Origin of the sequence: Sphingomonas sp. NFR04 (assembly GCF_900114095.1) — a bacterium.
In the GTDB taxonomy this organism is placed as follows: domain Bacteria; phylum Pseudomonadota; class Alphaproteobacteria; order Sphingomonadales; family Sphingomonadaceae; genus Sphingomonas.
In genome coordinates, this window is record NZ_FORV01000003.1 from 338451 (window position 1) to 395804 (window position 57354).

Below are 57354 nucleotides of genomic sequence, written 5' to 3' on the forward strand. Positions count from 1 at the left end.
CCCCCGGATCCGCAGGCGCCGGCGCTGCTGCTGCTGACCCCGGAGGATCTGTCGCTGGAGACCGAGATGGATCTACAAGCGCTGGACGTCCGGCGCGTGGTGGCATGCCGCGCACATTGCAGTGGTGCGGCGGACCTTGCCGCCGTCGCGGATGGCTTGCAGCGCGCGTCCGGCCACTGGCGCGCACCAGCGCTTTGGGTAGATGACATGAAAGCCGCGCTCGCGGTCGCGCAGCAAGACGGCGTTGCGCAGATCGTGACCGGGTACGCCCCTGTCGGGCCGGTCGCGGAGTCGCTGGCCGCGCAGCGCGAGGGCACAGAGGTCCGCATCGCCGAACATCGCCGCGCCTGGGACGAGCGTGCATGGCCATATTGCCGGAAGGGCTATTTTGCCCTGGCCCAGCACATTCCCGCGCTGCTCGACGCCGCCGAGCTGGCGCCATTGCGCGCGTAATCAAGAACTGCTGGATCATGGTAAAGAAATGATGAACACTTTGACGCACCGCAGCGTTGGCGCGGTACGAAGGGTGAGGCATGATCGAGCAGCTGCACGACGACCAATGGCGGGGTCATGGCTCCGAAGCGCTGCGGCCGACCTGGCATGACGCGGCGCGCGACGCGATCCGCCATCGGCTCGCGTCGCCCCCAAAACGGCCTCAGCGCTGGTTCGGGAAGACCAGGTTCTTGCTGAAGAAGGGCAGGACGTAATTCTGGAACCGGTCGGCCACCGCGCTGGTGTGGTCGCCGGGATAGAGGGTGAAGCTGTTGGGCACGCCGTAGCGGTCCAGCGTCTCGTGCAACGTCTGCGCATCGCCGCGTAGGCCGTCCTTGTCGCCGACGTCGATCGCGATCGCCCGGTAGCGGCGCAGCTCGCCGATATATTGGTCGACGAACGCGAGCGGGGCATTCGCCGCCCATTTCGCCAGCACCTCGGGCCGTTGCTTGCCGTCCTCGATCGGCAGGTCGAGATAGAGCGGCGGCGCCTTGGGGTCGGGTGACCAGGCCGCCGCCGCGGCCAGCGTTGCGCGCAGGCCCCAAGAGAGCTTGGTCGCGTCCTCGCGGGTCTTGATCGCGGCGATCTGTGCGAGCCCATTGGCGTCGAGCAGGCTCGCGTCGCGCGCCGAGAGGCAGCAGGGGCTCATCATATAGACCGCGCCGAACACATCGGCATGCTTCATCCCGATGCGGCTCGCGCCATAGCCACCCATCGAATGGCCGACCAGACCGCGGCTCTCGCGCGTGGCGACCGTGCGGTAATGCGCATCGATATAGGCGACGAGGTCATGCGCGACGAAGCGCTCGAAATCGCCCGTGGTCGGCGAGCTCGAGTACATGGAGCCATTGTGCAGCGTCTTGCTGTCCGGCAGCACCAGGATCACCGGCTTCGCACCCAGCGTATAGGCGCCCTCGACGACTTGGGGAACATGGATCTCCTTGATCCATTGCTCGGCACCGATCGAATAGCCGTGGAGCGCGTAGACGACCGGGTAGCGCTTACGCGGTGCCTTGGCATAGTCGGGCGGCAGCACCACGATTACGTCGCGATCGGCGCTCTCGCCTTCCAGATTGCCTTCGATCGCGGGCGAATGGACCTTGATCCGCTGCACCGTCACCGCAGGGGCGCCCGCCACCACCGGTGGGATCTGCGTCTGCACCTGTGCCGAAGCGGGTGCCATCCACAGGCCTGCCAGCAGTGCCGCGCGCATCGCCAAATATCTGCCCATCGCTCTCTCTCCCATGCACGGCCGCTTAGGCCGTCTATTCTTGTCGGCGCAGTTCCGCCGCCGCGAAGCTGCACGCTTTACCAAGTAAAGCCGCCAACACCCCGATATACGGTAGCGTTAACATCTATCTTCGGATACAACAGCTCGGAGTAAATAAAAAGAGGGAGAGGGGTATGGCACGGTTGCGCACTGGCATGTCTGCCTTGTTGTTCGCGTGCACCATTTCGCCGGCGGAAGCACAGGGCCTGCAGGCGACGATCGATGCGGGCCGCGCCTCGGCACCCGTCACCCAATACGAATATGGCATGTTCATCGAGCCGATCGGCGGCCTGGTCGCGAGGACACTGTGGGCGGAGATGCTCGACGACCGCAAATTCTACTATCCCGTCGTGCCCGCCGTGCGCGACGTGCCGCCACCGCCCAATGCCGAGGGGCGGCCCGGGGTCGCCTATCGCAAATGGCGCCCGATCGGCGGCGACGACGCCGTCACCATGGACCCGCACGACCCCTATGTCGGCACGCAGAGCCCCAGCGTCGCGCTGGATGCGACGACCCCGCGGGGCCTCGCGCAGGACGGCATCGGCGTCGCAAAGGGCGAGCGCTATGTCGGTTCGCTATGGCTGCGCGGCGATGCGGGCGCGCGGGTGCAGGTGCGGCTAGCCTGGGGGCAGGGGAGCGGCGACGGCCAGACCGTGGCGCTGCCCACCCCGGCCGCGGGTTGGCAGCGCGTCACCTTCGCCTTCACCCCGCAGGCCGACAGCGCCGATGCCCGCTTCGAGATCACCGGTATCGGCACCGGCCGTTTCAACGTCGCCGCCGCCTCGCTGATGCCCGACGACAATATCGACGGCTGGCGGGCGGACACCACCGCGCTCGCCCGGACGCTCAACTCGGGCTTCTGGCGGCTCCCCGGCGGCAACTTCCTCTCCGACTGGGACTGGCACGAAGCGATCGGCCCGCGCGACCGGCGCCCGCCGATGTTCGACCATGCCTGGAGCGCGATGCAGACCAACGACCAGGGCATGGACGAGTGGATGACGCTGGCCAGGCTGGTCGGCGTCGAGCCCTATGTCACGGTCAATGCGGGGCTGGGCGATGCCAACTCGGCGGCCGAGGAGGTCGAGTATCTCAACGGCCCGGCGACCAGCGCATGGGGCGCCAAGCGCGCCGCCAACGGCCATCCAGAGCCCTACGGCGTGCGCTTCTGGAACATCGGCAACGAGCCCTATGGCTGGTGGCAGATCGGCCGCACCACGCTCGACTATTTCATGATCAAGCACAACGAATTCGCCCGGGCAATGCGCGCCAAGGATCCGGGCATCGTGCTGATCGGATCGGGCGCGATGCCCGACCAGATGCATCCCAAGGGCACCAAGGAGAACCCGACGCTCGCCAGCATCCAACACAAGTTCGGCACCGACGAGGATTGGACCGGCGGGCTGTTCGCCCAGGCCTGGGGCAATTTCGCCGGGGTGAGCGAGCATTGGTACGATCGTGCCGAGCAGCGCCCCGACGCGCCCGCCGATGCCGAGCTGCTCGAATATGTCCGCTCGCCCTCCAACCAGGTGCGGATGAAGGCCGAGGAGTGGAAGATCTACGAGCAGCGCTTCCCGGCGCTCCGCCGGGACAAGATCTTCCTGTCGATCGACGAATATGCCTATTTCAGCCCGCCGACGCTCAAGAATGCGCTCGCCTACTCCATGGTGCTCCAGGAGATGCTGCGCCACACCGATTTCCTGACGATGAGCGCCTTCACCACCGGCGCTTCGACGATGGACATCACGCCCACTGCCGCGACGCTCAACGCCACCGGCATGGTGTTCAAGCTATACGGCGCGCATTTCGGCGCGGGCACGGTGCCGATCGCGCTCGACGGCAATGCGCCGCAGCCCGGCCCCAAATATGTGGTCGGCTACAGCCACCCGCAGGTGAAGGCGGGCAGCGCGACCTGGCCGCTCGACATGATCGCCGCGCGGAGCGCCGATGGGCGGACGCTCAAGATCGCCATCGTCAATGCCACGGTGAAGCCGCAGACCGTGGCGATCGCGCTGCAGGGGGTGCGCACGCGCGGTGCGGGGCGGCGCTGGCTGCTCAGCGGCGCGTCGCTCGCGGCGGAGAACAAGGTGGGCGCCGTGCCCGGCGTGACCATCGGCGAGGCGCGGGTGCCGGCGCTGGGCCGTTCGCTCACCGTGCCCGCGACCGCGACCGCGGTGTACGAATTCCCGATCGTCCGCTGATCCCCCAGGCACCGCCGGCTTGCATGCCGGCGGTGCATCGCGCACCACGCCGGCCATGGCCGAACCCGATATCGCGATCGAGGGGCTGACGATCGTCGCCCACCCGCTGGTCCAGCACCGCCTCACCCGGCTGCGCGACCGGACCACGCCGCCCGAGCGATTCCGCGCCGAATTGCGCGCGGTAGCGACCTTGCTGGGTGCGGCGGCGCTGGCCGACCTGCCGCTGACGCCGCTGGCGATCGAGACGCCGGTGGCGGCGATGGAATCGCCGGTGCTGGGCTGTGCGCCCCCTGTGGTGGTGCCGGTGCTGCGCGCCGGCCTCGCCATGGCCGAGGGGTTGCTCGATCTGCTGCCCGAGGCGGCGGTGGCGCATCTCGGCCTCTATCGCGATCCGCAGACACTCGAGGCGATCGAATATTATTTCAAGGCGCCTGCCGATATCGCATCGCGGCCGGTGCTGATGGTCGATCCGATGCTGGCGACCGGCAACAGCGCGGTCGCGGCACTCGATCGGCTCAAGGCGGCGGGTGCGCGCGACCTGCGCTTCGTCTGCCTGCTCGCCGCGCGCCCCGGCGTGGAAGCGGTACGGGCGGCGCATCCCGATGTCGCGATCTGGACGGCGGGGCTCGACGCCGAGCTCAACGCGCACAGCTATATCGTGCCGGGCCTCGGCGACGCGGGCGACCGCGCCTTCGGCACCGAACACAGCTGAGCGTCAGCCGCCGCGCAGCAGCTGCATCACGAAGGCGCGGATCCGCCCGCGATTCTCGCGGCTGTCGGCGAGGATGCCGTGGCGCTCGGGCGGGAGATGCGCGAGCGGGTGGCCGTCGGGCCGAAAGGCATAATGGTCGAAAAAGGCGCGCCATGCCGCCCGCTCGGCCGGGGGGCGCTCGGCCAGCGTCGTCATCGCCAGTAGCAGCGCGGTGTAGGGGGAATCGGGGCCGCTGGCGAAATCGTCCCACCAATAGTTCATCAGCAGGTTGAACGGCGCGGTCGCCTCGACCTGGTGCCACCAGAGCTTGGGCAGATAGAGCGCATCGCCGGGAAGGAGCGTCACCGTCAGCGCCCGCGCCCGGGCGGCGGCGAAACGGGGGTAGCGGGGGTCCTGCGGGTCGGCGGTGGCGGCGAGGCTCACCGGCTGGCCCGCCATCGTGTGGTCGATCGGGCCGATATAGAGATCACCGATCGCATCGGGCGGATAGAGCGTGAAGCGGCGCTCGCCCGCGATCACGCAGGCGAGATTGTCGAAGCGATCATAATGGCAGGCGACCGTCGAGGCATTGCCGATCCATAGTCGCGGCAGCACGCCGGGCGGCACCAGCGGCAGGGGATTGGCCTCGGCAAAGCCGGGCAGGTGATCCTCGGCGGGGAGCGAGCCGCAATAGACGCTGGGCTGGTCGGGCTCGGCCGCCGCGCGCGCGATGCGGGCGAGGGCGGTGTCCAGGTCGAGCGTCTCGCGCGCGAAGTTGAAGCCGTCCGGCCGGTCGCCATAGGCATAGCGTCCGCCGATCGCCGGATCGCCGACAAATGCCTGCGCCGTGCGTCCGCTGTCGAAGCCGCGCAGATAGGCGCACAGGTCTTCCATGCTTGCCGCCGCCTGGGTCACCGGAAGGTCTGCCGCCGCACCTCGCAGCACGATGGGCACGCAGTCGCGGCGTGCTTCGGCGAAGTCTGCCGGAACGACGTCAGCGGCGACCTCGCGCAGCATCTTCAGGCCGCGAGCCTGCGGTTGCGGCGTGCGGCCAGCACCGCGATCTGCCGCAGCGACCCTGCGACGGCATAGGCGAGCTGAAGATGCCCTGCGCGGAACAGCGTGAGCACCGCCGCATCGTCGAGCGCATGAAGTGAATCGAGGCTCACCGTGTAGAGTCCCGTGAGATCGAGCGACGTGCCGTCGTCGAAGCGCAGCGTCACGTCGATCGGCTCGAGCAGCTTGTGGGCAAGCAGCGCGTCAACAAAGGCCTGGGTAGCCTCGACGCCGCGGTGCAGTTGGACCAGCGTCTGCTGGATGCCGCGCAAGGCCGGCGCGGGGGCCCCGTCGTCGCCGAACAGCGGCTCGCCCTCCTGCCCGCCGAATCGGGTGTCCGTCGGGTCGATCGCAATCGAGTCGCCGGCGATGAAGAAGCCCTGGCGCTCGACATGGAGCGGCCAGAAACCCTCGCCGGCGCGCAGCTCGACCAGCGATTCCCCCGGCTGGAAGCCCAGCATTGCGCCGACATAGAAGCGCCCGGTCTCGGCGTCCTTGGTGAGCAGCACCGGGCAGGCGGCGGCGGCGGCGGCAAATTCGGACGCCACGACCGGTACGAAATAGGGAAGGGGGCCGGCAGCGGGACGGACCCGCAGATCGCGGTGCTCCACCGAATCGAGCAACGTCACGCCTTCAGCCATTCCTGTCCTCTCCATCACGGCGCGTCGTGCGCCTCGTTCTGCATATCGGCTCACGGGGCCGGCGCCAATGGCCTGACTAAAGGGCAAGAATACCCCGACAAAAACCTGTTGATAGCGCTAACGCCAACGGCTACAGTTCATTACAGATTCGCAGAAGAAGAATGAATCGGGGAGGATGTTGTGCCGCTATTTGTGCGGGTGCGAAGGCTTGTGCCTATTCTCCGAGGAAATGTCGCGTTGCACTGCGGTGTAGCGCGTGCGGGTCTGTATCGATCCCAACAATAAACACGGAGGGGGTATGCACATGCCGAAGATCGTCGGAATGGGTTCATCGCAGCGGCGCGCTCGTCTTGCGCGCCATGTACTGGCGGGGGCCACGAGCATGATGGCGCTGAGCCTGGTCGCACCGGCACAGGCGCAGACGACGGCGCCGTCGACGAGCCAGGCGCAGGACGAAGAGATCATCGTCACCGGTATTCGCGGTTCGCTGCAGCGCAATCTGGACGCGAAACGGAATGCCTCGGGCGTGATCGAACAGATCTCGTCGGAGGATATCGGCAAGTTCCCCGATTCGAACGTCGCGGCCTCGCTGCAGCGCCTGCCCGGCATCTCGATTCAGCGTGACGGGCCGCGTGGCGAACCCAATGGCGTCACCGTGCGCGGCTTCGGCGGCGACTTCAACGAGACGCTGGTCGACGGCCGGCGCCTCTCGACCGCGACCGGCGGCCGCTCGATCGACTTCTCGACCGTGGGCTCGGACTTTGTCGGCGGCCTGACCGTGCTCAAGACGCCCGACGTGTCGCTGTCGTCGAGCTCGATCGGCGCGACGATCAACGTGTCCTATCCCAAGCCGTTCGACCGGCCCGGCTTCCACCTCGCGGTATCGGCCTCGGGCTCGATCCAGGACGATGCGGGCAAGGTGGTGCCGACCGGCGGCGTGCTGATCAGCAAGACCTTCGCCGACGACACCTTCGGCATCCTCGCCAACGCGATCTACACGCGCCACGATACCCAGACCAACAACGTGTTCGTCCATGGCTGGCCGGGCGGCCGCTATGCGCCGTGCCAGCTCGCCGGCAGCACCGCGACGAGCTGCAGCCCGACCAGCGATCCCAAGGCCGCGGCCTATGCGCAGGAAAGCAACCGCCAGACCGTGGTCGGCTGGTTCGAGCAGCAGTTCGGCGCCACCCAGAACTATACCCGCGACGAGCGCATCGACGGGCGGATCGCGCTGCAATGGAAGCCGGCCGACGGCGTGCTGGTGACGCTGGACGACAATTATTCGGACCAGCGGGTCAACACCGATAATTTCGGCTTCGGCATCTGGTTCAACCAGGGCAGCCTGCGCAACGTCAAGCTCGACAAGAACGGCACGACCACCGACTTCACCCAGGCCGGCTCGCAGACCGACTTCACCGCCGGCACCGACAGCAACCTGCGCCGCACCAACCAGACCGGCCTCAACGTCAAATGGGACGCGACCGAGCATCTGCAGGTCGAGGCCGATGGCAGCTGGTCGAAGAGCTGGCTGAACCCGGACGGGCGGATCAGCTCCAAGGGCGCGGACGTCGGCTATGGCTTCGGCATCGGGCCGTCGATCGGCATCGCGGTCAACGGCGACAGCAAGGACGTGATCCCGGTCCTGCACGATTACGGCGTCAACGGCACGGCCAGCCGCTGGGCCGACCTGGCTTCGATCGGCAGCCACGTCACCGTCAACATCGCCAACAAGAACACCGACGAAATCAAGCAGGCCCGGCTTGGGCTCAAATGGCAGCAGGATGACCTCACGCTGCGCTTCGGCGGCTCCTATCTCGACGACAAGTTCCGGTTCCGCAGCGCGAACACCTTCGCCAACAATTATTGGCAGGCCTATTCGGGCTATGGCCCGGCGTCGGGGACCACGGGCGGCGTCGCGCTGCCGGCGAGCCTGTTCAAGGGCACCGTCAGCACGGCCAACTTCCTGCCGGGCTATACCGGCGCGCTGCCGCCGGTGCTGCTCGACTTCCGTGCGCAGGACTTCCAGAACTATCTGACCGGCCTGGGCAATCCGCAGACCAAGACCATCCCGGGCTACAACACCGGCTGCTGCACCGGCTTCAACGGCCAGTTCGCCGTGGCGGACGATGTCGGCAGCACGCGCGACATCGGCGAGCAGACCTGGGCGCTCTACGTCTCGGCGAACTTCAAGAGCGAAATCGCCGGCATGCCCTTCTTCTTCAACGCCGGCGTGCGCGAGGAAGTGACCCATGTCTCCTCCACCGGCATCGGCCGCCTGCCGACCTCGATCACGCCGAGCACCACCGACCCGACGCTGCTGACGGTCAATTTCGGCAACCAGCAGGCGATCACCACCAAGTCGAACTATTCCTACCTGCTGCCATCCATGGACCTGAAGCTCGAGCTCACCGATGCGCTGCACCTGCGCCTCGATGCCTCGCGCACGCTGACCCGGCCGACGCTCAACCTGCTGACCCCGGCGCTCAACATCGGTGTCGGCCAGCGGATCGGCGCGCTGACCGCGGACGGCGGCAACCCCACGCTGCAGCCCTATCTGGCGGACAATTTCGACGCGGCGCTGGAATGGTATTACCAGCGGAATTCGTACGCCGCGGTGAACTTCTTCCTGAAGGATGTGCGCAACTTCATCGTCCAGGGCGTGCAGCGCCAGTCGATCAACGGCGTGGTCGATCCGTCGACCGGCACCGCGGCGCAGTTTGCGGTGTCGCAGCGGGTCAATGGCCCCAAGGCGACGGTGAAGGGCGTCGAGCTGGCCTGGCAGAATACCTTCGGCAACAGCGGCTTCGGCTTCATCGCCAATGCCACCTTCGTCGAAACCAACCGGCCCTATGACCCGAGCGACATCAGCCAGAGCGGCTTCGCAGTGACCGGCCTCGCCAATTCGGCCAACTTCGTCGGCTTCTACGACAAGCACGGCATCGAATTCCGCGCGGCGGCCAACTGGCGCGACAAATATCTGCTCCAGTTCGGCCAGGCGCAGAACACCGGCTCGTTCGGTGCCGAGCCGACCTTCGTCAACTCCAGCCTGCAGATCGATCTGAGCGCGAGCTATCAGATCACCGAGGCGATCAACATCTTCGGCGAAGCGCTCAACATCACCGACGAGGTGCAGAGCACCCATGGCCGCTTCTCGAACCAGCTGCTCGACGTGTTCGCCTATGGCCGGCGCTTCACGGCGGGCGTGCGCTATCGCTTCTGAAGTCTCTTTCCACGACTGGGGATGTCGGTATCGTCCGGCATCCCCTTCTTTTTCCACGGGTCGGCGCGCGTGAAACGGGTTCAGAACATCGTCATTGTCGGCGGCGGCACCGCCGGTTGGCTCACCGCGGGGGTGATCGCCGCACGCCACCAGAGCCGGATGCCCGGCGGCTTCACCGTCACCCTGGTCGAATCGCCGGGCACGCCGATCATCGGGGTGGGCGAGGGCACCTGGCCGACGCTCCGGACGACGCTCGCCAAGATCGGCGTCTCCGAGACCGATTTCTTCCGCGAATGCGATGCCGCCTTCAAGCAGGGCGCGTTGTTCGCCCGCTGGACCACCGGCGCCGAGGACGACGCCTATTACCACCCGCTGATGCTGCCCCAGGGCTTTCACCAGCTGAGCCTGGTGCCGCACTGGATCACGGACGCCAAGGGCCGCAGCTTCTGCGACACGGTCACCCCGCAAGGCCGGATCTGCGATGCCGGGCTCGCCCCCAAGACCATCGCCACGCCCGAATATGACGGGCAGGCCAACTATGCCTATCACCTAGACGCCGGCAAGTTCGCGCCCTTCCTGACGCGCCACTGCACCACCAAGCTTGGCGTCCGCCACGTCCTCGCCGATGTCCGCGCGGTCGAGCGGGCCGAGAATGGCGACGTGGCCGCGATCAACACCGAACAGGCCGGGCGGATCGAAGGCGATCTGTTCGTCGACTGCACCGGCTTCCGCTCGCTGCTGCTCGGCGAGACGATGGGGGTGAAGTTCAAGGATTGCGGCGACGTGCTGTTCTGCGACGCCGCGCTCGCCGCGCAGGTCCCCTATCCGGAAGAGAATGCGCCGATCGCCACCCACACGCTGTCGACGGCGCAGGATGCCGGCTGGATCTGGGACATCGGCCTGCCGACCCGGCGGGGCACCGGCTATGTCTATTCCACCCGCCACACCAGCGACGACCAGGCCGAGGCCACCTTGCGCGCCTATCTGGGCCCGGCCGGCGCAGACGTGCCGGTGCGCCGCATCCCGATCCGCTCCGGCCACCGCGAGATCTTCTGGAAGAACAATGTCGTCGCGGTCGGCCTCGCCGCCGGGTTCCTCGAGCCGCTCGAAGCCTCGGCGATCGTGCTGATCGAGCTTTCCGCCAAGCTGATCGCCGAGCAGATGCCGGCGGTGCGCGAGGTGATGGACGTCGTTGCCAAGCGCTTCAACGCCACCACGCTCTATCGCTGGGGCCGGATCATCGACTTCCTCAAGCTCCATTATGTCCTGACCAAGCGAACGGACACGGCCTTCTGGCGCGACAATCTGCTGCCCGAGACCATCCCCGAGCGCCTCCAGGAACTGCTCACCCTGTGGCGCTACCAGCCGCCCTGGTTCCATGACGAGTTCGACCGGGTGGAGGAGGTCTTCCCGCCCGCCAGCTACCAATATGTCCTGTACGGCATGGGCTTCCGCAGCGAGGTGGAGCCGCAAGCGCTGAGCGGCGACCAGCGGCTCGCCGAACGGGCGATGCGCGAGAATGCCGCGCAGACCGAACGGCTCTGCGCCGGGCTGCCGCGCCACCGCGACCTGATCCGCAAGATTCACGAACACGGGCTGCAACCGGTCTGACGGACCGCAGAGGGGAACACCACATGAACCGCACCATCCGCGCCGCGCTGCTGGCCGCCGCGCTTATGCCGCTGCCCGCGCTCGCCCAGACCGCGGCCGATCCGCGCGCCGAGGCCGATGCCACGGCAGCGGCGATCGTCGCGCAGCTCACGCCGGAGGAGAAGTTCGGCCAGCTGCTCAACGTCGCGCCGGCGATCCCGCGGCTCCAGATCCCGCGCTACAATTGGTGGACCGAATCGCTCCACGGCGCGCTCGGCACGCTGCCGACGACCAACTTCCCCGAGCCGGTGGCCCTCGCCGCCAGCTTCGATGCCCCGCTGGTGCACGACGTCGCCGCCGCGATCAGCAGCGAAGTGCAGGGGCTGCACGCACTGGCCCGCGAGACCGGGCGGATGGGCCGGATCGGCACCGGGCTCGATACCTGGTCGCCCAACATCAACATCTTCCGCGATCCGCGCTGGGGGCGGGGGCAGGAGACCTATGGCGAGGATCCGTTCCTCACCGCGAAGATCGGCGTCGCCTTCATCCAGGGCATGCAGGGGCCGAACCCGGACCTGCCCAACGTGATCGCCACGCCCAAGCATTTCGCCGTCCATAGCGGCCCGGAATCGACGCGGCATGCCGCCAATGTTTTCGTCTCGCGCCACGACCTGGAGGACACCTATCTGCCGGCATTCCGCGCCGCGATCGTCGAGGGCAAGGCGGGATCGGTGATGTGCGCCTATAACCGCATCGACGGCCAGCCCGCCTGCGCCAGCGACGAACTGCTCAAGGAGCATCTGCGCGGCGCCTGGGGCTTCAAGGGCTATGTCGTCTCCGATTGCGACGCGGTGAAGGACATCAGCGACAACCATCATTATGCGCCCGACGGCCCCAGCGCGGTGGCGGCGGCGATCCGCGCGGGGGTCGACAATGAGTGCAACGGCGCGACGCTCACCGATACGGCGGGGCTGGGCGACCGCTATCGCGATGCGCTCGCCAAGGGGCTGATCACGCAGGCCGAGATCGACAGCACGCTGGTGCGGCTTTTCTCCGCGCGGCTGCGCAACGGCGACCTGCCGGGGATCCGCACCAGCACCGGCAAGCCGGGCGACGTCGGCGCACCGGCGCACCGCGCGCTGGCGCTGGATGCGGCCGAGAAGAGCCTGGTGCTGCTCAAGAATGACGGGCTGTTGCCCCTGAAGCGCGGCAGCCGCATCGCCGTGATCGGCCCGCTGGGCGACGCGACGCGGGTGCTGCGCGGCAACTATTCCTCGTCGCTTTCGGGCCAGCCGATCTCGGTGGTGGAGGGCCTGCGCCGCGCCTTCCCGCGCGCGAACGTGTCCTACGCGCCCTTCGGCGCCTCGGTGACCGATGGCGACCGCGTCCCCGGTTCGGCACTGCGCACGCCCAGCGGCAAGCCGGGCCTGCTCGCGCGCTACTTCAATCCGGTGACGCCCGCGCCCGCCGAATTCGCGCCCGGCACGTTCCGCGACGCGGTCGCCAAGATGCAGTTCGCCGACACGCCGGTGGTGACCCGGGTCGAGGCCGATGTCTCGGCGCGCAGCCTCGATTTGCCGACCGTCTCCGAACATCACCGCACGATCTGGACGGGCTTCCTGGTGCCGCCCGAGACCGGCACCTATCGGCTGGGCCTGACCGGTTTCGGCGGCGCGATGCTGCTGGACGGCAAGCCGTTCGTCGACCTCACCAAGTCCGGCTGGGGCGGCCTGCCGACGATGCGCGAGGTGCAGCTGGTCAAGGGCAAGCGCTACCCGATCGAGGTGCGCACCGAAGAACATGTGCTTTCGGGCATCGATCTCGTGTGGAAGCGGATCAGCGCCGATCCGGTGGCCGCGATGAAGGCCGCCGCTGCCAAGGCGGACGTGCTGGTTGCGGTGGTGGGCATCACCTCGGACCTTGAGGCCGAGGAGTCGCCGGTGCAGATCCCAGGCTTCAAGGGCGGCGACAAGACCAGCCTCGACCTGCTGCCCGACCAGCAGGCGCTGCTCGACGCCGCCAGGGCGACCGGCAAGCCGCTGGTCGTGGTGGCGATGAACGGCAGCCCGATCAACCTGAGCTGGGCAAAGGACAACGCCGCCGCGATCCTGGAGGCCTGGTATCCGGGCGAGGTGGGCGGCACCGCGATCGCTAACGTCCTCTCGGGCAAGACCAGCCCCTCGGGCCGCCTGCCGCTGACCTTCTATCGTAGCGTCGAGGACCTGCCGCCCTTCGGCGACTACAGCATGCAGGGGCGGACCTATCGCTACTTCACCGGCACGCCGGTCTATCCGTTCGGCCATGGCCTCAGCTACACCAGCTTCGCCTATGGCGCGCCGGTGGTGGAGAAGGCCGAGGGCGGGGCGGGGCTGACCGTCACCGCCGAGCTACGCAACACCGGCGCGAGGGCGGGCGACGAGGTGGCGCAGCTCTACCTCAACTTCCCCGAGGATCCCGGCGCGCCCAAGGTGGCGCTGCGCGGCTTCCAGCGGGTGTCGCTGAAGCCTGGGGAGGCGCGGAAGGTCACCTTCACCCTCTCGCCGCGCGACCTCAGTACGGTGACGGTGGACGGGCAGCACCGGGTGCTCGCGGGCACCTATCGCGCCACGGTCGGCGGCGGGCAGCCGGACACGGGCGCGGCGGGGGCTTCGATGCAGTTCAAGATCGAGAAGCCGATCGACCTGCCGAATTGAGCGGGTGGGTGCGTGGTGTCGGACGGCCACCGCCCACTATCCTTCGTCATTCCCGCAAAGGCGGGAATCCATTCGCCGTGCCGCCGGGGGAAAGAACCTCGGCTTCAGCGCCAATGGATCCCCGCCTTCGCGGGGATGACGGCGGGCTTTCGGGATCCGCCAGTCCCCTGCGTGCATTTCCGCTTCATCTCGGCTAGCCCGGGACAAACCATGAGGGGGATTTGATGGCGGGTGGCCTGGTCGCATTGCTGGACGATATCGCGGCACTGGCGAAACTGGCGGCGGCGTCGCTCGATGATGTGGGCGCCGCAGCCGGCCGCGCCGGGGCGAAGGCTGCCGGCGTGGTGATCGACGATACCGCGGTCACGCCGCGCTATGTCGTGGGGCTCACCCCCGATCGCGAGCTGCCGATCATCGGCAAGATCGCACTGGGTTCAATCGCCAACAAGCTGGTCGTGATCCTGCCGCTGGCGCTGCTGCTCAGCGCCTTCGCGCCCTGGGCGCTGACCCCGATCCTGATGCTGGGCGGCACCTATCTCTCGTTCGAGGCGGCGGAGAAGATCCTCGAGGCGCTGACCGGCACGCACGACGCCGACGCCGTCGCCGAGATCACCGACGCCAAGGCACTGGAGAAGCGCCAGGTGATCGGCGCGATCCGCACCGATCTGATCCTCTCGGCCGAGATCATGGTGATTGCGCTGGCGCAGCTGCCCGCCGACATGTCCTTCGTGACGCGGGCGGGCGCGCTGGTGCTGGTGGCGTTCGCGATCACCATCGGGGTGTATGGCGTCGTCGCGCTGATCGTGAAGATGGACGATATCGGCCTGCACCTCAGCCGGGGCGGGGGGAGCGGCGGCGTCGCCGTGTTCGGGCGTGGGCTGGTCAATGCGATGCCGGTGCTGCTTACCGCGCTGTCGCATATCGGGGTTGGCGCGATGGCCTGGGTCGGCGGCGGCATCCTGCTCCACGGGCTTGAGGAATTCGGCGTAGGCGCGATCCCGCATGCGCTGCACCACTGGTCCGAGGTGGCCGGTGCCGCGACGGGCGCGCTGGGCGGCGTGGTCGCATGGCTGGTCTATGCGCTGGGCTCGGCGGTGGCGGGGCTGATCGTCGGCGCGGTCGTCGCCGGCTTGCTCCACCTCATCCCGCGCAAGGGGCACTGAGCGACTCTTGTTAACCTAAGTCGGGACCGATCCCGACGCCTGCGCGTTCGCCCCCCTGACAAGGGAGGCCGCGCATGCCCATTACCATCAACGGCGTCGATCACGCGCTCGACGTCGATCCCCGCACCAGTCTGCTCGATTTCCTCCGCCGCGACGCGGGCCTTACCGGCACCAAGAAGGGGTGCGATCACGGCCAGTGCGGCGCCTGCACGGTGCTGCTCAACGGGCAGCGGATCAACAGCTGCCTCACCCTCGCGGTGATGCACGACGGCGACAGCGTAACCACGATCGAGGGCCTCGGCACACCCGACGCGCCGCACCCGCTGCAGGCGGCGTTCGTGCGCCACGACGGCTATCAGTGCGGCTATTGCACGCCCGGCCAGATCTGCTCGGCCAAGGCAATGCTCGACGAGATCGCGGCGGGCTGGACCAGCTATGTCAGCGACGATGTCGCGGGCGCGCCGAAGCTCAGCGAGGAAGAAATCCGCGAGCGGATGAGCGGGAATGTCTGCCGCTGCGGGGCCTATTCGAACATCGTCGCGGCGATTTCGGAAGTGGCGGAGGCGCAGGCATGAAGCCGTTCGACTATCAGCGCCCGCATGGGCTGGGCGAGGCGCACCAGCTGCTCGTCGCAGACGGCGCCAAGCCGATCGCCGGCGGCACCAACCTGCTCGATCTGATGAAGCTGGAGGTGGAGACGCCGACCGCGCTGGTCGACGTCAACCGCCTGCCGCTGGGTGGCATCACGCCGCACGGCGAGGGGCTGCACATCGGTGCGCTTGTTTCGAACAGCGCCTGCGCTGCCGATCCGCGCATCCGGGCCGACTATCCGGTGCTGGCCCGAGCGATCCTGGCGGGGGCCACCTTCCAGTTGCGCAACAAGGCGACGACCGGCGGCAATCTCTGCCAGCGGACGCGCTGCTATTACTTCACCGACCTCAGCCAGGCGTGCAACAAGCGCGAACCCGGCACCGGCTGCGCGGCGATCGGCGGGTTCAACCGCATCCATGCGATCCTCGGGGCGAGCGACGCCTGCATCGCCACCTATCCGGGCGACATGGCGGTGGCGCTGTCGGCGCTAGACGCACTCGTCGAGATCGTCGATGCGAAGGACCACAAGCGCACGGTGCCGGTCCGCGACTTCCATCGTCTGCCCGGCGACACGCCCGAGCGCGACAATGTGCTGGAGCCCGGCGACATGATCACCGGCGTGGTGCTGCCGGCACCCGCGGTCGGCACCCAGCTCTATCGGAAGGTGCGCGACCGCGCCTCCTACGCCTTCGCGCTCGTCTCGGTGGCGGCGGTGATTCACGTCGAGGATGGCAAGATCACCAAGGCGCGGCTTGGCTTTGGCGGGCTGGCGCACAAGCCGTGGCACGATACCCGCGTCGAGGCGCTGCTCGAAGGCGAGGCGCCCTCGGATGCGCTGTTCGACCAGGCCGCCGCGCTGCTGCTCGACGAAGCCCGCGGGCAGGGCAGCAACGATTTCAAGATTCCGCTCACCCGCCGCACGCTCAAGGCCGTGCTGCGCGAAGCGACGGGAGGTACGCTGTGACTCGCCTGTACACGATGGACAAGCCGGACGAACGCAACCGGCTGGATGCGATGGCGCAGGGCATCATCGGCCGCCCGCTCGACCGGCCCGACGGCAGCGCCAAGACCAGCGGCGTCGCGCCCTATGCGGCCGAGTACAAGATCGCCGACTGCGCGGAAGGCGTGCTGGTCCTCGCGACGATCAGCCGCGGCGAGGTCGTCGAGATCGAATCCGATCCCGTGCTCGCCATGCCCGGCGTGCTGGCGGTGATCGCCGATCCGCGGATGATCACCCGCTCGGCGCAGGGCGGCGCGGGCAAGTCGCCGGTGCGCGAGATCCACAAGGTCGATTATTTCGGCCAGCCGGTCGCCCTCGTCGTTGCCGAAACCTTCGAGCAGGCGCGCGACGCCGCCACAAGGCTGCGCATCGCCTATCGCGCCGACGATCCCGCCAAGGTGCCGCTCGATTCCGAGGACAGCCACGCCAGCCACGAGCCCTTCGGCGAGCCGGTGCAGCAGGGCAATCTCGACGCCGCGATGCGCGATGCCGCCCATGCGGTCGACGTCACCTACACCACCGAAGGCCATGCCAGCGCGGCGATGGAGCCGCATGCCAGCATCGCCGAATGGGACGGCAACACGCTCACCGCCCATTCGAGCCTGCAGATGCTCAAGTACAACCAGAAGGAGCTGGCGGACGCGCTGGGGATCAAGCCCGAACAGGTGCGGCTGGTCTCCCCCTATGTTGGCGGCGGCTTCGGCTCCAAGCTCGGCATCAGCGCGGAGCTCACCGCAGCCGCGGTGGCGGCGATCGAGCTCGGCCGGCCGGTGCGGGTGGTGATGAGCCGCCAGCAGGTGTTCCAGACCGTGATGCGCCGCTCCGAGACGCGCCAGCGCATCCGCCTCGCCGCCGACGCCGAGGGGCGGCTGGACGGCTTCGGCCATGAGGCATGGGTTTCCAACCTGCCCGGCGAGAAGTTCGCCGAGCCGGTGACCCAGGCGAGCGAATTCCTCTATCGCGGCGCGCACCGCACGCTGCGCATCGATCTCGCGCGCATCCACCGGATGACCGCGGGCTCTGTCCGCGCGCCTGGCGAGGCGGTGGGCATGCAGTGCCTCGAAGCGGCGATGGACGAACTGGCGCTGGCCAGCGGCATCGATCCCGTCGAGCTGCGATTGCGCAACATTCCCGAGCAGCATCCGAGCGAGGGCCTGCCCTATAGCTCGCGGCGGTTCGCGGAGAGCCTCAAGGTCGGCGCCGAGCGCTTCGGCTGGGACGGCAGCGACCGCCGTCCGCTCCAGCGCCGCGAGGGCGAATGGTGGATCGGCACCGGCATGGCGACTGCCTGCCGCGTCCACAACCTCAACGAGGCGCAGGCCAAGGTGACGCTGTCGACCGACGGCACCGCCGTCGTCGAGAGTGACATGACCGATATCGGCACCGGCACCTATGCCATTCTCGGCCAGATCGCGGGCGAGATGCTCGGCCTGCCGCCGGAGAAGGTGCTCGTCCAGCTCGGCGACACCCGTTTCCCGCCGGGCTCCGGTTCGGGCGGCAGCTGGGGCGCGGCGTCGACGGGTTCGGCGGTGATGGTCGCCTGCGAGGCGATCCGCGAACAGCTCGCCGAGCAGCTGGGCGTCGAGGAAACCGATCTCACGCTCAAGGACGGCGAGGCCATCGCTGGCAACCGTCGCATCCCGTTCACCGAGCTGCTCGAAACCGACCTCACCGAGACAGGCCATTTCAAGAATGGCGGGATCGACGAGAAGTTTGCGATCGCGATGTATGGCGCGTTCTTCGTCGAGGTGGGCGTGAATGCCTATACCGGCGAGACGCGGGTGCGGCGGATGACCGGCGCTTTCGGCCTCGGCCGCGCGCTCAACGAGAAGACCGCGACCTCGCAGTGCCTGGGCGGCATGGTGTGGGGGATCGGAAGCGCGCTGACCGAGGAACTCGTGTTCGATCCGCGCGACGGCCACCTCGTCAACCACGACCTCGCCGAATATCATGTGCCGGTGAATGCCGACGTACCCGCGCTCGACGTGGTGCTGGTCGACGAGCGCGATCCGGCGGGCAGTCCGCTCCAGGCCAAGGGCGTCGGCGAACTCGGCATCTGCGGTGCGGCGGGCGCGATCGCCAACGCCATCCACCATGCCTGCGGGGTGCGCGTGCGCAGCTTCCCGATCACGCCGGACAAGCTGCTCGAACAGCTGCCGGAGGTGTAAGCGGAGGCGCCTTGCCTTCACAGATGAAAAGGTAAACCTTATAACAGGTTAAGTCGAATACTCCCTAGGATGGAATTGTCAGTGGGGCACCCGCCCGCTAGGCATTGTTTCGCGAGCGGTGCGGCCCCGTGCACGGGGCTGCCCCTCCATTCGCTGGCGTTCTGCCGGCGGGGGACACATCCAGGACAGGGGAGCATCTGGGGTGCCGAACTACCCGTTGACGCGATTCCACGAGCAGGCGTCGCTCACCGACGACGAAGCCCAGATATTGCGCAGCCTAGGCGATCCGGAGATCGTCTATCGCCGCAACACGACGATCCGGCGCGACCGCGAACCGGTCGACGGCCTCTATCTGCTGCTCGAAGGCTGGGCGACCTCGTCGATCCGTCTGCCCGCCGGCCAGCGACAGATCGTCAAGGTGCACATCACCGGCGACATGATGGGCACGCCCAGCATGGTGCTGGACACCGCCGCCGATACGCTGACGGCGGTGAGCGAATGTCGGGTATCCAAGGTGTCGCTCACCCGCTTGCGCGAGGTGCTGATTGCCTATCCGCGGCTCGGGTCGTTGCTGCTGATGGGCGTGCAGGTCGAGCGGCTGGCGCTGATGGATATCGTCGCGGCGATGGGCAAGTCGTCAGCGCGCGAGCGGATGGTGCGGCTGCTCCTGGATCTTCATGATCGCTTGTCCAAGATCGACGCGGTGGAGGATGGCCGCTTCGACATGCCGCTGACCCAGGAATTGCTGGGCGACGCCCTCGGGCTGACCGCGGTCCACGTCAACCGGACGATGCGGCTGCTCGAGCGCGAGGGGCTGATCGCCCGCCACGGCCAGCGTATCGTGCTCGGCGACATCGAGGCGCTGCGCAAAATCTCGCCGCTGCCGCCGCGCCGGATCCGCTTCGATCCGGTATGGCTGCCCGGCCCCGGCGAGATGTGACGAACGCTCAGCCGAGCAGCGCGTCCACCGCATCGAGCAGCTCGCGCTCGCGGAACGGCTTGCGCAGTTGGGGCACGTCGCCGGGCAGGTCCTCCGCCGCGTCGGTATAGCCGGTCAGCAACAGGAAGGGCTGGGGGAGCCCCGCATCGCGCGCGCGGGTAATGAACTCGCCGCCGGTGCCGCCGGGCATCATATAGTCGGTGATCACCAACGCGGTGCCCGGCGCGTGGTTGAGCGCCGCCATGCCCTGGCTCAGCGATTCCGCCTCGGCCACCAGATGGCCATGCGCCCGGAGCACTTCTGCGGCCGCCTCGCGCACGGCGGGATCGTCGTCGACCAGCAGGATCTCGGCGGTGCGCGTCGGTCGATCGCGCAGCGTGTCTAGCGCGGGGGCAGGCGCGTCGGTCGCCGGCAGGATCAGGGTCGCGCTGGTGCCCTGGCCGGGTGCGCTTTCCAGCACCAGCCGGCCCGCCGATTGCTCGGCAAAGCCATGGACCATCGACAGGCCGAGTCCGGTGCCGCGATCGCCCGCCTTGGTGGTGAAGAAGGGCTCCATCGCGCGGCGCAGCGTGGCGGCATCCATGCCGCAGCCGTCGTCGTGCACGGCCAGCGCCAGATAGTCGCCGCGGGCGAGGCCGCGCGCTTCGTCGCGGCGGGGCAGGCGGGTCTCGACGATGATCGTGCCGCTGACGCGGCCGTCGGTCTGGATCGCATCGCGCGCGTTGATCACCAGGTTGAGCACCGCCAGTTCGAGCTGGTTGCGGTCGGCGCGCACCGCGGGCAGGTCGGGCGCGCTGCGGAGCGTGCAGGCGATGGTCGGCCCGACCGACCGCTGGAGCAGTTCGTACAAATCGGCGAGCAGCGCGCCGACGTCGATCGCCTCGGGGGTGAGGGACTGGCGCTTGGCATAGGCGAGCAGCCGCGCGACCAGCGTGCGGGCCCGCTCGGCGCTGCCCGTCGCGCTGTCGATATAGCGCAGCGCCTTGGCATCCTCGCCGATCCGCGCGCGCAGCAGGTCGAGGCCACCCAGGATCGGGGTCAGCAGATTGTTGAGATCGTGCGCGACGCCGCCGGTCAGCCGGCCCAGCGCCTCCAGTCGCTGCGCCTGCAGCGTCGCCGCCTGGCGCTGGCGGAAGCGGCGAAGTTCGACCGTGAGTGCAAGCGCGAGAGCGGCGAACAACGCCAGCGCCACGATGCTGCCGCCGATCAGCACGAGCTGCGCCTGGCGATTGAGCGCGGCGAAGCTGCCCCGCGGCACTGCCACTTCCACCTGCCAGCCTGATTCGGGCACCGCCGTCACGACGCACTGCATCGCCTCCCGCCCGGTCGATCCCGACTGGGCGATCACCGCGCCGCGCTTGTCGAAGATCCGCAGCCGCCAGCCGGCGGGGATTTCCTCGGCGAACAGGAGGTGCTGCATGGCGGTGACAGGCACGACGGCGGAGACGACATAGGGGGCAGCGCCATGATTCAGCACGGGGGCGCGCACCGCGAATGCTGTCAGGCCGGCCCCGTGGATGACGTGGCCTACCTGCGGCTGGCGTGTGCGTACCGCACGGGCGAGGCTGACCGGATCAACCACCTTGCCCAGCTTGCCGCCGATCGGCCTGGGCAGGTCGAGCAGACGGTTGCCGTCGGAATCGGCGACGCTGAGGGCTGCCCAATTCGGATGGTCTTCCAACAGGCGCAGGCCCAACAGCGTGAATCGGGCGCGATCGATTCCGCCGTCGAGCGTCGGCGAACGGCTGATCATCTTCACCGCGTCGACCGTGGCGACGATTTCGCGCCCGACCAGCCGCGCGGTCGATCGGGCGGCGAGGGTCGCCTGACGGTCGAGCGCGGCGCGCTGCTCGCGCAGGGTCACCGCGCCATAGGCTGAACCCAGCACGACGATCGGCAGCAGGCCGGTCAGACCCATCAGGATCAGCGAGCGTCGCAAATGGCCTGCCCCCGTTACCCGGGCCGATCATGCCCGTATGGGATCAGGCATGTATTCCAAGGGGAAAGTCAAACCCATATCCTGGATCAATACTTAGGGTGTAACGATTTGGGAGGGTCATTGCGCGCCTTTGGGCAGGGCATAGGCGACGATCGAATCGCCGCGCTTGGTGCCCAGCGAGCCATGGCCGCCCGCTGCGATGACAATGAACTGGCGGCCGCTCTTCGCAGACCAGTAGCTCATCGGCGTCGCCTGGCCGCCGGCCGGCAGACGGCCGCGCCACAGCACCTTGCCGGTCGTCACGTCATAGGCGCGGAGATAGTAATCGAGCGCCGATCCCATGAACGCCACGCCGCCCGCGGTCAGCATCGGCCCGCCGAGCGAGGGCACACCCAGCTTGAACGGCAGCGGCACCGGGGTCTGGTCGCGTGAGGTGCCGTTGCGGTGCTGCCACACGGTCTTGCCGCTCACCAGGTCGATGCCGGCGACATAGCCCCAGGGCGGCGCCTGGCAGGGCAGGCCCAGCGCCGACAGGAAGGGGTTGAGCGCCACGGCGAAGGGCGCGCCGGTGTTTGGGTTGAAGCCCTTGATGTCGGAGCCGCTGAAGTCCGATCCGCCGGCCGGGCCGCGCTGGCCATGGGGGGCGGCGTCCGATTCCTTGCGGGGCACGAGCCGGTCGACGAACGCCATGTAATTGGGGTGCGCGAAGGCGACCATGCGCACCGGATCGATCGCCATGCCGCCCCAGTCCATCACCCCGAAATTGCCCGGGAAGACCAATGTGCCCTGCTGCGAGGGTGGGGTGAACGGCCCCTCATAGCGCAGCCGCTTGAACTTGATGCGGCAGGCGAGCTGGTCGAACATCGTCGCCCCCCACATGTCGGCATCGGTGACGCGCTTCTTCTCCATCAGGCTGAGCGCGGATTCGGGCTGGGTGGGCGAGGTGCGGTCGCCCGGCGCGGCGCCCTGCGGCACCCGGATCTCGCGCACCGGCACCACCGGCTGGCCGGTGCGGCGATCGAGCACGAAGATGTTGCCGGTCTTGGTCGACTGGATCAGCGCGGGCACCCGGCCCTTGCCGGGCAGGTTGAGGTCGACCAGCGCGGGCTGGGCGGGGACGTCCATGTCCCACAGGTCGTGATGGACGGTCTGGAAGGTCCAGCGCACCTTGCCGGTCGCCGCCTCGAGCGCGATCACCGAGGTGGCGAAACGCTCGGTCTCCGGCGTGCGGCGGCCGCCCCATTGGTCGATCGCGGCCATGCCGGTGGGAATATAGACCAGGCCCAGCGCCGGATCGGCGGCGGCGATCGTCCAGCTGTTCGGGCTGGAGGGGGTGTAGCGGCCGGTGCCGGGCGCCTTGGGGGTGGTGTCATTGGGGTTGGCCGGATCGAATGCCCAGACCGCGCGGCCGGTGTTCACGTCATAGGCGCGCACCACGCCCGAGGGCATGAAGGTCGTCTTGTTGTCGTAGACCGCGCCGCCGAACACCGCGAGATTGCCGATGATCACCGGCGGCGAGGTGATCTGCCACCAGCCGCGCTGCTGGCCCGGCAGGCCGGGCCACACATCGACCTGGCCATTGGTGCCGAAGCCGGGGCAGGGGCGGCCGCTGGCGGCGTCGAGCGCGATCAGCCGGGCGTCGTTGGTGCCCATGATCAGGCGGTTGTCGCACATGCCTCCGGTGCCGGGCGCGGCGCCGTTGCTGTGGTACGAGACGCCGCGGCAGGTGAGATGCTGCATCTCCTGCGAGGCCCGGATCTGCGGGTCGTAGCGCCAGACCTGCTTGCCGTTCTCGGCATCGAGCGCGAAGACGATGTTGTGCGGCGAGCAGAGATAGACGAGGTTGCCGACCTTGATCGGCGTCACTTCATAGGTGAACTCGTCCGGATCGCTGCCGGTCTTCAGGTCGCCGGTATGGAACTCCCACGCTTTTTCGAGCTTGGCGGCGTTGGCCGGGGTGATCTGGTCGATCGGCGACCAGCGATCGCCGCGCGAGGAGCGCCCATAGGCATCCCAGTCTTCCTTGGGCGTGCCGCCCAGCACGCTCGCCGGCGCGATCCCGCGGGCGCCGGGGAGCGCCCCGGCTAGGTCGTGCGGGTTGGTGAAGGCGGTGGCGAGCAGCACCAGGGCGGCGATGCCGAGGCTGCCGACCAGCGGCCAGGCCCGCCCCGGCCAGCGCGGCGAGCCCAGCCGCCGCGTCACGAACGGCAGCGCCAGCACGATGCCCAGCGGCACCAGGATGTCGCCGCGCGGGGCAAGCGCCCAGAAGTCCCATCCGGCCTCGGCAACGGCCCAGACCATCGTCGCGACGAGCAGCACCGCATAGAGCGTCAGTGCGATCGCGCGCCGCTGGTAGAGCAGCCAGCCGGTGGCGAGCAACGCGATCCCCGCCAGCAGATAGTAGATCGATCCCCCCAGCAGCGCGAGCCACAGCCCGCCGCCGCCGATCGCCAGCCCGATCAGCGCCACGATCACGGCGAGGATGGTGAGCGATCGCGAGGATCGTTGCTGGTCGGCCATGGGCGCTCCGGAATCGGATCGAGGGAAGATGCCCGCCCAACCGGTGCGCCGCGCCGCGGTTCCGGCCGCATCCCGTACTAGGCAAGTTTTTCCTAGCGCCGCGCCCGGCCGGGGGCGGCTGTTCCTATAAGAGACACAAAGGGGCGTCCTGGCCCCAGGTTCGTGACGGAGCAGGCATTGGCGGGCATCATCCATCCTCGACGCGCACCCTGGCCGGCGATGCGCCGCGAAGGCCGCGCGGCATGAGGGTCCTCTTCTACCTTCCGGTCGTGACGCCCTGGTGGTTCGAGCATGTGATCGAGCCGCTGATCCGCCGCGTTTCCGAAGCAGCCGAGGTGCACGTGCTTGCGCCCGTTCCCTGGTGCAACACCGGGCTGGGACCCAAGGATCTGCAGCGCGCCGCCGATCTGGCGAATGTCCATTGGGCGATCGTCGATGGCGCCGATCATCCGAGCCTGCGCACCGTGCCGAGCGACCCGCAGGGCTTGATCGATTATGTCCATGGCCTCGCGCCCGATCTGACGCTGTGCCGCAGCGCCGATTTCGAGACGCCGCGCCATTTCCCCGGCCAGGTCCGCTACATCATGGAGGCGGTGACCTCGCCGTTCCAGCCGGTGTCGCCGGCGAATACCGTCCATTTCACCGAGGAGCCCTTCGTCAACGGCGCGATGCCGGTGCTTTCGGATGGAGATGCCGCCCGGCTCGACGCGCTGATCGCGCCCTTCTGGCCGGACATGGAGGCGCATTGGCAAGCTGCCGCGCACGACCACGAATCGGTCTACCGCGCTATCGGCATCCCCGGCGACCGGCCGGTGGTCGTGCTTCCGCTCGAATATGAGCATGCGGAGAATTTCTTCCTCCAGCATCGCCCCGGCGGCCTCAGCAACCAGGCGCTGGTCGCGCAGGCTGCGGCCGCAGCGGAGAAGGCGGGCGTGACGCTGGTGATCACCGATCACCCGCTCAACACGCTGCATGTCGATCGCGACGCGCTGTACGACGCCATCTTCGATCTCGGCGGCCCGATCCTCGCCGACCAGCCGGTGTTCGGCGTCTCGGCCACGTCCGCGCTGCTCCGTCACGGCGCCGGGGTGCTGCTCAACGATTCGAAGAGCTTCGCGGTCGCCGCTGCCTTGGGCGTGCCGATGTTCCGCCAGTCGCGATTCGCCAGCGCTGCCTGGCTCCATGCCGAAACCGATCTGCCCGCCTATTTGGCCGCGGTGCGCGCGGGCACGGCGCAGCGGCCGGAGATGGCCGCGGTCCGCCGCTGGTTCGCCTATCACAACGCCAACGAGGCCTTTTACCCGACCGATCCGCAGCTCACCGGCGCGATGGTGATCGAGCGCGCGCTGAACCCGGTCGATCCGGCGCGCTGGGATGCCGGCATCGCGCGGCTCCAGCGCTATGCGGCATTGGAGCGCGCCGCATGAAGCACGCAGCGATCGCTCAGGTCGTTGAAACCACGCCGGTGCCCGCACTCGCCTGGGCGGCCGAGGTGATCGCGGGCGAACGCCGAGCGCTCGAAGCCTTCGAGGCCGCCTTGCCGCCGTCGCTCGGCGATGCCGTCGCGGTGATCGCGGGGCAGGCGAGTCCGCTCACCTGCCTCGGCATGGGCAAGTCCGGCCTGATCGCCGCCAAGGTCGCGGCGACCTTTTCCAGCCTCGGCACCCCTGCCTATGCGCTCAACGCGGCGGAAGCGGCGCATGGCGATCTGGGCGCGGTGCAGGACGGCAATATTGTGCTGCTCTTCTCGAACAGCGGCACCACCGACGAGATCCTGCGCATCCTGCCGGTGCTGAAGGGGCGCGCCTGCCTGCTGATCGGCGTGGTCGGCCGCCCCGATTCGCCGCTCGGCCGCGCGGTGGACATCCTGATTCCCGCCTGCACGGCCTGCGAGGCCGATCATATCGGCATGGCGCCCACCGCCAGCACCACGCTGCAGCTCGCGATCGGCGATGCGCTGGCGGTGGCGGTCAGCCGCAGCCGCGGCTTCACCCGCGCCGATTTCCTCCGCCATCATCCCGCCGGTCTGCTCGGCCGCCAGTCGCTGCCGCTGCGCACGCTGATGTGCACCGGCGACGAGCTGCCGGTCATCGGCCCGAACGCGCCCGTTGCCGATCTGCTCTCCGCCATGTCGCGCGGGCGGATGGGTGCCGCCTGCGTGGTGGGCGAGAACGGCAGGCTGCTCGGCCTGGTCGTCGACGGCGACATCCGCCGGCATTTCCAGTCCCGCCGCGACGTCTACGACACTCCCGCCAGCGCGCTGATGCAGCCGCGCCCGCGGGTGATCGACGTTGCCGCCACCCTCGGCGACGCGCTGCTGCTGCTGCGCGAGCGCGAGGGCGGCTATTCGGTCCTGCCCGTGGTCGACGGCGCCGGGCTTCTGCACGGCATGCTGCATGCCAAGGACATGTTGAATGGCTAAGCCCCCGAAGATCGTCGCCTTCGTTCCCGCCAAGGGCAGCAGCGAGCGCGTCTCCGACAAGAATACCCGGATCCTCGATGGCGAGCATCTGTTTCGCCGCAAGCTGCTCCAGGCGCTCGATTGCCCGGCGATCAGCGAAGTCTGTCTCGATACTGAAAGCGCGGCGATGGCCGAGCTGGCGAGCGACTTGCCGGTCACCTGGCTCCAGCGCCCGGCCGAACTCGCCACCAATGCCACCGACGGGCACGGCATGTTCGCCTGGGAATGTTCGCAGCGCCCGGATGCGGACATCTGGGTCCAGCTGCTCTGCACCGCGCCCTTCGTCACCGCCGATACGGTCGGCCGGGCGATCGCGCGGCTGCTCGCCGATCCCGAGGCGGACAGCCTCGTCGCGGTGACCCGCGCCAAGCAATATTGCTGGGACGGGCAGGTGCCGGCCTATGGCACCGGCCGCATCCCGAACAGCGTGGAACTGCCGGAGACGGTCGTCGAGGCGATGAGCCTCTACATCGTCCGCCGCACCGGCGAGGGCGCCGCCACCCGCCGCTTCGGCAGCCGCCCGATCCTGTTCGACCTCGACCCCGTCGAGCAGATCGACATCAACCACCACCACGATCTGGTGATCGCCGAGACGGTGGCCGCCGGCTTCCGCCAGGCGGAGGTCACCCGCTTCCGCGCGATGCTGCCGCATCTCTCCTCGCCGGTATTGTCGGATATCCTCAAGGAGCGCGGCCACCGGGTGGTGCTGCCCAAGGCGCTGCGCCCGACCACGGGGGGCAAGTTCCTGGGCCGCGCCAAGACGCTCGAGCTCGCCGCGCTGCCCAACCGACCCGATCGCGAACCCGGCGGCGCGTGGAACGGCATCTATGGTGCGCTGCAATCCTATCGCTTCGTGCGGCCGGGCGACGTGATCATGGTCGCGACCGAGCTGCCCGACTTCGCCTATTTCGGCGACCTCAACGCCAATCTCGCGATCCGATCGGGCGCGGTCGGCGCGGTGATCGACGGGGCGACCCGCGACACGGCGGACGTGCGCGCGCTGGGCCTGCCGGTCTATGCCCGCAGCCAGACCTGCGACGACATCAAGTATGAAGGGACGGTCAAGGCGATGAACCGCCCGATCACCATGGGCGAGGTGCGCATCGCCAATGGCGACGTGATCTTCGCCGATCACGACGGCATCGTCGCGGTGCCGCGGGCGCTGTGGCCTGAAATCGAAGCGGCGGCGTGGGACGTGCTGTCCAACGAAGCCACCATCCGCATGCAGGCGGCGCGCGGCCGCGACGTGGATGCCATTCTCGCCGATTGCGGCGCGTTCTGAAGGATTTGACGATGAAGACGGTCAAGGTCGGAGCCCTGGAGATCGCCAACGACAAGCCGTTCGTGCTCGTCGCCGGCCCCTGCGCGATGGAAAGCCGCGACCATGCCCTGTTCATGGCCGAGGCGCTGACCAGTCTCTGCGCCGAGCTTGGCATCGGCCTCATCTACAAGACCTCGTTCGACAAGGGGAACCGCACCTCGATCGACGCGCCGCGCGGCATCGGCATGGACGCGGCGCTCCAGGTGTTCGCCGAGGTGAAGGCCACGTTCGGCTGCCCGGTGCTGACCGACGTGCACGATGCCGGCCAGTGCGCGCCGGTGGCCGAGGTGGTCGACGTGCTGCAGATCCCGGCCTTCCTCTGCCGCCAGACCGACCTGCTCCTCGCCGCCGGCCAGACCGGCCGTGCGGTGAACGTCAAGAAGGGCCAGTTCCTCGCCCCCTGGGACATGAAGAATGTCGCGCGGAAGCTCGCCTCCACGGGCAACGACAACATCATCCTGTGCGAGCGCGGAGCGAGCTTCGGCTACAACACGCTGGTCAGCGACATGCGGTCGCTGCCGATCATGGCGGAGACCGGCTATCCGGTGATGTTCGATGCTACCCATTCGGTGCAGCAGCCCGGCGGGCAGGGCACCAGCTCGGGCGGGCAGCGCGAGTTCGTGCCGGTGCTCGCCCGCGCCGCGGTGGCGGTGGGCGTGGCGGCGGTGTTCATCGAGACGCACCAGGCGCCCGACACCGCCCCCAGCGACGGCCCCAATATGGTGCCGCTCGATCAGATGCGCGGCCTGCTCACCCGCCTCAAGGCGTTCGATACGCTCGCTAAGGCGGGCTGAGCCGGTCGCCGCTCAGCGGCCGAGCTGTTCCTTCAGCGCATCGATCCGCTTCGACGCTTCCGCCTTGTTGAGATCGCCCTCGATCGGCGGCTCGCCGGCCTCTTCCAGCAGGGTGGTGAGGTAGGAGGCCTGCGCGCCGGTCATCGGATCGTCGCCCGAGACCCAGTCATCGGGGTCCTTCTCGGTATTCGAGCCGGGATGTTCGTCGAGCTTCGGGTTGTGCAGTGTCTCGGCCATGATCGCCTCCGGTTGTTCCTGTTACGTTCGGTAACGGGCGGCGCATCGTGCTGGTTCCACGGCATTTCTTCTGAACCCTTGCTCGGCCCGAGCCGTTGGAGGCGGACCGATGCCGGCCAGCAAGGAGCCATCCCATGTCGCTTGAAAAGATGATCGCGCTGCACCCCGATGTGGGCGCTGACGCCAACGCCGCGCTCGCCAAGGCGGCGCGCCATGCGATGCTGTGTTCGCTGATGTGCACCAGTTGCGCCGATGCCTGTGTCGCCGAGGCGATGGACATGCGGCAATGCGTGCGGACCTGCCTCGACTGCGCGGACGTGTGCGCGGCGACGGCCCGGCTCGCGACGCGGCGGACCGGGCAGAACATCGCGATGCTGCGGACGATGCTGGAGACCTGCATCCGCGCCTGCGAGCTCTGCGCCGAGGAATGCGCCAAGCATGACCACGAGCATTGCCAGCTCTGCGCGACAATGTGCCGCGAATGCGCCGAGGATTGCCGCGCGGCGCTGCCCAGCGTCCAGTAACGCCAGCGCTACTTCGGCAGCGCTACCTTCGCCGTCACGTCCGGCGCATCGTGCAGGCGCAGGTACAGGGCGTCGCCGCTCGGTGCGGGCAGCGTGATGGTGCTGCCGACGAAGCCGAGCGGCACCGATGTCGATTTGGCGAAGTCGGCGGAATCGCTCAGCGCTGCGACGACGAACAGGTCCTGGCCGGCAAGCGAGCAGGCCGCACCTGCACCCGGACAGGTCAGGCCGGTCAGCACCGGAAGACGCGCGAGCGTGACCAGGGGCTGCCAGTCGCCTGGGGTGCCGTCCTGCACCAGCCGATAGCGGAGCGGCCCCGCGATTCCGGCACCGAGCAGCGCGCGCGGGGTGAAATGCGCGACCACCACGTCGCCGCCGATCCGCTGCAGCGCGCCGTCGCGGAAGGTAAGGCGAGCGCTCGGTCCCTCGGCCCCGGCGACCTCGACGACACCGCTATCGCTGAGCGACCCGCGGCTGACCTTGAACGAGAAATCGATCGAGGCATCGGCCGGCAACACGCCATCGGGCAGGGTGATCGGCAGCGCAGCCGTGGCAGGCTTGCCGCTCGCCGCGCGGCTGAGCAGCGTCGCCGCCGGGCGCGGCGCCGTCGCGCGGACCGCCAGCTTCACGCTACGCCCATCGCGGAGCCGCACCACCGCCTCGCCGTCGCCGGCGGGGATCGGGCCGGGCGCAGTCATCGCCAGCCGGTCGCCGTCGCCGCCGCGCGACAGGGCGCCGGGCGTGAAGTGCAGTCCGTGCCAGTCGAGCCCCGCCACCTGGTCTAGCCGCGCGCCGTCGAGGACGCCATCGGTGTCGCCCTCGTGGACCACGAAGCGCTCGAGCCGGCTCGCCTCCAGCCGCGCGACGAGCGGGATCGTGTCCGGCGGCGCACTGCCGAAGCGGGCGATGTTGAGCGTCAGCGCCCCGGGCTTGGCGTCCTTGAGCGGCAGCGTCATGGTCAGTTCGTCCTGGCCGGTCACCTTGAACGGCACCGGAGTGCGGGTGCCGCCCGCATCGCTCAGCGCGATCTGGCTGACGCAGAAGGCCGCACCGCCGCGCAGCACCAGCGGATGCTCGCGCCCGACGACGACATTGCTGTCCGGCACCGCGCGCCACGCGCCCATCTTGTCGAGCTGGACCGGCAGCCGCGGCCCCGTGAACGTGTCGAAGCCCCAGCGCCCCTGCAGTACGGCGTTGGAGACGGTGCCGAGGTCTGCCGGTACCGCGCCGTCCAGCTTCACGCCGCCCTTCTCGACATCGGGCAGTACGGCGAAGTCGCGGGTCGCCCCTTCGTTGCTGGTCACCCGCACCGACAGTGAGCGGCCGAAATCGGTGGCGTAGAGCAAGGGCGCGTCCTCCAGCGGCAGCACCAGATCGGGCTTGGCGAGGCACACCGGCGTCGGCCCGCCCGCCTGCCAGATCGGCGGCGTGGCGGGCCCGATCGGCGGCAGCGGCGCGGCGAGCACCGAGCGCGGGCTCTGGAACGAGGGGGCGGCGTTGAGCAGCAGCTTCAGCGTGTCGCCGCGGCCCAGCGCCAGCGCCGGCAGATACTGATATTGCGGGCTGCGGAACGCGCCGAACAGCTTCGCCACGTCACGCGCCAGCCCGATATAGGAGCTGTAATAGCCGCCGCCGGCCTGGGGCGTCGCGGCGATGCTGTAGGCGAGGTCGGCCGGGGTGCCGGTCAACGTTTCGGCCAGGGTGGTGCCGCGCTGGGTCTGCAGCACCAGCGAGTCGCGATTCTGGGTGAGGCAGGCGGCCTGCAACCCGCGCGGGCGCGACAGGCATTCGGCGTTGAGCTTGATCCGCAGCGCATTGGCGAGCACCGGCGCGGCGGTGGCGAGCCGCTCGGGCGCGGTATCGCCGATCCGCGCGATGGCGGTGACGAACGCATCGAGCCGCGCGCGATCGAGCGAGGCCTGGAACAGGTCCTGCGCCACCCGCACGAACACGCCCGGGCGCCCGCGGACGGCGTCGCGCACCGCATCGAATCCGCCGCCGGTATCGGGAGCGAGCAGCAGCACCGCCTGTTCGGCGCCTTCGGGCACCGTAAGTTCCAGCTTGTTCTTCTTCTTGCGCCAGGTCTCGGCGACGAAGAACCAGTCCTTGGGCGGCGGGTTGGTCGCGCCGCGCAGGAAGGCGACGACGAGCAGGTAATGCGCGGACTGGTCGGGCGGCAGCGCCGCCTCCGCCGTCACCTTGTCGCCCGGCTGGAGCGAGGGCACCGCGCCGATCGGCAGCGTCGTGCTCCCCCGCGTCACCGTCAGCTTCAGGTCCGGCCCGACCAGGTCGAAGGCGTTCTGCTGGGCCTGGGCGGGGAGCGCGGCGCAGAGCAGCGCCAGCAGCAGCGGGATCAGGGGAAGGCGAAGCATCGCGCCGCTATAGGGGAAGCGGGGCGGGCAGGGCCACCGTCCGCGCGACGAGTCGTTGCCAAGCGTCACTCGGCGACATTGTCCGCCACCCACGCGCGGCGCTGGCCGAGCGGCTGGGGCGCGCCGGTGGTGGTGTCGTGCGCGGTCTGGTGCTCCAGCTCAGAATTGAGCTCGGCGCCGAACAGCAGCACGTAGGAGGAAAGGTACAGCCAGGTGAGCAGCGCGACGATCGCGCCGAGCGAGCCATAGGTTGCATCGAAGCGCCCGACATAGCGGACATAGGCGCCGAAGCCGAGCGTCAGCCCCAGCCAGAGCAGCGCGGCGAGTAGGGATCCTGGCGTGATCCAGGTCCAGCGCGGCTTGGCCCGCGACGGGCCGAAGCGATAGAGCGCCGCCGCGCCCGCAGTGCCGGCCAGCGTCAGCAGCACATGGCTGGCGATCTTGCCGAGCACCAGCAGGGCGTCCGGCGCGAAAGGCAGGAAATGATCGAGCGCACCAAGCACGGTCATCGCGCCCGCTGCGAGCACCGCTGCGATCACGGCGCCAAGGGTGATCGCCAGCGCGGTGAGGTTCACCCAGATGAAGTTGCGCTTCTCCTTCTCCTCATAGGCGATGTTGAGCGCGGCGATGATCGCGCCGGCGCCGTTGCGCGCGCCGAACAGCGCGATGGCGAGCGCGATCAGGATGCCGAAGCCCTTCTGGCCGTCCGGACTGTGGACGAGGCCGAGCAGCTGGTCGCCCACCACCGCGGCGATGTCGCGCGGCAGGATGGTGGAAAGTGCGCGGACGTCGTGCAGCACGGTCACCGGATCGGCGATCAGCCCGTAGCTCAGCACCACCGCGCCGAGCAGCGGCACCAGCGCGAGGAAGCCGTAAAACGCCACGCCGGCGGCGATCAGCCCGATATTATCGTCGCTCGCCTCGTTCCAGCTGCGCCATAGCACGGATTTCCACCCGGCCCATGGCATCGCCCATGGGCTGTGCGCGTCGCGCCCCTTCGGATCCATCCTGCTTCCCCTGTTTCTTGTGGCGGGAAAGCGCGCGACCGGCAAAACCGGTTCCTTGCGCCCAAAGGTGCAGGCTGTTGATATCGCACCCGCTACGGCATGTCGGCATGGCCGAACAACGGCAGCGGCTCTGCCAGCCCGCGCTCGAAATTGGAGACGGTCACACCCACCAGCCTTATGCCCTTGGGCGTCGGCAGCACCGAGCGCAGCAGCGCGATGCTTGCCGCGTGGAGCTGCTCGCGGCTGGTGATCGGGGCGGTGTGGCTGCGGCTGCGGGTGATGATCTGGAAGTCGGCATATTTGATCTTCACCGTGGCGGTGCGGCCGAAGCCCTGGGTGCGCGCGCACCATTCCCACACATCGTCGGCCTGGCCCAGCACCGCCGCCTCGATCTCGGCATCCTCGGTGAGGTCTCGGCTGAAGGTGGTCTCGGAGCCCGAGGACTTGCGCTCGCGATTGGGGTTCACCGGCCGATCATCGACGCCGCGGACGATCTGGTGATACCATTCGGCGCTGCTGCCGAAATGCTGCTGGAGAAAGTCGAGCGACTTGGCGCGCAGATCGGCGCCGGTCTCGATCCCCAGCCGCTGCATCTTGGCGGCGGTGACCGGCCCGACGCCGTGGAAGCGCGAGACCGGCAGCGTCTCCACCCAGGCCGCACCCATGTCCGGGGTGACGGCGAACTGGCCGTTGGGCTTGCGATGGTCCGAGGCGAGCTTGGCGAGGAATTTGTTGTACGAAACGCCGGCCGAGGCGGTGAGCCCGGTCTCTGCCAGGACGCGCGCGCGAATCTCCTTCGCCGTCGCCCAGGCGGTGCCGAGGCCGCGGCGATCCTCGGTCACGTCGAGATAGGCTTCGTCGAGCGACAGCGGCTGGATCAGCTCGGTATAGTCGGCGAAGATCGCGTGGATCTGCTGCGAGACGGCCTTGTACACGTCGAAGCGGGGTCGCACGAAGATCAGGTCCGGGCAGCGCCGCAGCGCGGTGACCGAGGGGAGGGCCGAGCGCACCCCGAAGGTGCGCGCCTCGTAGCTCGCCGCCGCGACCACGCCGCGCGCCGCCGCCGACCCCACCGCCACCGGTTTGCCGCGCAAGCTGGGATCGTCGCGCTGCTCGACCGAGGCGTAGAACGCATCCATGTCGATATGCAGGATCTTCCGTATGGGCGGCGCGGCCATGGCGCGGCTATACCGCCGGATGAACGAATAGGGAACAGCGTTTCCGATCCAAGTCATTGTGAATCGGGCGGGCGGGCGGCTAAGGAGGGCCATGCCAAGCTTTGCCCGCCGCTTCGCCCTGCTGCTCGCCTGTCTTGTCTGGACGCTGCCCGCGGCGGCGAAGACGATCCTGTTCGTCGGCAACAGCTTCACCTTCGGCGCCAACTCGCCGGTGATGCGCTATCGCCCGGATCGGGTGATGGACCTCAATCGCGAGGGGATCGGCGGCGTGCCGGCGCTGTTCCGCACCTTTGCGATCGAATCCGGTCTCGACTGGCAGGTGAGCCTGGAGACCTCGCCCGGCAAGGACCTTGCCTGGCATTATGCCAACCGCCGCGCGCTGATCGACCGGCGCTGGGACGTGGTGGTGCTGCAGGGTTTCAGCACGCTCGACGCCGAGCGGCCGGGCGATCCTACCCGCCACCTCGCGGCGGCACGCGAGCTGGCGGCGCTGTTCCACGCGCGCAACCCGGCGGCGCAGGTGAATCTCGTGGCGACCTGGTCGCGCGCCGACCAGACCTATCGCCCCGGCGGGCATTGGCACGGCGCGTCGATCTATCGCATGGCCGAGGATCTGCTTGCCGCCAATCGGCTGGCGCTGGTGCCGGGCTCGGGCATCTTCGGGGTGCTGCCGGTCGGCACTGCCTGGAACCGCGCGATCCGCGACGGCTTTGCCGATGCCAATCCCTATGACGGCATTGCCTGGGGCCAGTTCAGCCTGTGGACCTGGGACCAGTATCACGCCAGCGCCGAGGGCTATTATCTGGAGGCGCTGGTCGAGTTCGGCGCGATCACCGGCCGCGATCCGCGCAGCCTGGGCCCGCGCGAGCGCGCCGCCGAGGATCTGGGGATCAACCCCGACGTCGCCCGGCGGCTGCGCGACGTCGCCGCCGCCGAGCTGGCGGCTCAGCGGGTCGGCGGCGCGCCGTAATAGTCGGGGGCGCCGTCGAGGCGCACGTCGATCCGGTCGAGCAGGAAGCCCGGGTCCATCGCGAAGACCTCGATCCTGTGCGCGCCCGCGGCGAGCAGGCCGAGCTTGAGGGTGCGTATCGCGGTGTTGGAGAGAACATTGGCCTTCCACTCGTCGCTGCGGCCATGGGTCTCATAGTCGAGCACGGTGACCGCGCCCCCGCCCACCCGCACGCCGATGCGGAGCTTGTTCGCCGAAGTGAGGGCGTGGACCGGCAGCGCGACGATCCTGAGCTCGGCATCGCCCTTGTTGCCCAACACGAAGGGCAGGACGAGCGGGGCGGTAGCGTCGGCCTTGTCGCTGGAGGGCAGGTCGAGCTTGCTGCGCAATACCGCGCCGCGCGAGCCTAGTTCGGCGATCCGCTCCCAGGGCGTGCCGGCCAGCTTCAGGTCGGCCGGTGTCAGCGAAATGATGTGGTTCACCTCGGGCGTGGCGTCGCCGGCCGGGAAGGGCTGGAGCACCGGCTCGAGATAGACCATCGCGCCGTTGCAGCGGATCTTGCCCGCGGCGATCGGACCCTTGCCGTCATATTTCACCGCGACGCGCATCTCGTAGCCGTTGCGCGCATCGAGCCGGCCGGCCCGGGCCGAAAGCTCGACGCCTTCCAGCCCCTCGACCTTCCAGTCGCTCACCGCACCCTTGCCATAGACGGTCATGTATCGCGTTTCCGCCTTGCCGGGGGCGAAGGCGAGCGCGCGGGCATCGGCGCCGCAGGGCGCGACGGGGGCGAGATCGATCTTGGGGTAGGGCGGCTCAGCAAAGACGGCGAGCTGGCGCGGGGCCATGTCCATGATGCCGCGCCACTTGCCGCCATTCTGGGCATTGTAGGCGGCAGTGTCGGCGACGATGGTCTGGTGCGCGGCGCGGGCCTGGTCGGCGAGCGCATTGGCGCTTGCACGCCCCTGACGCGCGTAGAGTGCTGCGAGATCGAGCTTGAGGTTGCGCTCGTTGAGCTTGGCCGCGCCCCGCACCGGGTACAGCACCAGCTGGAAGAAGGCATCGCGGCGGTCGGCGGGTATAGTCGCGCCCAACGCCTCGGCCTTGTCGAGCAGCGCCTGATAGCGGGCGATCCGCGCCTGCGCCTCGTCGCCGCCGGTGCGAACATAGTCGGCGATGCGGATCGGGGTCTCGGGCTCGACGGTGCTGAAGCCCATGAACTCGGGCTTCCGCTCCCAGGCGAGGTCGTAATAGTCCATCAGCACGTCGGCGACGGCCGGTCCCTGCGCGCCGAACTGCTCCTTCGCCCAGTCGGCGAGCTGCGCGCGGACCGGTTTGTTGAGCAGCCTGGTGTCGAAGGCGATGTCGAGGAAATAGCTCGCCAGCACCTCGCCCGGCTTGATGTCGCCGACATTGACGACCCAGAGCTTGCGCGTGCCCGTCTGCCATGCCCGGTCCAGCTGCTCGCGGATCAGCGCGGGATGGGTGGTCGCCAGCCACAGATAGTCGTGCGGCCGGCCCCAGTAGCTGATGTGGTAATAGAGGCCCGATCCGCCCTTGCGGGCCCGCTCGGCGGCGGTGGGCAACTGGCCGAGATAGCCGTAATTGTCCTCGGGCCAGACGAGCGTCACGTCCTCGGGCACCTTGAGCCCGCTGCGATAGACGTCGAGCACTTCCTTGTAGAGCGTCAGCACCTGGGGCACCTGGTCCGCCGGCTTGCCCTGCGCGGTGGCGAGCAGGCCGCGCTGCAGGTCGATCGCCTGGGCCGTGGCGGCAAGCGCCTGTTCCGGGCTCTTCGCGCCCTCCAGCGCCGAATCATGCTTGCCGCGCAGGCCGATCGTGTAGACGTTTTCGTACGCCTTCACGTCGTCGACGCGGCGGCGCCAATAGTCGACCATGCGGTCGCGATTGGTGAAGAAGTTGAACGGGCCCTCCGCCTTCTCGTCCCACTCGCGCACATTGTTGCGCAGCATCGGCTCGGCATGCGAGGTGCCGACGACGATGCCGTACGCCTTCGCCATCTCGGCATTGCCGGGGATCTGGTAGAAGGGCTTGGTGCTCTCGTGCATCGCCGGCCAGATCATGTTGGCCTTGAGCCGCCACATCAGCTCGAACACCTTCGCGTAGGTCTTGGGGCCGATATCGCCGGTCTCGGGCTCATAGGTCTTGGCCGCCCAGGGCTGGAGACCCCAATCCTCGTCGTTGAGGAAGATGCCGCGATACTGGACCGAGGGGGCCTCGGAGAGCAGGCGGCGGCCGTCGACGACCAGCCGGTCGGCATGGCGCGGGGTGACGTCCGCCCACCATTCCCATGCCGAGATGCCGATCGCGCGGCTGAGGTCCACCGTGCCCCAGATCGCGCCGCGCGGGTCCGAGCCGGCGATCAGCAGATAGGACCGGCCGGGATGCTGCCGGGAGGGGGCGAGGACGCGGATATAGCGTTCCCACTGGCCGTTCAGCGCGGCGAGGTCGACCTTGGCATCGGTCGCCACGGCGCGGACAACGGCGGAGTCCCTCTGACCGATGACGACGCAGAGCTTGCCGCACGCGGCGAGGTCGCTCGCCACCAGCGGTGTCTTGCCGGCGCGCTTGCCGATGTCGCGGGCAAGGAGTTCGCCAGCGAGCTTTGCGGACGTCGCATCCTCATGGACGATGGTCGCGGTGGTCCGCCCATCGAACAGCACTGCCTGCTGGGCGTGCGCGGCGATGGGGAGAGCGAGAAGAGCGGGCAGGGCGAGGTGACGCATGCCGCGCTTGAAGCATGGGGAGGCGCAGAAGGGAATCCCCGATCCGAGCTCTATCCCTTGTGGCGCAAGTACCTCGTCATCCCCGCGAAGGCGGGGATCCATTGGCGCTGATGGTGCGGCTCTTTCGTCAAACGCACAGGCGAATGGATTCCCGCCTTCGCGGGAATGACGAAGGTTTCGAGTGCTGCCGTTTGCGGCTTCCGAGGGGTTAGCTGCCTCCCGTGCCGGGGAGGATCTTGTCAGCCCTTCGCCCTTGCCGCGGCCCGCGCGATCGCCACGCACTCCACTTCCGCGAGCAACTCCCCCGCGCTGCCTGAGGACATCATCGCCCGCTCGGCCTGGCGCACCCGCTCGATCGCCCTCGCGATCTGCGGTGCGGACCAGCGGCGCAGCGCGCGGCCGGTGGCGGGGCGTTCCTTGAAGAAGACGCGGTGGCGCTCCATCGCGTCGTCGACGCTGGCGCCCTGGTCCATCTCGGCGCGCAGCTCGGCCAGCGTCATCAGCCGGCGGACCAGCTGGCGCATCAAGGGAATCGCCGAGCCGCTGCCCTCGCCGAGCTTGGCCAGCTCCTCGCCGACCTCGGCCACGCGCCCGTCGAGCACCGCCTCGATCGCGCCGAACAGCTCGCCTTCGCCGAGGTCCGCGCCGATCGCATCCAGCGCCGCGCCATCGGCATCGCGCGGATGCTCATGATCCGCGTCGAGGAACAGCGCCAGCTTCTCGATCTCGCGGGTGAGGATCGCGCGGTCGCCATTGGCCGCCGCCGCCATCCGGTGCGGCACGTCGCCGGTCAGCCGCAGGCCGTGCTCGCGGGCGATCGTGCCCGCCAGCTGCGCCGCGCCCGCGCCTTCGGGCACATAGCAGGCGAAGGCCATCGCCGTGGGCGCGGCGATCGCCGCCTTCACCAGCTTGCCGCTAGTCTTGAGGTTGGGGCCGATCGCAACCACCGGATTGCCAGCCCGCTCGGCGCCGAGCAGCAGCGCGATCGCCTCTGCCGCGCCCTCCTCGATGTTGGACACCCGAATGTACCGCGCGCCACCGAATAGCGACAGCGACGCCGCCTCGTCGGCGAGCAGTCCGGGCTGGTCGCGCAGCATCTTCATGTCGATGTCGATACGCTCGACGTCCGGCCCCAGCGCCTTGCCGAGCCGCGCGGCGAGATCGGCGGCGCCCGCTTCGTCGGGGCCGTGGAGCAGATAGAGACGCGTATCGGGTTTTGGCGCTTCTACCGCCGCGCGGATCTGGCCCGCATTGGCCTTCACTGGGGCCGCGCGCCGCCTTCGCGCACCGTCCGCGCCAGCCGCGCGACGATCTGGTCGGCGACGATGCCCGAGAGCCGCTCCAGCGCCGACTTCTCGGCGGCGATCGTCGCATATTCCGAGCCGACCACGTCGATGCCCGCATCCGACCCGGCGGTCGCGTCGAGCACCACCTGGCCGCTGCGCAGGTCGATCAGCTGATAGCGTGCCCGCAGCGTCCGCCGCTCGCGCGAGACCGAGTCGTCGCGCCGCACGCCCAGGCCGATGATCTGGTCGTCGAGCTTCACTTCGAGCCGATAGGCCGCTGCGCCGCCGTTGTTCGCGAGGCGATCCTTGAGCGCGTTCGAGACGAGCCAGCCGGACTGGCCCTGGATCGGCGCGACTTCGACCGCCGAGAGCGTCGTCGCGACCGTGCCGCTGCTCCCCCCCTGGTACATCGGATGCAGCCCGCACGCCGAGAGCGCGAGGGCGAGGGGGGCGAGCAGGGCGACGGACTTGTTCATGCGACGATGTTCACCAATCGATCGGGCACCACGATGATCTTGCGCGGCGCATTGCCTTCGAGCAGCCGAACGATCTTGTCCGACGCAAGTGCCGCGGCCTCGACCACGTCCTTGGCGGCGCCCTTCGGCATCACCAGCGTGTCGCGCAGCTTGCCGTTGACCTGCACCGCGATCGTCACTTCGTCGTCGACCAGCAGCGCCGGATCGACCGCCGGCCATTCGGCATCGGCGATCATGCCGGTTTCGTCCATCGCCGCCCAAGCCTCTTCGGCGATGTGCGGCACCATCGGCGCCACGATGCGGACCAGCGCGCGGATCGCCGCGGTGCGCGAGGCGGAGGGCTTGGCCTTCTCGATCGCCGCGGTCAGCTCATAAAGCTTGGCGACGGCCTTGTTGAAGGTCAGCGCCTCGATGTCCTCGGCGACGCCCGCGATGGTGCGGTGGAGCTTGCGGTCGAGATCCTTGTCCTCGCCCTCGGCATTCTCCAGCCCGTCGAACAGGCGCCACAGGCGGTTGACGAAGCGCCACGCGCCTTCGATGCCGCTCTCGCTCCACTCCAGGTCGCGCTCGGGCGGGCTGTCGGAGAGCACGAACCAGCGGGTCGCGTCGGCGCCATATTGGTCGACGATCTCGGTCGGGTCGACGGTGTTCTTCTTCGACTTCGACATCTTCTCGACACGGCCGACCGTCACCTCGGCGCCGGTGTCGGTCAGATAGGCGGAGCCATCGGCGCGGAACGAGACCTGGGTCGGCTCGAAATACACCTTCCGCTCCAGCCCCTCATGCTCTTCGAGCTGATAATAGCTGGCGTGGGTGACCATGCCCTGCGTGAACAGGCCCGCGAACGGCTCGGCCACGTCGATGCGGCCGATATGGCGCAGCGCCCGGGTGAAGAAACGCGCGTAGAGCAGGTGCAGGATCGCATGCTCGACGCCGCCGATATACTGGCCGACCGGCAGCCACTGCTCGGCCACCGCCTTGTCGAACGGCTTGTCCGAGGGCTGGCTGGCGAAGCGGAGGAAATACCAGCTCGAATCGACGAAGGTGTCGAGCGTGTCGGTCTCGCGCCGCGCGGGCTTGCCGCATTTCGGGCAGTCGACATGCTTCCAGCTCGGATGGCGGTCCAGCGGGTTGCCGGGCACGTCGAACGCGACGTCCTCGGGCAGCGTGACCGGCAGCTGCTCCTTGGGCACGCCGACGGGGCCGCAATCCTCGCAATGGATGATCGGGATCGGGGTGCCCCAATAACGCTGGCGGCTGACGCCCCAGTCGCGCAGGCGCCACACGGTGCTGCCGGTGCCCCAGCCGCCTTCCTCGGCGCGGCGGATCACTTCGCGCTTGGCATCGACGACGTCGAGGCCGTCGAGGAAGTGCGAGTTCACCAGCGTGCCGGGGCCGGTATAGGCCTCGGTGCCGTCGAACTTGGGATCGGTCTTGTCGCCTTCGGAGACGACGCGGCGGATCGGCAGGCCGTACTTGGTCGCGAATTCGAAGTCGCGCTGGTCATGCGCCGGCACGCCGAACACGGCGCCGGTGCCGTAATCCATCAGCACGAAGTTCGCGATATAGACCGGCACCTGCCAGCTGGCGTCGAACGGATGCTGCGCGGTGAGCCCGGTGTTCCAGCCGAGCTTCTCCTGCGTCTCCAGCTCGGCCGCGGTGGTGCCGCCCTGCTTGCAGCGCTCGATGAACGCCTGGACTTCGGGATTGCCGGCGGCGAGGCCCTGCGCGATCGGGTGGTCCGCCGCGATCGCGACGAAGCTGGCGCCGAAGATCGTGTCCGGCCGCGTGGTGTAGACGGTCAGCCCTTCGCCGTCGGACAGCGACCAGGTGAACTGCAGGCCTTCCGATTTGCCGATCCAGTTTTCCTGCATCAGCTTCACCTTGTCCGGCCAATGCTCGAGGCCCTTCAGCCCTTCGAGCAGGTCGTCGGCGAAATCGGTGATCTTGAGGAACCACTGGTTGAGCTTGCGCCGCTCGACCAGCGCGCCCGAGCGCCAGCCGCGCCCGTCGATCACCTGCTCGTTGGCGAGCACGGTCATGTCGACCGGATCCCAGTTGACCGCGCTTTCCTTGCGATAGACCAGGCCTGCCTCATAGAGGTCGAGGAACAGCGCCTGTTCCTGGCCGTAATAATCGGCCTCGCAGGTGGCGATCTCGCGCGTCCAGTCGAGCGCGAAGCCCAGGCGCTTGAGCTGCGCCTTCATCGTCGCGATGTTCTGGCGGGTCCAGGCGCCCGGATGGACCTTCTTTTCCATCGCGGCATTTTCGGCGGGCATGCCGAAGGCGTCCCAGCCCATCGGATGCAGCACTTCCATGCCCTTCATCCGGCGGAAGCGCGCCAGCACGTCGCCCATCGTGTAGTTGCGCACATGGCCCATATGGATGCGCCCCGACGGATAGGGGAACATCTCGAGCACATAGGACTTCGGCTTGGGCGAATCGTCGCGGGCGGCGAAGGTGCGGTTTTCCTCCCACGCCTTCTGCCACGCCGCGTCCGCCTTCAAGGGATTGAAGCGAGACGCCATTCTTTGATTCCGATTAGTTGGTCGCGACGGCCGCGCGGCGCAGGTCGCGTGCACGGGTCAGGATGATGTCCTCGAGCTTCTGGACGGTGGCGGCCTGCACGGGTGCGGAGACCCAGGCGCCGTTGCGGTTGACCTCGCGCAGCGCCGCGACCCGCAGCGCATCGGCGCGCAGATCCTGGTCGAGCACGGTCACCGTCACCTTCATCCGCTCGGTGGGGACGTTGGGGTTCACATACCAGTCGGTGACGATCACGCCGCCGTTCGAATCGGTCTGGAGCAGCGGCATGAAGCTCAGCGTGTCCAGCGTGGCGCGCCACAGATAGGCGTTGACGCCGATCGTCGTCACCTTCGACGCCGCCAGGTCCGCGTTCACGCCCTTCTTGTGGTGGCTGCAGGCGGAGGCGGAAACAGCGAGCGACCCCAGGATCGCAAAGCGCAACAGGCGGTTCATGGACGTCGTACTTCCTACCGGCAAGGGAATGAGTGCCTGCATCTATAGGGCGGGATGTGGCGGGAGCAAGGCCGACGCGCTGGTATCCGATTGGTCGCAGATGGTACGATTCTGTGGGTTGCGTGCAACACTCCGGGAAAATTGATGCCACCGGTGGAACGTCGCTTTGATTCCATGGTAGGGGCAACCATTAGAGAGGTATGCAAATGCGCTTGGTACGTTGGATGTCGGGACTTGGGCTGGGGGCGCTCTGCGCCGCCGGGCTCCTCGTCGCGCCCACGCTCCAGGCACAGGAACGAGACCGCGCATTGAAGGCGGCCGTTCACCCCGCACCCCTGGCGCTGCAAGGCGCCGGCGGGTTCACGCCTGCTTCCGCCGATCCCAAGCTCGCCGCCATGCTGGCGCGCAGCGGGATGAACGGCGCGGGCTTCCGCTTCACCCCGGCCGAGTCGCGCACCGGCTCGACGCGCGGTGTCAACGTCGCGGTTCGTGCCAGCACGAATCGCGCGGTCGAGCTGGCGAGCCGTACCCCCACGGCCAAGCCGGCGTCGGTCAGCCTTGCGCCGATCGCCTATAATCTGGGCGTCGCGGTGGGCTGGCGTCGCTTCGCCGTTTCGGGCGACGTGACCCATATCGACATGGCGAACACCCAGCCAGGCAGCCGCGATCGCTCCGAGGTCGCGCTCAGCTATGCCGGCAAGCGCCTGAGCGGCCGGATCGCCGCGAGCGAGGATCGTCCGCTGGCGGGTACGCCGGTGCTGATCGGCGACAAGCCCAGCTATTCGTTCGATCTCGGCGGCTCCTATGCCGTGTCGCGTCGCCTCGATGTGACCGCGGGCGTGCGCTACAAGAGCGAGCGCGATCGCCTGACGCAGTTCAACGAAGACACGCGTCGCGACAGCCAGTCGATCTATATCGGCACCGCCTTCCACTTCTGATTGCGTGGGCCCGGCTAGCGGGCCCAGGCATCGATCGCTGCCCAGCCGTGAATGCCTAGCGCCTTGAGTCGCCTGGCCTTGTGCGGGTCCATGCCGCCGAGGGCGATGATGGGCACGTTCAGGCCGCGAACCAGCAGGCCGAATCGCACCGGGCCGAGTACCGGCGTGCCGGGGTGCGAGCGGGTGGGGAAGACGGGCGAGACGAGCAGTGCATCTGCCCCCGCGCGGATCGCGGCAACCGCCTCGCGCCGGGAATGCACCGGCCAGGTGGCGAGGCCGCGCCCCCGCCGCCCATGCGTTCCCCTCTCGCCGCGCATCGGTTCCGCCCCCGCCCGCAGCAGTATGAGTCCCCGCCGCCGGGCGATCTTGGCGATGCGGGCGAACAGCGCGCGCCGCTCGAAGGGGGGAAGCTGGTAGTGGCGGAAGATCACTCCGCTGCCGCGCGGCAGCCGTTCCAGCGCATCCCATAGCGCATCGCCCAGCCGCGGGTCGGTCATCAACCACAGGCGCGGGATTGGGGGGTGGCGGGTCGGCATCGCCATGCCTATAGCCCGCCCCATGCTTCAAGACGATGCTAGCCAGCGGCTCGCCGCGGTGCAGACCGCGATCGCCCGCGCCGCCAAGATCGCCGGCCGCAAGCCCGCCGATATCACCCTGATCGCGGTCTCCAAGACCCACGACGCCGAGACGATCCAGCCGCTGATCGACGCCGGCCAGCGCGTGTTCGGCGAGAACCGCGTGCAGGAAGCCCAGGGCAAATGGCCGCAGCTGCGCGAGGCCACGCCGGGCATCGAGCTCCACCTCGTCGGCCAGCTCCAGTCGAACAAGGCCGACGAAGCCGTCGCGCTGTTCGACGCGATCCACGGCGTCGACCGGCCCTCGCTGGTGGCGGCGCTCGCCAAGGCGATGGACAAGGCGGATCGCCGCCCGGCCTGCTTCCTCCAGGTCAATATCGGCGACGAGCCGCAAAAGGGCGGCTGCCCGATGGCGGATGTGCCCGCGCTGCTCGCCGAGGCGCGCGCGGCAAACCTGCCGGTCGCCGGCCTGATGTGCGTGCCCCCTGCCGGGCTGGAGGCTGCGCCCTATTTCGCGCTGCTCGCCAAGCTTGCGCGCGACCATGGGCTGGAGGGGATCAGCATGGGGATGTCGAGCGATTACGAGACTGCGGTGACGCTCGGCGCCACCCATATTCGCGTCGGCACGGCGCTGTTCGGAGACCGCGCATGAACGAGCTGACGCGCCTGTCCACCATGATCCCGGTGCGCTTCGCCGGCATACTCTTCGACTTCGACGGCGTGCTGCTGGAGAGCGAATATGCCGGCAACAAGCAGATCGCCGACTATCTGACCAGCATCGGCCACCCGACCACGCCCGAACATTCGATGGCGAACTTCATGGGGCTGGCCGGCGCCGATTTCCTCACCGCGATCGAGCGCTGGATCGGCCGACCGGTGCCGGAGGGCTTCCACGAAGCCCGCGCCGAGGAAGATGCGCGCGCGCTGGCGGAGGGTCTGCCGGCGGTTGCTGGCGCGCTCCGTTTCCTGGAGAGCCTGCCCGCCGACCTGCCCAAGGCGATCGCCTCGTCGAGTCCGACCCACTGGCTGGACACCCATCTCCGCCACCTGGGGGTACGCGACCTGTTCGGCGACAAGCTGTTCAGCGGCCGCGAGCATGTCGTCAACGGCAAGCCTGCGCCGGACCTCTACCTCCACGCCGCCGCCGCGCTGGGCGTGCCGATTGCGGACTGCGTGATCCTGGAGGACTCGCCGGTGGGCGTGAAGGGCGCCGTCGCCTCGGGCGCGACGGTGATCGGGCTCTGCGCGGGCACCCACTGCGCGGCGGACCATGGCGCGCGGCTCAAGGCGCTGGGCGTGCAGCATATCGCCCATGATTTCGACGAAGTCGCCCGGCTGATCGCCTGACCTTAGCGTATCCTCCCCCGCCAGGGGGAGGTGGCGCCGAAGGCGACGGAGGGGCAGGAAGCACGCCGGAATCGGTCTGGCATCCTCCCCCTCCGACCCGCTACGCGGGCCACCTCCCCCTGGCGGGGGAGGATACGCTCGTCTTAAAATTCGTGCCCGGTCCGATCCCGCTTCGTCGCCAGGTACCGTGCATTATGCGGGTTCGCCGGCAGTATGTGCGGCACGCGCTCCAGCACGTCGACGCCGGCGGCGCGCAGCGTCTCCACCTTCTGGGGGTTGTTGGTGAGCAATCGGATACGCGGCTGGCCGAGTAGCGTCAGCATCCGCGCCGCCACGCGGAAGTTGCGCGCATCGATAGCGAAGCCAAGCCGCGTGTTCGCATCCACCGTGTCGAAACCCTGATCCTGCAGCGCATAGGCACGCAGCTTGTTGATCAGGCCGATGCCGCGGCCTTCCTGGCGCAGATAGAGCAGGATGCCCCAGCCGCTTTTGGAAATCTCGGCGATCGCCGCCTTGAGCTGCGGCCCGCAATCGCATTTGAGGCTGCCCAGCATGTCGCCGGTCAGGCATTCGCTGTGCAGCCGCACCAGCGGCGGCGCGCCATTGGGCTGGCCGATCAGCAGCGCGATATGCTCGCCGGGCATCTCGTCGGTGCGGAAGGCGACGATTTCGGCGTCCTCGGCGGCCTCTACCGGCAGCCGCGCGCGACCGACGATGCGCAGGCGATCGGCATCCTCATGCGCGTCGATGTCGGCGAGGGTGATCGCGTGCTCGGCATCGCCTTCGAGCACGAAGAAGGCGGGGAGCAATCCCGCGATCCGCGCCAGCCGCAGCGCTGCCGTCGCGGCATCTGGCTGCACTACGGGAATCGCACGGAACGGGCCCTTGAGCGGCGTCGCAAGGTCGAACTGCGGATCGGCCAGCGCCGTCGCCGCATCGAAATCGAGCCACTCGACCCGCTCGACCAGCACCGGCGCATCGGGGGTCGCTGCGTCGCGCTGGTTGGCGAGCTTGAGCGTCGCCGCACGCCCGGCCGAGAGCAGCACCGGCGCGGTACCGGCGGGATCGAACCCCGTCAGCCGCTCGCCGTCGCCTGTTTCGATCGCCAGCAGCCTGAGCGTGCCTGCCGCGCCGCGAATCGCGATCGGCCAGCCGCGGCGCAGCGCATCGACGGCTTCGGCGGCGGCGCGGGCGTTGCTCAAAAGTCGAACTCCGTCACGATCGGCACATGGTCCGAGGGCTTGAGCCAGGAGCGGCACGGCTCGCATACCTTGTGCGCCGTCGCCTTGTCCGCAACCTCGGGGCTGGCCCACATATGGTCGAGCCGCCGCCCGCGATCGGAGGCGGCCCAGTCCTTGGCGCGGTAGCTCCACCAGGTGAAGCAGCGCTGCGGCGCGGGAATGAATTTGCGGCCGAGATCGACCCAGCCATGCGCCGCCTGCAGCCGGCCCAGCGCCTCGACCTCTACGGGCGTGTGGCTGACCACGTCGAGCAGCTGCTTGTGGCTCCACACGTCCGATTCGAGCGGGGCGATGTTGAAGTCGCCGGTGAGGATCGTCGGCACCGCGAGCGATTCGGACCATTCGGTCATCCGCTGGACGAAATCGAGCTTCTGGCCGAACTTGGGGTTCACCTCCCGATCGGGCACGTCGCCCCCGGCGGGGACATAGACATTCTCGAGTCGCACGCCGTTCGGCAGCCGCACGCCGACGTGCCGCGCTTCCTGGTTGGCCTGCCAGTCGAGCCGGTCGTCCTCGACCAGCGGCACGCGGCTGACGATCGCGACGCCGTGGTGCATCCGCTGGCCATGCTTGATGACATGGGTGTAGCCGAGGTCGTGGAACGGCCCCTCGGGGAAGTCGCCGTCGATCACCTTGGTCTCCTGGAGACACAAGATGTCGGGGGCTTCCTCGCGCAGAAACTGCTCGACGATGGCGATGCGGAAGCGGACGGAGTTGATGTTCCAGGAGGCGATCTTCACGCGCGCCGATGTAGCGATTCTTCGCGCCAGCGCCAGACCACCCTATACCCCAAAAGGAAAGGCCCCCGCTCCGGGGGCAATGGAGCGAGGGCCGACCTAGCGTTCGTCACGCAGGCGGGAAGGGGTACCAGGCCCGGGCAACAGGGGGAAAAATCCCGGGCAAAAACCCCATCCGCCATGTCCGTTTAGAGCAGCGAACCTGTCGCTTGGATGAACGATTGCACAGAAAACGAAATTAGTGCGTCCGGCCCTGCGGACGCGGGTCGGTCCATCGGAAGCTCGAATCGGCGACGGCTGCGTTGAAGCGCTGGTTGCTCAGCCGGATCGTGGTGCGGTTGTTCTGCGCATCGAGCGCGACCCAGCCCTGGAGCTTGAGGCCCGCCGGCGCCGCGGCATCCTTCTGGAAGACGAGCGTGATCCGGCCATATTCGGGATGCTTGTTGTCGTGCACCTCGACCGAGACGACGCGCGGATCGGCGGTGGGCTTCACCGTCGCATAGCCGCTGATGTCGCGATTCGGATCGAGCAGCACGCGCAGCGGCGAGTTGCCGATCGGCCAGCGCTGCACCTGCCGCACCTGATAGTCGATGAAATAGAGGCTGCTGCCATCGGCGACGATCAGCTGCGGCACGCCCTTTTCATACTGGAAGCGGATCTTGCCCGGGCGCTTCAGCGTCATCGTGCCCGCCACGACACGGCCGTTGCGGTCTTCCTGGGTGAAGTCCGCGGTCATGCTGGTGACCGCCTTCAGATGCTGCTGGACCTGGTCGAGCTCGGGCGTCGGCGCCGCCGCGACGAGCAGCGGCGCGGCGAGGAGCGACAGGGCCAAGGGACGGGAAAACACGGGATAGTCTCCGAATTGCTGGTCGCCCGGGTAGCGGGCGGGGCTTGAACGGGCTGTGAACCCGTTACCGCCCCGATTCGATCCCGTTACAAGATGAAGCGGGCGAAGCCATCCCGTGTGATCGAAAGATCGCCGGTACCAATCAGATCCATCCCGATCAGCATCGCATATCCGAAGCCGCGGTGCAGTTCGAACCCGAGCACCGGCTCTTCGAGAACGAAGGGAAGCTGTTGATCGGCGACGAACGCGGGATCCGTGTAGTCACCGCAGACGAAGCCGATGCGTATCAGATATTCACTCGAGAACACGGTTTCGCTTGCCGTCATGACGCGGCGCTGACCTTTGGGACGCAGCCCAAGCGCCTCAGCGACATCGACGCGAATGCCGGTGCCTGTGGCGCCGGTATCAAGAAGGCCCTCAATTCCAACGGAAGGATGGGGGTTGGGCGCGTTCGATGGCGCCATTATGACAATCGGAAGCAGCAGCCTTTTTCGATTATGACGCCACTCAATTTGCGGCATTCGCGTAGAGGCCGAGTTCGACGGGTTCTTCAGTAACCTGCTGGATCGAATAAAGTCCGTCGGGGAAGCGAGCTGCTCCCGAGTTGTCCGCGGCACCCGGCGTGTCGAAAAAGTCGACGATCTCGGCGTGGCGCAGCAGCGCAAAGCGATTGTGCTGCAACGGCAGGATCGTTCCGAGCGTACGCTGGAACGAGTCGAAGTTCTTCGCGATTTCGGCTCGAAGCTCCGAATAGTCCATGATCACCTTGTAGCGTGTATTCTGGTCGTGGGCACCGACGGATGCGACCAAGCGAATCGAAAACGAGTCGAGCCGTGCGTCACAATTGCCGGCCGTCGGTATCCATCAGCACCTCGCGGCGGCCGACATGGTCGGGCTTGGAGACGAGATTCTCGCGCTCCATCCGCTCGATCAGGCGGGCGGCCGAGTTGTAGCCGACGCGCAGCTGGCGCTGCAGCCACGAGGTCGAGGCCTTCTGGCTCTCCGCCACCAGCTGCACCGCGCGGCGGTAGGTCTGCTCCTCGGGGCTGTCCTCGCCGTCGGGTGCGCCTTCGAGGGTGAAGCCGCCGTCCTCGGGCTCTTCGGTGACCGCCGAGATGTAATCGGGTGCGCCCTGCGCGCGCCAGAAATCCGTGACCGCCTGGACCTCGTCGTCGCTGACGAAGGGCCCGTGGACGCGGGTGATGCCCTTGCCGCCGGACATGTAGAGCATGTCGCCCTTGCCCAGCAGCTGCTCGGCGCCCTGTTCGCCCAGAATGGTGCGCGAATCGATCTTCGAGGTGACGTGGAAGCTGATCCGGGTCGGCAGGTTCGCCTTGATCACGCCGGTGATGACGTCGACCGAGGGGCGCTGCGTCGCCATGATCAGGTGGATGCCCGCCGCGCGTGCCTTTTGCGCCAGCCGCTGGATGAGGAATTCGACTTCCTTGCCCGCGGTCATCATCAGGTCGGCCAGCTCGTCGACGATGACGACGATCAGCGGCAGCACCTGCAGGTCGAGCGTCTCTTCCTCGTAGATCGGCTTGCCGGTCTCCGGATCATAGCCGACCTGCACCTTGCGGCCGAGCGTCTGGCCCTTGGCCTTGGCGGTGCGGACCTTGTCGTTGTAGCTCGCCAGGCTGCGGACGTTGACCGAGGCCATCATCCGGTAGCGATCCTCCATCTGCTCGACCGCCCATTTGAGCGCGCGCACCGCCTTGGGCGGATCGGTCACCACGTCGGCGAGGAGGTGGGGGATGTCCTTGTACATGCTGAGTTCCAGCATCTTCGGATCGATCATGATCAGCCGGCACTGCTCGGGCGTCAGCCGGTAGAGCAGCGACAGGATCATGCAGTTGAGCCCCACCGACTTGCCCGAGCCGGTGGTGCCGGCGACCAGCAGATGCGGCATCGGCGCGAGGTCGGCGATCACCGGCTCGCCCGCGATGTTCTTGCCGAGCACCACCGGCAGGGTGGCGCCCTGTTCCTCGAATTGCTGGCTGCCGATCAGCTCGTGCAGGCTCACGCCCTCCCGGGTCGCATTGGGCAGCTCGATGCCCATCACGGTGCGGCCGGGGATGGTGGCGACGCGGGCGGAGATCGCGCTCATGTTGCGGGCGATGTCGTCGGCCAGCTGGATCACGCGGCTGGCCTTGATGCCGCTCGCCGGCTCCAGCTCGTACATGGTGACGACCGGGCCGGGGCGGACCTCGACGATCTCGCCCTTCACATGGAAGTCCTCGAGCACGCTTTCGAGCAGCCGGGCGTTGCGCTCCAGCGCGGCCTTGTCGATCGTCGCGGTGCGGTTGGCCGGGGGCGGGGTCAGCAGGTCGAGTGGGGGCAGCTGGTAGCTGTCCTTGAAGTCGAGCGCGGCCTGTACCGGCGGCTTGGCGCGCGCGGGGGCGGTGGAGATGGTGCGATCGGCGATCACCGGGCCGGGGCGATTGTCCGGCACCACGACGCGGCGCGGCTCGGCGGCGCGGGGCGGATCGCGATCGAAGGGCAGGTCGTCGTCCTCGCCGGGGTCTTCGTCGAACGTCGCCGCCGTCTGCGGCCGGGCGCGGAAGCCCGTGCCTGCCGGGGCCGCGAGGATTCGCTCCTCGCCGGTCGAGCGGGTGAAGCGCGGCATGCGGAACAGGCGCAGCGGCGAGCTGAACTCCAGCCGCATCCACCACAGCCACAGCCCGCCGAGCAGCAGCAGCAGCCCGATCCCGCGGCCGACCCAGAAGGACACCGCGGGATCGCCCGCCAGCCCGATCAGCCAGTCGACGCCGCCCGCGATCGACAGCCCGATCATCCCGCCCATGCCGGCAGGCAGCCGCCAGTCGAGCGGCAGCGACCAATCGAAATGGAGCAGCCCCAGCCCGACCGCGGCCAGCGCTGCAGCGGCGAGCGCGCTGCCGATCATGCGGCGCGGGCGCTCGATCGGGCGATCGATCATCATCCGGTGCGCGGCGAGCAGCCCGACGGGGGCGAGCAGCAGCACCGGCAGGCCGGCCAGCGTGTAGAGGATGTCCGCGATCCAGGCGCCGACCGGCCCCAGCCAGTTGCGCGCCGGGCCGCCAGCGGCGGTGTTCAGCGCCGGATCGGAGGCGTGGTAGCTCACCAGCGCCAGCACCAGCGCTACGGTTGCCACGAACAAGGCCGTGCCCGCCAGGACGAACCCGCCGCGACGGACGCCCGCCTTCATCGTGTCGCGCCAATGCGGCGCCTCTGCGCGGGACGCCATCGCCCAGCCTCCGGATCTGTAAGGAAAAACGTGGCGGAATCATCGCGCTTGCGGACTCCGGCGTCAAGGCGCGGGGGAGTACGGCATGCGTGCCATCGCATCAGCCACGCGTCTCGTCGAACATTTTGCAGCGCAGCAAGTTCATCCCTGCTATGCCGTTAACGAACCGCGCGTCGGAATCGATGCGCCTGTGGAACGTATTCGCGGTCGCTGCTTTTGGTGGAAACTGCGAGCAATATCAGCAACCGGGCCGGGATTTCTTGGCTACGGGCACTACGCGGCAACGACGTTGGGGGATTCAGTAGTGGACACACGTTGGGCGATATTCGGCACCGGCGGGATTTCGGCGAAGTTCGTCTCGGGGCTTCGCCATGCGAAGGGCGCGAAGCCGAACCTGGTCGTGTCGCGCAGCGCGGACTCGGGCCGGCGCTTCGCCCAGGCCTTCGGCATTCCCGAGGTGGCCGAGGGCTATGACAGCGTCACCGCGGCGTCGCCCTTCGACGTCGCCTATATCGCGACGCCGCCGTCCGAACATGCGCGCCACGCGATCGCCTGCATCGAGGCGGGCAAGGCGGTGCTGATCGAGAAGCCCTTCGCATCCTCGGTGGCCGAGGCACGCCGCATCGCAGACGCCGCCCGCGCGCAGGGCGTGTTCTGCATGGAAGCGATGTGGACCCGCTTCAATCCCGCCGCCCGCCGCCTGCGCGACCTGGTGCGCGAGGGTGCGGTGGGCGAGGTGCGGCAGGCGCATGGCGCCTTCTGCTTCACCAATGAACCCGATGCCGCGAACACCAGCTTCGACCCGCAGCGCGGCGGCGGGGCGCTCGCCCAGCTCGGCGTCTATCCGATCTCGCTGCTTCACTGGCTGTTCGGCGCGCCCGAGGACGTGGCTGCATTCGGCCGGACCGGCGACACCGGCGTCGAGGAAGACGCGGCGATCAGCCTGCGCTTCGCCGGCGGCGTGGTAGCGACGGTCAACACCAGCCTGCGCGCGCTCGGCGATAACGGCCTGCGTATCGGCGGCACCCATGGCAGCGTCGCGTTCGAGGGCCCGATCTTCCGCCCCTATGGCGTGCGGCTCCAGCGGATGACCCCGCGGCGGAAGGGCGGCGACACCGGGCTCGGCCGCAAGGCCCTGCTCCGCGAACAGGGCTTGCCGCAGAAGCTTTCGCAGCTGCACGGCCTGCTGACGCGCTCCGGGAAGGTGGAGCGGCAGCTGTTCGCCGGCAACGGCTATCACTATCAGGTCGAGGAAGTCGGCCGCTGCCTCGCCGCGGGCCTCAAGGAGAGTCCCGAGATGACCTTGGACGACAGCATCGCGGTGATGGAAACCATGGACACAGTGCGGGAACGGATCGGGGGACAAAGGTAATGAAGATGCAGGGCGAAAGCACGGGCAAGACGGGCGTGGCGATCATCGGCTGCGGCTATGTGTTCGACCATTATATGACGACGGCCTGGGCGCACCCGGAGATCGACGTGCGCGGCGTGTACGACATCGATCTGGCCCGCTCGGCCAAGGTGTCCGACTATTACGGCTTCTCGGTCTATCCCGACCTCCAGGCGATCCTCGATGATCCCGCGGTGACATTGGTGCTCAACCTCACCAGCATCGAGGCGCATTTCGAGCTGACCCGCGCGCTGCTCGAAGGCGGCAAGCACGTCTATTCGGAAAAGCCGCTCACCACCGATCTGGAGGAAGCGCGCACGCTGTTCCGCATCGCCGAGGAGCGCGGGCTCGTCCTGTCGAGCGCGCCGTGCAACTTCCTCAGCGACAGCGTCCAGACGATGTGGAAGGCGGTGCGCGACGGCGCGATCGGCAAGCCGCTGCTGATCTATGCCGAGTTCGACGACAACCCCATCTACCTGATGAAGCCCGAGACGTGGCGCAGCCGTACCGGCGCGCCCTGGCCCTATATCCACGAATACGAGATGGGCTGCACCTTCGAGCATGTCGGCTATCACCTGGTGTGGATGCTGGCGATGTTCGGCCCGGTGCGTTCGGTCACCGCCTTCTCGAAGGTCGTCGTCCCACACAAGACCGACCAGCCGATGCACCCGGCCGACACGCCCGATTTCTCGGTGGCGACGCTCGATTTCGTCAGCGGCGTCACCGCCCGCGTCACCTGCAGCATCGCGGCCCCGGCCGATCATCGGATGCGCGTGATCGGCGACGAGGGCGAGCTGAGCACCGATACCTATCGGCATTACCAGTCGCCGGTATTCCTCGAGCGCTTTTCGCAGCTCAGCCTCAATGCCCGCAAGGCGCGCAGCCTGCGGCTCCAGCCGCTGTTCGGCCGCGGTCTTGGCGTCGGCGGTCGCGTGCTGCCCTTCGTGCGCCACTGGAAGTCGTTCGCGACGATGCGCGCCAATGCCGCGGGCAAGACCTCGTTCTTCAAGAAGCTGGTGGCTGGCGCCAAGCGCCGCGAGGTCGGCGCGCAGGACAAGATGCTCGGCGTCGCCGAAACGGCGCGTGCGCTGCGGATGGGCGAGCCGTGCCCGATCCCGCCCGATTTCATCCTCCACGTCACCGAGCTGACGCTGGCGATCCAGGGCGCAGGCACGATGGGCGGCGCGGTGGCGCTGGCCACCAGCTTCGTACCCTTCGAGCCGATGGCCTCGACCAAGGCCGATCCGCGCAACTATCGCGACAGCTATTCGCCCGGCTTCCTCGCCAAGCGGATGGACGGGATGATCGAGCGGCTGCACCAGCATTGAGTGGCGGCAGGTGCGGGGGCCCGGCGCCCCTGCACCTGTTGACGGCTGGCACGCGCGTGCGAACCTGCTAGGGCAGGCCCATGGACCAGGCGGACATTCTCATCCTCGGCGGCGGGCTGGTCGGCAGCGCGCTGGCGGTTGCGCTCGACGCGCATGGCATCAGCTCGATCGTGATCGATCCGGCGGATCCCGAAACCATCCTCGCCGCGACCTTCGACGGCCGCGCCTCCGCCATCGCGAGCGCGCCGATGCGGATGTTCGAGGCGATCGGCGTCGCCGGGCGGCTGGCGGGGAAGGGGTGCCCGATCGAAGGCATCCGCGTCTCCGACGGGCTGGCGCCGGGCAAGCTCGACTTTGCGCCCGAGGCCGATGACGGCGCGCTCGGCCATATGTTCGAGAATCGCGTGCTGCGCACCGCCCTGTTCGAGGCAGCGCAGGCGGCGCCGCTGGCGGACGTGCGGATGCAGACGCGTGCCGTTTCGGTGGAGCGCGGGCCGCACGGCGTGGTCGCCACCCTCGATTCGGGTGCCACGGTGCGCGCGCAGCTGCTGATCGCGGCGGAGGGGCGCAACTCGCCCACTCGCGATTCGGCCGGCTTCAAGGTCGCGCGCTGGACCTATGACCATGCTGCGATGATTGCGACGCTCAACCATGAGCGCAGCCACGAGAACATCGCCTACGAGATCTTCTACCCGCAGGGCCCGTTCGCGATCCTGCCGCTGCTCGACGACGAAAACGGCCATCGCTCGGCAGTGGTGTGGACGGTGCACGCGCGCGACGCCGCGGCGATGCACAAGATTTCCGACCGCGCTTATCTGGCCGAGGCCGAGAAGAAGATGGGCGGATTCCTGGGCAAGCTGGGGCCGCTGTCGTCGCGCTCTTCCTATCCGCTGGGCTTCCACCATGCCGCCTGGATCACCGCCGAGCGGCTGGCACTGGTCGGCGACGCGGCGCACGGCATCCATCCGATCGCCGGGCAGGGTGTCAATGTCGGCTTCCGCGACGTGGCGACTTTGGTCGAGGTGCTGGTCGACGGCAAAAGGCTGGGGCTCGACATGGGCGATCCCGAGCTGCTCGCCCGCTACCAGCGCTGGCGCGGGCTCGACACCTTCATGGTGGCGCTGGCGACGGACGGGCTGACCCGGCTGTTCGGCATCCCCGGCGCGCTGCCCAACGCGGTGCGACGCTTCGGCCTGTCGGCGGTCGACAAGATCCCGCCGCTCAAGTCCTGGTTCATGGGCGAGGCGCGCGGCGAGAGCGGCGACGTACCCAAATTGCTCCAGGGAATTACGGCGTAGGGCCACCCGCTGCGTCGACAATGGCGCGGGCGGCGTCGAGATCCTCGTCGTCCACCATCACCCGGACCGGAATCAGCAGATAGCTGCCGTCGGCGATGCTGGCACCGGCGTCGAACACGAAGCTGGGGATGTCGTCATCCTCCAGCCGACCCTGGACGATGAAGGCTTCCTGCCGGTTGAACCGGCCGAGTTCGACGAGCGCCATGCCGGCCTCCGATGATTGACGCGCATGGGGCATGCGCATAATTTGTCCGCATGAAGCACGATCCGATCGCGTCCGGCAAGCGCAAGGCGGTGAACCTGTCGCTCGACACCGGTATCGTCGCCGCCGCGCGCGAGGCCGGCCTCAACCTTTCGCAAGTGTGCGAAGCGGCCATCCGGACAGCGACCAAGACGGAACAGGCTCGGCTCTGGCAGGAGCAGCATCGCGAGGCGATCGAGGCGAATAATGCCTGGGTGGAAGAGCACGGGCTGCCGCTGGCAAAGCACCGCCTCTTCTGATGGCCAAGTTCGATGTGCATCGCGGCGGAGGCGGCACGCTTCTGCTCGACTGCCAGAATGACCTACTGCAGCACCTCAACACGCGGCTCGTGGTGCCGCTCGCCAAGCCAGAAGAGGCGGTTCAGATCGACCGGCGCCTCACTCCGGTGCTGGAGGTCGAGGGTGCACCGCGCATCATGCTCACCCATTTCGCCGCCGCCGTCCCGCTCGCTGAGCTTGGAGCGCGTATCGGCTCCGTCCGTGACCAAGAATATGTCGTGGCCGCGGCGCTGGACATGCTGATCTCGGGCTACTGACGACCGCTCACGCCGCCGTCCCGCCCACCGTCAGCCCTTCCACCAGCAGCGTCGGCTGGCCCACGCCCGCCGGCACCGACTGGCCGCCCTTGCCGCACATGCCGACGCCTTCGTCGAGTGCAAAGTCGTTGCCGATGCCGGTCACGCGGTGGAGCACGGTCGGCCCGTCGCCGATCAGCGTCGCGCCCTTGATCGGGGCGCCCAGCTTGCCGTTCTCGATCAGATAGGCCTCGGTGCACGAGAAGACGAACTTGCCCGAGACGATGTCGACCTGCCCGCCGCCGAAGCTCTTGGCGTAGATGCCCTTCTTTACGCGGCTGAGCAGCTCGGCGGGATCGTCCTTGCCGCCCTTCATGAAGGTGTTGGTCATCCGCGGCATCGGTGCGTGCTGGAAGGATTCGCGGCGGCCGTTGCCGGTCGGCTCGACCCCCATCAGCCGGGCGTTGAGCCGGTCCTGCATATAGCCCTTGAGGATGCCGTCCTCGATCAGCACTGTCTCGCGCGTCGGCGTGCCCTCGTCGTCGATCGAGAGCGAGCCGCGGCGATCATGGATCGAGCCGTCGTCGACCACGGTCACGCCCGGCGCCGCGACGCGTTCGCCGATGCGGCCCGAGAAGGCGCTGGTGCCCTTGCGGTTGAAGTCGCCCTCGAGGCCATGGCCCACCGCCTCGTGGAGCAGCACGCCCGGCCAGCCGGGGCCGCACAGCACGGTCATGTCGCCTGCGGGTGCCGCGACCGCATCGAGATTGACCAGCGCCTGCGCCAGCGCCTCGTCGATCGCGCGGTTCCAGGTCTCGGGCTGGAAGAGCCTATCATAGACCACGCGCCCGCCGGTGCCGAAGCTGCCGGTCTCGCGCCGGCCGTTCTGCTCGACCACCACCGAGACGTTGAGCCGCACCAGCGGCCGCACATCGGTGGCGACGAAGCCGTCCGCGCGGACCACCTCGACCACGCTCCACTGGCCGGTGAGGCTGACCGAAACCTGCTTCACGCGGGGATCGCGCGCGCGGGCGGCGGCGTCGATCGTCTGGCAGAGGTTCACCTTGTCGGCGAACGGCACCAGGTCGAGCGGATCGGCATCGGTGTAGAGATGGCGGTTGTTGCCTTGGGGCGGGGCTGCCTTGCCCTGC

At 68.5% G+C, this 57354-nt stretch carries 48 protein-coding genes (2 of these 48 running past the window's edge); 25 read left to right on the forward strand and 23 right to left on the reverse strand.

Annotation, left to right across the window (positions count from 1 at the left end; translation table 11 throughout):
• Positions 1 to 453 carry the final stretch of an FAD-binding domain-containing protein gene (locus BM009_RS11550; RefSeq protein ID WP_093296295.1) on the forward strand. The gene continues 753 nt to the left of window position 1, outside the view, so only the last 453 of its 1206 coding nucleotides appear in the window; its start codon lies beyond the left edge, outside the window; the stop codon is at positions 451 to 453.
• A 202-nt stretch (positions 454 to 655) separates the two neighbouring features.
• Here BM009_RS11550 and BM009_RS11555 read toward each other — a convergent pair whose 3' ends face one another.
• On the reverse strand, positions 656 to 1723 hold the full coding sequence (locus tag BM009_RS11555; protein ID WP_093296296.1) for an alpha/beta hydrolase: 1068 nt from the start codon (positions 1721 to 1723) through the stop codon (positions 656 to 658).
• Positions 1724 to 1917: 194 nt separating this feature from the next.
• Here BM009_RS11555 and BM009_RS11560 point away from each other — a divergent pair, with 194 nt between their 5' ends.
• Both BM009_RS11560 and upp read left to right on the forward strand, forming a co-directional pair.
• On the forward strand, positions 1918 to 3960 hold the full coding sequence (locus tag BM009_RS11560; protein ID WP_093296297.1) for an alpha-L-arabinofuranosidase C-terminal domain-containing protein: 2043 nt from the start codon (positions 1918 to 1920) through the stop codon (positions 3958 to 3960).
• A 55-nt stretch (positions 3961 to 4015) separates the two neighbouring features.
• Positions 4016 to 4672: a uracil phosphoribosyltransferase gene (upp, locus tag BM009_RS11565; RefSeq protein ID WP_093296585.1), complete on the forward strand. Its 657-nt coding sequence runs from the start codon at positions 4016 to 4018 to the stop codon at positions 4670 to 4672.
• 3 nt (positions 4673 to 4675) lie between these two features.
• On the opposite strand, the gene BM009_RS11570 is transcribed toward upp, so the two are convergent.
• Together BM009_RS11570 and BM009_RS11575 are read right to left on the reverse strand one after the other, a co-directional pair.
• Positions 4676 to 5668 carry a cupin-like domain-containing protein gene (locus BM009_RS11570; protein WP_093296299.1) on the reverse strand — a complete coding sequence of 331 codons (993 nt, stop codon included), beginning with the start codon at positions 5666 to 5668 and terminating at the stop codon, positions 4676 to 4678.
• A gap of 2 nt (positions 5669 to 5670) precedes the next feature.
• Complete coding sequence (locus BM009_RS11575) at positions 5671 to 6348, reverse strand: SapC family protein (RefSeq protein WP_093296300.1); 678 nt, start codon at positions 6346 to 6348, stop codon at positions 5671 to 5673.
• 382 nt (positions 6349 to 6730) lie between these two features.
• On the opposite strand from BM009_RS11575, the gene BM009_RS11580 reads away from it, so the two are divergent.
• The 8 genes from BM009_RS11580 (at position 6731) to BM009_RS11615 (ending at position 19713) form a co-directional block, all read left to right on the forward strand.
• Positions 6731 to 9568 (forward strand): TonB-dependent receptor, encoded by a 2838-nt coding sequence (locus BM009_RS11580; RefSeq protein ID WP_254772257.1) that lies wholly within the window; start codon positions 6731 to 6733, stop codon positions 9566 to 9568.
• Between the two features lie 69 nt (positions 9569 to 9637).
• A complete protein-coding gene (locus tag BM009_RS11585; protein ID WP_093296589.1) occupies positions 9638 to 11179 on the forward strand; it encodes a tryptophan halogenase family protein in 1542 nt (513 codons plus the stop codon).
• A gap of 23 nt (positions 11180 to 11202) precedes the next feature.
• Entirely contained in the window at positions 11203 to 13851 is a 2649-nt protein-coding gene (locus tag BM009_RS11590) for a glycoside hydrolase family 3 C-terminal domain-containing protein (protein ID WP_093296301.1), read from the forward strand.
• Positions 13852 to 14075: 224 nt separating this feature from the next.
• Complete coding sequence (locus tag BM009_RS11595) at positions 14076 to 15014, forward strand: DUF808 domain-containing protein (RefSeq protein WP_093296303.1); 939 nt, start codon at positions 14076 to 14078, stop codon at positions 15012 to 15014.
• Between the two features lie 74 nt (positions 15015 to 15088).
• Positions 15089 to 15589 (forward strand): 2Fe-2S iron-sulfur cluster-binding protein, encoded by a 501-nt coding sequence (locus BM009_RS11600; RefSeq protein ID WP_093296304.1) that lies wholly within the window; start codon positions 15089 to 15091, stop codon positions 15587 to 15589.
• The gene (locus BM009_RS11605) at positions 15586 to 16569 is read left to right on the forward strand and encodes an FAD binding domain-containing protein (RefSeq protein WP_093296305.1); all 984 of its coding nucleotides are present in this window, start codon (positions 15586 to 15588) and stop codon (positions 16567 to 16569) included. The genes BM009_RS11600 and BM009_RS11605 overlap by 4 nt, the downstream gene beginning before the upstream one ends.
• Positions 16570 to 16583: 14 nt before the next feature.
• A complete protein-coding gene (locus tag BM009_RS11610) occupies positions 16584 to 18773 on the forward strand; it encodes a xanthine dehydrogenase family protein molybdopterin-binding subunit (RefSeq protein WP_093296307.1) in 2190 nt (729 codons plus the stop codon).
• A gap of 202 nt (positions 18774 to 18975) precedes the next feature.
• Positions 18976 to 19713, forward strand: coding sequence for a Crp/Fnr family transcriptional regulator (locus BM009_RS11615; RefSeq protein ID WP_093296308.1), 738 nt, complete (start codon positions 18976 to 18978; stop codon positions 19711 to 19713).
• Between the two features lie 7 nt (positions 19714 to 19720).
• Here the strand turns inward: BM009_RS11615 and BM009_RS11620 are convergent, their stop codons facing one another.
• Positions 19721 to 21652, reverse strand: coding sequence for an ATP-binding protein (locus tag BM009_RS11620; protein ID WP_093296310.1), 1932 nt, complete (start codon positions 21650 to 21652; stop codon positions 19721 to 19723).
• Positions 21653 to 21769: 117 nt separating this feature from the next.
• Positions 21770 to 24172 (reverse strand): membrane-bound PQQ-dependent dehydrogenase, glucose/quinate/shikimate family, encoded by a 2403-nt coding sequence (locus tag BM009_RS11625; protein WP_093296311.1) that lies wholly within the window; start codon positions 24170 to 24172, stop codon positions 21770 to 21772.
• A 242-nt stretch (positions 24173 to 24414) separates the two neighbouring features.
• Here BM009_RS11625 and BM009_RS11630 point away from each other — a divergent pair, with 242 nt between their 5' ends.
• The 4 genes from BM009_RS11630 to kdsA are packed head-to-tail and all read left to right on the forward strand — an operon-like array spanning position 24415 to position 28748.
• Complete coding sequence (locus BM009_RS11630) at positions 24415 to 25599, forward strand: hypothetical protein (protein WP_093296313.1); 1185 nt, start codon at positions 24415 to 24417, stop codon at positions 25597 to 25599.
• Positions 25596 to 26594, forward strand: coding sequence for a KpsF/GutQ family sugar-phosphate isomerase (locus tag BM009_RS11635; protein ID WP_093296314.1), 999 nt, complete (start codon positions 25596 to 25598; stop codon positions 26592 to 26594). Before BM009_RS11630 ends, BM009_RS11635 begins: the two co-directional genes overlap by 4 nt.
• Positions 26587 to 27915 carry an RraA family protein gene (locus BM009_RS11640; protein ID WP_093296315.1) on the forward strand — a complete coding sequence of 443 codons (1329 nt, stop codon included), beginning with the start codon at positions 26587 to 26589 and terminating at the stop codon, positions 27913 to 27915. The genes BM009_RS11635 and BM009_RS11640 overlap by 8 nt, the downstream gene beginning before the upstream one ends.
• 11 nt (positions 27916 to 27926) lie before the next feature.
• Complete coding sequence (kdsA, locus tag BM009_RS11645) at positions 27927 to 28748, forward strand: 3-deoxy-8-phosphooctulonate synthase (RefSeq protein WP_093296317.1); 822 nt, start codon at positions 27927 to 27929, stop codon at positions 28746 to 28748.
• A gap of 12 nt (positions 28749 to 28760) precedes the next feature.
• Here the strand turns inward: kdsA and BM009_RS11650 are convergent, their stop codons facing one another.
• Positions 28761 to 28985 (reverse strand): DUF3072 domain-containing protein, encoded by a 225-nt coding sequence (locus tag BM009_RS11650; RefSeq protein WP_093296318.1) that lies wholly within the window; start codon positions 28983 to 28985, stop codon positions 28761 to 28763.
• Positions 28986 to 29119: 134 nt separating this feature from the next.
• Here BM009_RS11650 and BM009_RS11655 point away from each other — a divergent pair, with 134 nt between their 5' ends.
• Positions 29120 to 29509, forward strand: coding sequence for a four-helix bundle copper-binding protein (locus BM009_RS11655; RefSeq protein ID WP_093296319.1), 390 nt, complete (start codon positions 29120 to 29122; stop codon positions 29507 to 29509).
• A gap of 8 nt (positions 29510 to 29517) precedes the next feature.
• Here BM009_RS11655 and BM009_RS11660 read toward each other — a convergent pair whose 3' ends face one another.
• The 3 genes from BM009_RS11660 to dinB all read right to left on the reverse strand — a co-directional run bounded on the left by BM009_RS11660 (position 29518) and on the right by dinB (position 34066).
• Positions 29518 to 31881 carry a hypothetical protein gene (locus BM009_RS11660; RefSeq protein ID WP_093296321.1) on the reverse strand — a complete coding sequence of 788 codons (2364 nt, stop codon included), beginning with the start codon at positions 31879 to 31881 and terminating at the stop codon, positions 29518 to 29520.
• Between the two features lie 65 nt (positions 31882 to 31946).
• On the reverse strand, positions 31947 to 32888 hold the full coding sequence (locus BM009_RS11665) for a YihY/virulence factor BrkB family protein (RefSeq protein ID WP_093296323.1): 942 nt from the start codon (positions 32886 to 32888) through the stop codon (positions 31947 to 31949).
• 92 nt (positions 32889 to 32980) lie between these two features.
• Positions 32981 to 34066, reverse strand: coding sequence for a DNA polymerase IV (gene dinB / locus BM009_RS11670; protein WP_093296591.1), 1086 nt, complete (start codon positions 34064 to 34066; stop codon positions 32981 to 32983).
• A gap of 91 nt (positions 34067 to 34157) precedes the next feature.
• On the opposite strand from dinB, the gene BM009_RS11675 reads away from it, so the two are divergent.
• Positions 34158 to 35036: a PEP-CTERM sorting domain-containing protein gene (locus tag BM009_RS11675; RefSeq protein ID WP_093296324.1), complete on the forward strand. Its 879-nt coding sequence runs from the start codon at positions 34158 to 34160 to the stop codon at positions 35034 to 35036.
• On the opposite strand, the gene BM009_RS11680 is transcribed toward BM009_RS11675, so the two are convergent.
• The 5 genes from BM009_RS11680 to BM009_RS11700 form a co-directional block, all read right to left on the reverse strand.
• Positions 35012 to 37759 (reverse strand): glycosyl hydrolase 115 family protein, encoded by a 2748-nt coding sequence (locus BM009_RS11680; protein WP_093296326.1) that lies wholly within the window; start codon positions 37757 to 37759, stop codon positions 35012 to 35014. The two genes, BM009_RS11675 and BM009_RS11680, sit on opposite strands and share 25 nt — an antisense overlap.
• A gap of 239 nt (positions 37760 to 37998) precedes the next feature.
• Complete coding sequence (gene holA / locus BM009_RS11685) at positions 37999 to 39021, reverse strand: DNA polymerase III subunit delta (protein WP_093296327.1); 1023 nt, start codon at positions 39019 to 39021, stop codon at positions 37999 to 38001.
• Positions 39018 to 39521, reverse strand: a complete 504-nt coding sequence (lptE, locus tag BM009_RS11690) for an LPS assembly lipoprotein LptE (RefSeq protein ID WP_093296328.1) — start codon at positions 39519 to 39521, stop codon at positions 39018 to 39020. Before lptE ends, holA begins: the two co-directional genes overlap by 4 nt.
• Positions 39518 to 42049 carry a leucine--tRNA ligase gene (leuS, locus tag BM009_RS11695; RefSeq protein WP_093296330.1) on the reverse strand — a complete coding sequence of 844 codons (2532 nt, stop codon included), beginning with the start codon at positions 42047 to 42049 and terminating at the stop codon, positions 39518 to 39520. The genes lptE and leuS overlap by 4 nt, the downstream gene beginning before the upstream one ends.
• Before the next feature lie 13 nt (positions 42050 to 42062).
• Complete coding sequence (locus BM009_RS11700) at positions 42063 to 42500, reverse strand: DUF3576 domain-containing protein (RefSeq protein ID WP_093296331.1); 438 nt, start codon at positions 42498 to 42500, stop codon at positions 42063 to 42065.
• Positions 42501 to 42706: 206 nt separating this feature from the next.
• On the opposite strand from BM009_RS11700, the gene BM009_RS11705 reads away from it, so the two are divergent.
• Positions 42707 to 43438, forward strand: a complete 732-nt coding sequence (locus BM009_RS11705) for a hypothetical protein (protein WP_254772258.1) — start codon at positions 42707 to 42709, stop codon at positions 43436 to 43438.
• 14 nt (positions 43439 to 43452) lie between these two features.
• Here BM009_RS11705 and BM009_RS11710 read toward each other — a convergent pair whose 3' ends face one another.
• Positions 43453 to 43974 (reverse strand): thiamine phosphate synthase, encoded by a 522-nt coding sequence (locus tag BM009_RS11710; protein ID WP_093296593.1) that lies wholly within the window; start codon positions 43972 to 43974, stop codon positions 43453 to 43455.
• A 22-nt stretch (positions 43975 to 43996) separates the two neighbouring features.
• Here BM009_RS11710 and BM009_RS11715 point away from each other — a divergent pair, with 22 nt between their 5' ends.
• Positions 43997 to 44665 carry a YggS family pyridoxal phosphate-dependent enzyme gene (locus BM009_RS11715; RefSeq protein WP_093296334.1) on the forward strand — a complete coding sequence of 223 codons (669 nt, stop codon included), beginning with the start codon at positions 43997 to 43999 and terminating at the stop codon, positions 44663 to 44665.
• Positions 44662 to 45360 carry an HAD family hydrolase gene (locus BM009_RS11720; protein ID WP_093296336.1) on the forward strand — a complete coding sequence of 233 codons (699 nt, stop codon included), beginning with the start codon at positions 44662 to 44664 and terminating at the stop codon, positions 45358 to 45360. The genes BM009_RS11715 and BM009_RS11720 overlap by 4 nt, the downstream gene beginning before the upstream one ends.
• Before the next feature lie 143 nt (positions 45361 to 45503).
• On the opposite strand, the gene ribA is transcribed toward BM009_RS11720, so the two are convergent.
• From ribA to BM009_RS11750, 6 genes are all read right to left on the reverse strand, one after another.
• Positions 45504 to 46562 carry a GTP cyclohydrolase II gene (ribA, locus tag BM009_RS11725; RefSeq protein WP_093296337.1) on the reverse strand — a complete coding sequence of 353 codons (1059 nt, stop codon included), beginning with the start codon at positions 46560 to 46562 and terminating at the stop codon, positions 45504 to 45506.
• Positions 46559 to 47341 carry an exodeoxyribonuclease III gene (locus tag BM009_RS11730; RefSeq protein ID WP_093296338.1) on the reverse strand — a complete coding sequence of 261 codons (783 nt, stop codon included), beginning with the start codon at positions 47339 to 47341 and terminating at the stop codon, positions 46559 to 46561. The genes ribA and BM009_RS11730 overlap by 4 nt, the downstream gene beginning before the upstream one ends.
• A gap of 235 nt (positions 47342 to 47576) precedes the next feature.
• A complete protein-coding gene (locus BM009_RS11735) occupies positions 47577 to 48185 on the reverse strand; it encodes a LolA family protein (protein WP_093296340.1) in 609 nt (202 codons plus the stop codon).
• 86 nt (positions 48186 to 48271) lie between these two features.
• Positions 48272 to 48649: an aspartyl protease family protein gene (locus BM009_RS22230; RefSeq protein ID WP_217644196.1), complete on the reverse strand. Its 378-nt coding sequence runs from the start codon at positions 48647 to 48649 to the stop codon at positions 48272 to 48274.
• 43 nt (positions 48650 to 48692) lie between these two features.
• Positions 48693 to 48944 carry a hypothetical protein gene (locus tag BM009_RS11745; RefSeq protein ID WP_139216603.1) on the reverse strand — a complete coding sequence of 84 codons (252 nt, stop codon included), beginning with the start codon at positions 48942 to 48944 and terminating at the stop codon, positions 48693 to 48695.
• Between the two features lie 79 nt (positions 48945 to 49023).
• Complete coding sequence (locus BM009_RS11750; RefSeq protein WP_093296345.1) at positions 49024 to 51411, reverse strand: DNA translocase FtsK; 2388 nt, start codon at positions 51409 to 51411, stop codon at positions 49024 to 49026.
• Positions 51412 to 51715: 304 nt separating this feature from the next.
• Between BM009_RS11750 and BM009_RS11755 the strand changes: the two genes are divergently transcribed.
• From BM009_RS11755 to BM009_RS11765, 3 genes are all read left to right on the forward strand, one after another.
• Complete coding sequence (locus BM009_RS11755; RefSeq protein WP_175487989.1) at positions 51716 to 52783, forward strand: Gfo/Idh/MocA family protein; 1068 nt, start codon at positions 51716 to 51718, stop codon at positions 52781 to 52783.
• Positions 52783 to 54129 (forward strand): Gfo/Idh/MocA family protein, encoded by a 1347-nt coding sequence (locus tag BM009_RS11760; protein WP_217644197.1) that lies wholly within the window; start codon positions 52783 to 52785, stop codon positions 54127 to 54129. Before BM009_RS11755 ends, BM009_RS11760 begins: the two co-directional genes overlap by 1 nt.
• A gap of 80 nt (positions 54130 to 54209) precedes the next feature.
• Positions 54210 to 55427 (forward strand): UbiH/UbiF/VisC/COQ6 family ubiquinone biosynthesis hydroxylase, encoded by a 1218-nt coding sequence (locus tag BM009_RS11765; RefSeq protein WP_093296348.1) that lies wholly within the window; start codon positions 54210 to 54212, stop codon positions 55425 to 55427.
• Here the strand turns inward: BM009_RS11765 and BM009_RS11770 are convergent.
• Positions 55417 to 55632: a putative signal transducing protein gene (locus BM009_RS11770; RefSeq protein WP_093296349.1), complete on the reverse strand. Its 216-nt coding sequence runs from the start codon at positions 55630 to 55632 to the stop codon at positions 55417 to 55419. The genes BM009_RS11765 and BM009_RS11770 overlap by 11 nt on opposite strands.
• A gap of 50 nt (positions 55633 to 55682) precedes the next feature.
• Here BM009_RS11770 and BM009_RS11775 point away from each other — a divergent pair, with 50 nt between their 5' ends.
• Positions 55683 to 55928, forward strand: coding sequence for a type II toxin-antitoxin system CcdA family antitoxin (locus BM009_RS11775; protein ID WP_093296351.1), 246 nt, complete (start codon positions 55683 to 55685; stop codon positions 55926 to 55928).
• The gene (locus tag BM009_RS11780; RefSeq protein ID WP_093296352.1) at positions 55928 to 56224 is read left to right on the forward strand and encodes a CcdB family protein; all 297 of its coding nucleotides are present in this window, start codon (positions 55928 to 55930) and stop codon (positions 56222 to 56224) included. Before BM009_RS11775 ends, BM009_RS11780 begins: the two co-directional genes overlap by 1 nt.
• A 7-nt stretch (positions 56225 to 56231) precedes the next feature.
• Here BM009_RS11780 and tldD read toward each other — a convergent pair whose 3' ends face one another.
• Positions 56232 to 57354: the 3' portion of a metalloprotease TldD gene (gene tldD / locus BM009_RS11785; protein ID WP_093296354.1), read on the reverse strand. The gene runs 305 nt beyond the window's last position; only the last 1123 of its 1428 coding nucleotides appear in the window; its start codon lies off the right edge, out of view; its stop codon occupies positions 56232 to 56234.

What these genes read in the sequence shown, in the direction of transcription:
- BM009_RS11745 (WP_139216603.1), bottom strand. Translation starts at nt 48,944, where the DNA reads ATGGACTATTCGGAGCTTCGAGCCGAAATCGCGAAGAACTTCGACTCG.
- upp (WP_093296585.1), top strand. Translation starts at nt 4,016, where the DNA reads ATGGCCGAACCCGATATCGCGATCGAGGGGCTGACGATCGTCGCCCAC.
- BM009_RS11580 (WP_254772257.1), top strand. Translation starts at nt 6,731, where the DNA reads ATGATGGCGCTGAGCCTGGTCGCACCGGCACAGGCGCAGACGACGGCG.
- BM009_RS11710 (WP_093296593.1), bottom strand. Translation starts at nt 43,974, where the DNA reads ATGCCGACCCGCCACCCCCCAATCCCGCGCCTGTGGTTGATGACCGAC.
- BM009_RS11680 (WP_093296326.1), bottom strand. Translation starts at nt 37,759, where the DNA reads ATGCGTCACCTCGCCCTGCCCGCTCTTCTCGCTCTCCCCATCGCCGCG.
- BM009_RS11610 (WP_093296307.1), top strand. Translation starts at nt 16,584, where the DNA reads ATGGACAAGCCGGACGAACGCAACCGGCTGGATGCGATGGCGCAGGGC.
- BM009_RS11560 (WP_093296297.1), top strand. Translation starts at nt 1,918, where the DNA reads ATGTCTGCCTTGTTGTTCGCGTGCACCATTTCGCCGGCGGAAGCACAG.
- BM009_RS11630 (WP_093296313.1), top strand. Translation starts at nt 24,415, where the DNA reads ATGAGGGTCCTCTTCTACCTTCCGGTCGTGACGCCCTGGTGGTTCGAG.
- leuS (WP_093296330.1), bottom strand. Translation starts at nt 42,049, where the DNA reads ATGGCGTCTCGCTTCAATCCCTTGAAGGCGGACGCGGCGTGGCAGAAG.
- BM009_RS11700 (WP_093296331.1), bottom strand. Translation starts at nt 42,500, where the DNA reads ATGAACCGCCTGTTGCGCTTTGCGATCCTGGGGTCGCTCGCTGTTTCC.
- BM009_RS11640 (WP_093296315.1), top strand. Translation starts at nt 26,587, where the DNA reads ATGGCTAAGCCCCCGAAGATCGTCGCCTTCGTTCCCGCCAAGGGCAGC.
- BM009_RS11590 (WP_093296301.1), top strand. Translation starts at nt 11,203, where the DNA reads ATGAACCGCACCATCCGCGCCGCGCTGCTGGCCGCCGCGCTTATGCCG.
- BM009_RS11625 (WP_093296311.1), bottom strand. Translation starts at nt 24,172, where the DNA reads ATGGCCGACCAGCAACGATCCTCGCGATCGCTCACCATCCTCGCCGTG.
- BM009_RS11675 (WP_093296324.1), top strand. Translation starts at nt 34,158, where the DNA reads ATGCCAAGCTTTGCCCGCCGCTTCGCCCTGCTGCTCGCCTGTCTTGTC.
- BM009_RS11595 (WP_093296303.1), top strand. Translation starts at nt 14,076, where the DNA reads ATGGCGGGTGGCCTGGTCGCATTGCTGGACGATATCGCGGCACTGGCG.
- kdsA (WP_093296317.1), top strand. Translation starts at nt 27,927, where the DNA reads ATGAAGACGGTCAAGGTCGGAGCCCTGGAGATCGCCAACGACAAGCCG.
- BM009_RS11770 (WP_093296349.1), bottom strand. Translation starts at nt 55,632, where the DNA reads ATGGCGCTCGTCGAACTCGGCCGGTTCAACCGGCAGGAAGCCTTCATC.
- BM009_RS22230 (WP_217644196.1), bottom strand. Translation starts at nt 48,649, where the DNA reads ATGGCGCCATCGAACGCGCCCAACCCCCATCCTTCCGTTGGAATTGAG.
- BM009_RS11600 (WP_093296304.1), top strand. Translation starts at nt 15,089, where the DNA reads ATGCCCATTACCATCAACGGCGTCGATCACGCGCTCGACGTCGATCCC.
- BM009_RS11775 (WP_093296351.1), top strand. Translation starts at nt 55,683, where the DNA reads ATGAAGCACGATCCGATCGCGTCCGGCAAGCGCAAGGCGGTGAACCTG.
- lptE (WP_093296328.1), bottom strand. Translation starts at nt 39,521, where the DNA reads ATGAACAAGTCCGTCGCCCTGCTCGCCCCCCTCGCCCTCGCGCTCTCG.
- BM009_RS11705 (WP_254772258.1), top strand. Translation starts at nt 42,707, where the DNA reads ATGCGCTTGGTACGTTGGATGTCGGGACTTGGGCTGGGGGCGCTCTGC.
- BM009_RS11715 (WP_093296334.1), top strand. Translation starts at nt 43,997, where the DNA reads ATGCTTCAAGACGATGCTAGCCAGCGGCTCGCCGCGGTGCAGACCGCG.
- BM009_RS11765 (WP_093296348.1), top strand. Translation starts at nt 54,210, where the DNA reads ATGGACCAGGCGGACATTCTCATCCTCGGCGGCGGGCTGGTCGGCAGC.
- BM009_RS11570 (WP_093296299.1), bottom strand. Translation starts at nt 5,668, where the DNA reads ATGCTGCGCGAGGTCGCCGCTGACGTCGTTCCGGCAGACTTCGCCGAA.
- BM009_RS11555 (WP_093296296.1), bottom strand. Translation starts at nt 1,723, where the DNA reads ATGGGCAGATATTTGGCGATGCGCGCGGCACTGCTGGCAGGCCTGTGG.
- BM009_RS11665 (WP_093296323.1), bottom strand. Translation starts at nt 32,888, where the DNA reads ATGGATCCGAAGGGGCGCGACGCGCACAGCCCATGGGCGATGCCATGG.
- BM009_RS11750 (WP_093296345.1), bottom strand. Translation starts at nt 51,411, where the DNA reads ATGGCGTCCCGCGCAGAGGCGCCGCATTGGCGCGACACGATGAAGGCG.
- BM009_RS11780 (WP_093296352.1), top strand. Translation starts at nt 55,928, where the DNA reads ATGGCCAAGTTCGATGTGCATCGCGGCGGAGGCGGCACGCTTCTGCTC.
- BM009_RS11760 (WP_217644197.1), top strand. Translation starts at nt 52,783, where the DNA reads ATGAAGATGCAGGGCGAAAGCACGGGCAAGACGGGCGTGGCGATCATC.
- BM009_RS11605 (WP_093296305.1), top strand. Translation starts at nt 15,586, where the DNA reads ATGAAGCCGTTCGACTATCAGCGCCCGCATGGGCTGGGCGAGGCGCAC.
- BM009_RS11655 (WP_093296319.1), top strand. Translation starts at nt 29,120, where the DNA reads ATGTCGCTTGAAAAGATGATCGCGCTGCACCCCGATGTGGGCGCTGAC.
- BM009_RS11720 (WP_093296336.1), top strand. Translation starts at nt 44,662, where the DNA reads ATGAACGAGCTGACGCGCCTGTCCACCATGATCCCGGTGCGCTTCGCC.
- dinB (WP_093296591.1), bottom strand. Translation starts at nt 34,066, where the DNA reads ATGGCCGCGCCGCCCATACGGAAGATCCTGCATATCGACATGGATGCG.
- BM009_RS11650 (WP_093296318.1), bottom strand. Translation starts at nt 28,985, where the DNA reads ATGGCCGAGACACTGCACAACCCGAAGCTCGACGAACATCCCGGCTCG.
- BM009_RS11660 (WP_093296321.1), bottom strand. Translation starts at nt 31,881, where the DNA reads ATGCTTCGCCTTCCCCTGATCCCGCTGCTGCTGGCGCTGCTCTGCGCC.
- BM009_RS11575 (WP_093296300.1), bottom strand. Translation starts at nt 6,348, where the DNA reads ATGGCTGAAGGCGTGACGTTGCTCGATTCGGTGGAGCACCGCGATCTG.
- BM009_RS11635 (WP_093296314.1), top strand. Translation starts at nt 25,596, where the DNA reads ATGAAGCACGCAGCGATCGCTCAGGTCGTTGAAACCACGCCGGTGCCC.